51 protein-coding genes and 2 pseudogenes are annotated in these 56,989 nt (G+C 67.8%); 28 read left to right on the top strand and 25 right to left on the bottom strand.

The window, feature by feature from the left end:
• Positions 1-220 (top strand): annotated as a pseudogene (locus tag JO059_RS09455) (PE family protein); the annotation flags it as partial.
• A 9-nt stretch (positions 221-229) separates the two neighbouring features.
• Here JO059_RS09455 and JO059_RS09450 read toward each other — a convergent pair.
• Entirely contained in the window at positions 230-862 is a 633-nt protein-coding gene (locus JO059_RS09450; RefSeq protein ID WP_293316016.1) for a TetR/AcrR family transcriptional regulator, read from the bottom strand.
• An 82-nt stretch (positions 863-944) separates the two neighbouring features.
• On the opposite strand from JO059_RS09450, the gene mshB reads away from it, so the two are divergent.
• Together mshB and JO059_RS09440 are read left to right on the top strand one after the other, a co-directional pair.
• Positions 945-1,847, top strand: coding sequence for an N-acetyl-1-D-myo-inositol-2-amino-2-deoxy-alpha-D-glucopyranoside deacetylase (gene mshB / locus JO059_RS09445; RefSeq protein ID WP_293316014.1), 903 nt, complete (start codon positions 945-947; stop codon positions 1,845-1,847).
• Between the two features lie 92 nt (positions 1,848-1,939).
• The gene (locus JO059_RS09440) at positions 1,940-2,410 is read left to right on the top strand and encodes a hypothetical protein (protein ID WP_293316012.1); all 471 of its coding nucleotides are present in this window, start codon (positions 1,940-1,942) and stop codon (positions 2,408-2,410) included.
• Here the strand turns inward: JO059_RS09440 and JO059_RS09435 are convergent.
• Positions 2,407-3,336 (bottom strand): PE family protein, encoded by a 930-nt coding sequence (locus JO059_RS09435; RefSeq protein WP_293316010.1) that lies wholly within the window; start codon positions 3,334-3,336, stop codon positions 2,407-2,409. The two genes, JO059_RS09440 and JO059_RS09435, sit on opposite strands and share 4 nt — an antisense overlap.
• A 184-nt stretch (positions 3,337-3,520) precedes the next feature.
• Between JO059_RS09435 and JO059_RS09430 the strand changes: the two genes are divergently transcribed.
• Both JO059_RS09430 and JO059_RS09425 read left to right on the top strand, forming a co-directional pair.
• On the top strand, positions 3,521-6,100 hold the full coding sequence (locus JO059_RS09430) for a bifunctional FO biosynthesis protein CofGH (protein ID WP_293316008.1): 2,580 nt from the start codon (positions 3,521-3,523) through the stop codon (positions 6,098-6,100).
• Positions 6,101-6,138: 38 nt separating this feature from the next.
• Positions 6,139-6,912 carry a maleylpyruvate isomerase N-terminal domain-containing protein gene (locus JO059_RS09425; protein WP_293316006.1) on the top strand — a complete coding sequence of 258 codons (774 nt, stop codon included), beginning with the start codon at positions 6,139-6,141 and terminating at the stop codon, positions 6,910-6,912.
• Positions 6,913-6,928: 16 nt separating this feature from the next.
• Here the strand turns inward: JO059_RS09425 and JO059_RS09420 are convergent, their stop codons facing one another.
• Entirely contained in the window at positions 6,929-7,261 is a 333-nt protein-coding gene (locus JO059_RS09420; RefSeq protein WP_293316024.1) for a hemophore-related protein, read from the bottom strand.
• A 348-nt stretch (positions 7,262-7,609) separates the two neighbouring features.
• On the opposite strand from JO059_RS09420, the gene fdxA reads away from it, so the two are divergent.
• The 3 genes from fdxA to JO059_RS09405 all read left to right on the top strand — a co-directional run bounded on the left by fdxA (position 7,610) and on the right by JO059_RS09405 (position 11,484).
• Positions 7,610-7,936, top strand: coding sequence for a ferredoxin (gene fdxA / locus JO059_RS09415; protein WP_085099779.1), 327 nt, complete (start codon positions 7,610-7,612; stop codon positions 7,934-7,936).
• Positions 7,937-7,989: 53 nt separating this feature from the next.
• Positions 7,990-9,084 (top strand): succinyldiaminopimelate transaminase, encoded by a 1,095-nt coding sequence (gene dapC, locus JO059_RS09410; RefSeq protein ID WP_293315998.1) that lies wholly within the window; start codon positions 7,990-7,992, stop codon positions 9,082-9,084.
• Positions 9,085-9,150: 66 nt separating this feature from the next.
• Positions 9,151-11,484: an amino acid permease gene (locus tag JO059_RS09405; protein ID WP_293315996.1), complete on the top strand. Its 2,334-nt coding sequence runs from the start codon at positions 9,151-9,153 to the stop codon at positions 11,482-11,484.
• 35 nt (positions 11,485-11,519) lie between these two features.
• Here JO059_RS09405 and fadD21 read toward each other — a convergent pair whose 3' ends face one another.
• From fadD21 to JO059_RS09385, 4 genes are all read right to left on the bottom strand, one after another.
• The gene (gene fadD21 / locus JO059_RS09400; protein ID WP_293315994.1) at positions 11,520-13,265 is read right to left on the bottom strand and encodes a fatty-acid--AMP ligase FAAL21/FadD21; all 1,746 of its coding nucleotides are present in this window, start codon (positions 13,263-13,265) and stop codon (positions 11,520-11,522) included.
• A gap of 81 nt (positions 13,266-13,346) precedes the next feature.
• Complete coding sequence (cysC, locus tag JO059_RS09395; protein WP_293316022.1) at positions 13,347-15,233, bottom strand: adenylyl-sulfate kinase; 1,887 nt, start codon at positions 15,231-15,233, stop codon at positions 13,347-13,349.
• The gene (gene cysD / locus JO059_RS09390; protein ID WP_293315992.1) at positions 15,230-16,156 is read right to left on the bottom strand and encodes a sulfate adenylyltransferase subunit CysD; all 927 of its coding nucleotides are present in this window, start codon (positions 16,154-16,156) and stop codon (positions 15,230-15,232) included. The genes cysC and cysD overlap by 4 nt, the downstream gene beginning before the upstream one ends.
• The gene (locus JO059_RS09385) at positions 16,153-16,956 is read right to left on the bottom strand and encodes a Stf0 family sulfotransferase (protein WP_293315990.1); all 804 of its coding nucleotides are present in this window, start codon (positions 16,954-16,956) and stop codon (positions 16,153-16,155) included. The genes cysD and JO059_RS09385 overlap by 4 nt, the downstream gene beginning before the upstream one ends.
• Positions 16,957-17,498: 542 nt before the next feature.
• Between JO059_RS09385 and JO059_RS09380 the strand changes: the two genes are divergently transcribed.
• On the top strand, positions 17,499-17,735 hold the full coding sequence (locus tag JO059_RS09380) for a YlcI/YnfO family protein (RefSeq protein WP_293315988.1): 237 nt from the start codon (positions 17,499-17,501) through the stop codon (positions 17,733-17,735).
• The gene (locus tag JO059_RS09375) at positions 17,735-18,046 is read left to right on the top strand and encodes a type II toxin-antitoxin system PemK/MazF family toxin (protein WP_293315986.1); all 312 of its coding nucleotides are present in this window, start codon (positions 17,735-17,737) and stop codon (positions 18,044-18,046) included. The genes JO059_RS09380 and JO059_RS09375 overlap by 1 nt, the downstream gene beginning before the upstream one ends.
• Before the next feature lie 103 nt (positions 18,047-18,149).
• Here JO059_RS09375 and JO059_RS09370 read toward each other — a convergent pair whose 3' ends face one another.
• Entirely contained in the window at positions 18,150-19,742 is a 1,593-nt protein-coding gene (locus JO059_RS09370) for a helix-turn-helix domain-containing protein (RefSeq protein WP_293315984.1), read from the bottom strand.
• Positions 19,743-19,826: 84 nt separating this feature from the next.
• Here JO059_RS09370 and pruA point away from each other — a divergent pair, with 84 nt between their 5' ends.
• Positions 19,827-21,458 (top strand): L-glutamate gamma-semialdehyde dehydrogenase, encoded by a 1,632-nt coding sequence (gene pruA, locus JO059_RS09365; protein WP_293315982.1) that lies wholly within the window; start codon positions 19,827-19,829, stop codon positions 21,456-21,458.
• A pseudogene (locus JO059_RS09360) lies at positions 21,458-22,418 on the top strand (proline dehydrogenase family protein). The gene pruA and the pseudogene JO059_RS09360 overlap by 1 nt, the downstream one beginning before the upstream one ends.
• 121 nt (positions 22,419-22,539) lie before the next feature.
• Here JO059_RS09360 and JO059_RS09355 read toward each other — a convergent pair.
• From JO059_RS09355 to JO059_RS09330, 6 genes are read right to left on the bottom strand one after another with little or no spacing between them, the layout of a single operon-like run.
• The gene (locus JO059_RS09355) at positions 22,540-23,151 is read right to left on the bottom strand and encodes a TetR/AcrR family transcriptional regulator (protein ID WP_293315980.1); all 612 of its coding nucleotides are present in this window, start codon (positions 23,149-23,151) and stop codon (positions 22,540-22,542) included.
• A gap of 10 nt (positions 23,152-23,161) precedes the next feature.
• Complete coding sequence (locus JO059_RS09350) at positions 23,162-24,331, bottom strand: lipid-transfer protein (protein ID WP_293315978.1); 1,170 nt, start codon at positions 24,329-24,331, stop codon at positions 23,162-23,164.
• On the bottom strand, positions 24,328-24,786 hold the full coding sequence (locus tag JO059_RS09345; protein WP_293315976.1) for a MaoC family dehydratase: 459 nt from the start codon (positions 24,784-24,786) through the stop codon (positions 24,328-24,330). The genes JO059_RS09350 and JO059_RS09345 overlap by 4 nt, the downstream gene beginning before the upstream one ends.
• Complete coding sequence (locus JO059_RS09340) at positions 24,783-25,190, bottom strand: Zn-ribbon domain-containing OB-fold protein (RefSeq protein WP_293315974.1); 408 nt, start codon at positions 25,188-25,190, stop codon at positions 24,783-24,785. The genes JO059_RS09345 and JO059_RS09340 overlap by 4 nt, the downstream gene beginning before the upstream one ends.
• Complete coding sequence (locus tag JO059_RS09335; RefSeq protein WP_293315972.1) at positions 25,190-25,738, bottom strand: MaoC family dehydratase N-terminal domain-containing protein; 549 nt, start codon at positions 25,736-25,738, stop codon at positions 25,190-25,192. The genes JO059_RS09340 and JO059_RS09335 overlap by 1 nt, the downstream gene beginning before the upstream one ends.
• On the bottom strand, positions 25,735-26,943 hold the full coding sequence (locus JO059_RS09330; RefSeq protein ID WP_293315970.1) for a cytochrome P450: 1,209 nt from the start codon (positions 26,941-26,943) through the stop codon (positions 25,735-25,737). The genes JO059_RS09335 and JO059_RS09330 overlap by 4 nt, the downstream gene beginning before the upstream one ends.
• A 173-nt stretch (positions 26,944-27,116) precedes the next feature.
• On the opposite strand from JO059_RS09330, the gene JO059_RS09325 reads away from it, so the two are divergent.
• From JO059_RS09325 to JO059_RS09310, 4 genes are all read left to right on the top strand, one after another.
• Positions 27,117-28,568 (top strand): aldehyde dehydrogenase family protein, encoded by a 1,452-nt coding sequence (locus tag JO059_RS09325; protein WP_293315968.1) that lies wholly within the window; start codon positions 27,117-27,119, stop codon positions 28,566-28,568.
• A 96-nt stretch (positions 28,569-28,664) separates the two neighbouring features.
• Positions 28,665-29,570: an alpha/beta hydrolase gene (locus tag JO059_RS09320; RefSeq protein WP_293315966.1), complete on the top strand. Its 906-nt coding sequence runs from the start codon at positions 28,665-28,667 to the stop codon at positions 29,568-29,570.
• Between the two features lie 9 nt (positions 29,571-29,579).
• On the top strand, positions 29,580-30,995 hold the full coding sequence (locus tag JO059_RS09315; protein ID WP_293315964.1) for an acyl-CoA synthetase: 1,416 nt from the start codon (positions 29,580-29,582) through the stop codon (positions 30,993-30,995).
• 172 nt (positions 30,996-31,167) lie between these two features.
• Complete coding sequence (locus JO059_RS09310; protein ID WP_293316020.1) at positions 31,168-32,451, top strand: MFS transporter; 1,284 nt, start codon at positions 31,168-31,170, stop codon at positions 32,449-32,451.
• Positions 32,452-32,453: 2 nt separating this feature from the next.
• On the opposite strand, the gene dapD is transcribed toward JO059_RS09310, so the two are convergent.
• The gene (gene dapD, locus JO059_RS09305) at positions 32,454-33,407 is read right to left on the bottom strand and encodes a 2,3,4,5-tetrahydropyridine-2,6-dicarboxylate N-succinyltransferase (RefSeq protein WP_293315962.1); all 954 of its coding nucleotides are present in this window, start codon (positions 33,405-33,407) and stop codon (positions 32,454-32,456) included.
• Positions 33,408-33,443: 36 nt separating this feature from the next.
• Between dapD and dapE the strand changes: the two genes are divergently transcribed.
• Genes dapE through JO059_RS09290 form a run of 3 tightly spaced genes read left to right on the top strand, consistent with a single transcriptional unit; the run spans position 33,444 to position 35,186 of the window.
• Complete coding sequence (gene dapE, locus JO059_RS09300) at positions 33,444-34,508, top strand: succinyl-diaminopimelate desuccinylase (RefSeq protein ID WP_293315960.1); 1,065 nt, start codon at positions 33,444-33,446, stop codon at positions 34,506-34,508.
• A 32-nt stretch (positions 34,509-34,540) separates the two neighbouring features.
• A complete protein-coding gene (locus JO059_RS09295; RefSeq protein ID WP_293315958.1) occupies positions 34,541-34,789 on the top strand; it encodes a type II toxin-antitoxin system prevent-host-death family antitoxin in 249 nt (82 codons plus the stop codon).
• Position 34,790: 1 nt separating this feature from the next.
• Positions 34,791-35,186, top strand: coding sequence for a type II toxin-antitoxin system VapC family toxin (locus JO059_RS09290; protein WP_293315956.1), 396 nt, complete (start codon positions 34,791-34,793; stop codon positions 35,184-35,186).
• A 4-nt stretch (positions 35,187-35,190) separates the two neighbouring features.
• Here the strand turns inward: JO059_RS09290 and JO059_RS09285 are convergent, their stop codons facing one another.
• Both JO059_RS09285 and JO059_RS09280 read right to left on the bottom strand, forming a co-directional pair.
• Positions 35,191-36,684: a cellulase family glycosylhydrolase gene (locus JO059_RS09285; RefSeq protein WP_293315954.1), complete on the bottom strand. Its 1,494-nt coding sequence runs from the start codon at positions 36,682-36,684 to the stop codon at positions 35,191-35,193.
• 73 nt (positions 36,685-36,757) lie between these two features.
• Positions 36,758-38,887, bottom strand: a complete 2,130-nt coding sequence (locus JO059_RS09280) for a GTPase domain-containing protein (protein ID WP_293315952.1) — start codon at positions 38,885-38,887, stop codon at positions 36,758-36,760.
• Between the two features lie 60 nt (positions 38,888-38,947).
• On the opposite strand from JO059_RS09280, the gene JO059_RS09275 reads away from it, so the two are divergent.
• The 7 genes from JO059_RS09275 to JO059_RS09245 all read left to right on the top strand — a co-directional run bounded on the left by JO059_RS09275 (position 38,948) and on the right by JO059_RS09245 (position 44,585).
• Positions 38,948-39,523, top strand: coding sequence for a TIGR00730 family Rossman fold protein (locus JO059_RS09275; RefSeq protein ID WP_293315950.1), 576 nt, complete (start codon positions 38,948-38,950; stop codon positions 39,521-39,523).
• 1 nt (position 39,524) lies between these two features.
• Positions 39,525-41,309 (top strand): long-chain-acyl-CoA synthetase FadD6, encoded by a 1,785-nt coding sequence (fadD6, locus tag JO059_RS09270; RefSeq protein WP_293315948.1) that lies wholly within the window; start codon positions 39,525-39,527, stop codon positions 41,307-41,309.
• Positions 41,310-41,358: 49 nt separating this feature from the next.
• A complete protein-coding gene (folP, locus tag JO059_RS09265; RefSeq protein ID WP_293315946.1) occupies positions 41,359-42,234 on the top strand; it encodes a dihydropteroate synthase in 876 nt (291 codons plus the stop codon).
• Positions 42,235-42,278: 44 nt separating this feature from the next.
• Positions 42,279-43,217 (top strand): glucosyl-3-phosphoglycerate synthase, encoded by a 939-nt coding sequence (locus JO059_RS09260; RefSeq protein ID WP_293316018.1) that lies wholly within the window; start codon positions 42,279-42,281, stop codon positions 43,215-43,217.
• A 70-nt stretch (positions 43,218-43,287) separates the two neighbouring features.
• Positions 43,288-43,662: a DivIVA domain-containing protein gene (locus JO059_RS09255; protein ID WP_293315944.1), complete on the top strand. Its 375-nt coding sequence runs from the start codon at positions 43,288-43,290 to the stop codon at positions 43,660-43,662.
• The gene (gene tag, locus JO059_RS09250; RefSeq protein WP_293315942.1) at positions 43,659-44,240 is read left to right on the top strand and encodes a DNA-3-methyladenine glycosylase I; all 582 of its coding nucleotides are present in this window, start codon (positions 43,659-43,661) and stop codon (positions 44,238-44,240) included. Before JO059_RS09255 ends, tag begins: the two co-directional genes overlap by 4 nt.
• Positions 44,241-44,417: 177 nt before the next feature.
• Positions 44,418-44,585, top strand: a complete 168-nt coding sequence (locus JO059_RS09245; RefSeq protein ID WP_003406247.1) for a DUF3117 domain-containing protein — start codon at positions 44,418-44,420, stop codon at positions 44,583-44,585.
• Positions 44,586-44,589: 4 nt separating this feature from the next.
• On the opposite strand, the gene glgA is transcribed toward JO059_RS09245, so the two are convergent.
• Positions 44,590-45,753 (bottom strand): glycogen synthase, encoded by a 1,164-nt coding sequence (glgA, locus tag JO059_RS09240; protein ID WP_293315940.1) that lies wholly within the window; start codon positions 45,751-45,753, stop codon positions 44,590-44,592.
• Positions 45,754-45,949: 196 nt separating this feature from the next.
• On the opposite strand from glgA, the gene glgC reads away from it, so the two are divergent.
• Positions 45,950-47,164 carry a glucose-1-phosphate adenylyltransferase gene (gene glgC / locus JO059_RS09235; protein ID WP_293315938.1) on the top strand — a complete coding sequence of 405 codons (1,215 nt, stop codon included), beginning with the start codon at positions 45,950-45,952 and terminating at the stop codon, positions 47,162-47,164.
• Positions 47,165-47,185: 21 nt separating this feature from the next.
• Here the strand turns inward: glgC and JO059_RS09230 are convergent, their stop codons facing one another.
• From JO059_RS09230 to JO059_RS09205, 6 genes are all read right to left on the bottom strand, one after another.
• Positions 47,186-48,880, bottom strand: coding sequence for a CocE/NonD family hydrolase (locus tag JO059_RS09230; RefSeq protein WP_293315936.1), 1,695 nt, complete (start codon positions 48,878-48,880; stop codon positions 47,186-47,188).
• A 27-nt stretch (positions 48,881-48,907) separates the two neighbouring features.
• On the bottom strand, positions 48,908-49,582 hold the full coding sequence (locus tag JO059_RS09225; RefSeq protein WP_293315934.1) for an isoprenylcysteine carboxylmethyltransferase family protein: 675 nt from the start codon (positions 49,580-49,582) through the stop codon (positions 48,908-48,910).
• Positions 49,583-49,590: 8 nt separating this feature from the next.
• A complete protein-coding gene (locus JO059_RS09220; RefSeq protein ID WP_293315932.1) occupies positions 49,591-51,234 on the bottom strand; it encodes an ABC transporter permease in 1,644 nt (547 codons plus the stop codon).
• Positions 51,231-52,169: an ABC transporter ATP-binding protein gene (locus tag JO059_RS09215; RefSeq protein ID WP_293315930.1), complete on the bottom strand. Its 939-nt coding sequence runs from the start codon at positions 52,167-52,169 to the stop codon at positions 51,231-51,233. The genes JO059_RS09220 and JO059_RS09215 overlap by 4 nt, the downstream gene beginning before the upstream one ends.
• On the bottom strand, positions 52,159-52,797 hold the full coding sequence (locus tag JO059_RS09210) for a TetR family transcriptional regulator (protein ID WP_293315928.1): 639 nt from the start codon (positions 52,795-52,797) through the stop codon (positions 52,159-52,161). The genes JO059_RS09215 and JO059_RS09210 overlap by 11 nt, the downstream gene beginning before the upstream one ends.
• Before the next feature lie 89 nt (positions 52,798-52,886).
• The gene (locus JO059_RS09205) at positions 52,887-53,567 is read right to left on the bottom strand and encodes an O-methyltransferase (RefSeq protein ID WP_293315926.1); all 681 of its coding nucleotides are present in this window, start codon (positions 53,565-53,567) and stop codon (positions 52,887-52,889) included.
• Between the two features lie 202 nt (positions 53,568-53,769).
• Between JO059_RS09205 and sigE the strand changes: the two genes are divergently transcribed.
• The gene (gene sigE, locus JO059_RS09200; RefSeq protein ID WP_293315924.1) at positions 53,770-54,570 is read left to right on the top strand and encodes an RNA polymerase sigma factor SigE; all 801 of its coding nucleotides are present in this window, start codon (positions 53,770-53,772) and stop codon (positions 54,568-54,570) included.
• 45 nt (positions 54,571-54,615) lie between these two features.
• On the opposite strand, the gene JO059_RS09195 is transcribed toward sigE, so the two are convergent.
• Positions 54,616-56,214 (bottom strand): PE family protein, encoded by a 1,599-nt coding sequence (locus JO059_RS09195; protein WP_293315922.1) that lies wholly within the window; start codon positions 56,212-56,214, stop codon positions 54,616-54,618.
• Positions 56,215-56,989 lie beyond the last annotated feature (775 nt).

The following is a 56,989-nucleotide window of genomic DNA, read 5'->3' as shown; positions in this document are numbered from 1 at the left end:
GCTGGACCGGATGTTCAATGTTGGCAACCTGGCGTTGCTGACCAGCGAGCAAACTGTCAACAGCTTCTTGGGCGGAACGCAGGTCCCGCCGCTGAACGCGAGACTCTTCCTCACCGGAGGCGGGACCGGAGTCTTCAACACCAACGGTGGCATCGGCGGCCTCGAGGGCGTATTCGACCAATTCCTCGCCGCCAACGCCGCGATGGCCGGCGTCCACTAGGACGGCCGATCACGGCGGCGCCCCGAGTAAGCCGTCACTTGCCGCCGACGTTCGCGGCGGGATGACCGTGTCGACGATCAGGGCCAGCTGGCGTCGATTGGGCGGTTCTCCGGTGAGCAGGAAGTGGTGGTTGATCAACGCAGGTCCGACTCGTGCGGTCAGCGGCGTCACCGTGGCTGGATCCAGGTCCCCGTCGTCCACCGCCGCCGCCAGAATCGACTCCACAACCCTGAGACGCGGGCACACGACGGCGTCGGCGAAGATGGCACGCATCTCGGGTTCGTGCAGCAGTTGATGGATGACGTACAGGCCGGGGAAGGTGGTCTTTCCGGCCAGCATGTCGCGGTGCGAGGTGAAGATCGCCAGCAGGTTCTCCCTGGCCGACCGGCCTGATCGCAGCTCGGGCACGGGAGGCAGCGCATAGACCAGCGCGGCGTGCACCAGGTCGTGCTTGCTGCCCCAGCGCCGGTACAGCGCCGCCTTGCCGGTCCGAGCGCGCGCCGCAATCCCTTCCATCGTCAGGCAGCCATATCCGCCCTCGCTAAGCTCGGCCAGTGTGGCCTCGTAGAGTGCGCGTTCGAGCACTTTCCCTCGCCGGCGGCTCCTGGTGCCACCTTGATTCGACTGGGCGAGCTGCGGCATTGTTCGATAGTAGCCGTCAGCGTTCCTTTACGCCGCGACCTGGCGAACCTCGTCCAGAGTGATGAGCGGGTAGGGTGCCTTCATGCCCGAGACTCCGCGGCTGCTGTTCGTCCACGCCCACCCCGACGACGAGAGCCTCAGCACCGGAGCCACCATCGCGCATTATGCCGCCTGCGGGGCCCAGGTGAGCGTGGTCACCTGCACGCTCGGCGAGGAAGGCGAGATCATCGGCGACCGTTGGGCCGAGCTCGGGGTCGACCGTGCCGACCAACTCGGGGGCTATCGCATCGGAGAGCTCACCACGGCGCTGCGGGCGCTGGGCGTGAGTGAACCCGTATATCTCGGCGGCGCCGGCCGATGGCGCGACTCGGGCATGAGCGGAACCCCAAGGCGGCGTCGCGAGCGGTTCATCGACGCCGACGAGCGCGAGGCAGTCGGTGCACTGGTGGCAATTATTCGTGAGCTGCGTCCCCACGTCGTCGTGACCTACGACCCCAACGGCGGTTACGGCCACCCTGACCACGTCCATGCCCATATCGTCACGACGGCCGCCGTGGCCGCCGCGGCTGACCATCACTATCCGGGGGAGCCGTGGACGGTACCAAAGTTTTACTGGACGGTGTTGGGCGCGAACGCATTCCAAGCTGGTTGGCACGCGCTGGGCCGCGAAGACCTATTGCCCGAGTGGATGATCCCGCCGACAGAAGAATTCGACTTCGGGTATGCGGACGCCGACATCGACGCCGTCGTGGAGGCCGCGCCGGAATCGCTGGCCGCGAAGGCGGCCGCGCTGGCGGCGCATGCCACCCAAGTTGTCGTCGGGCCGACCGGCCGGGCCTGCGCCCTGTCGAACAACATGGCCCTGCCGATCCTCGCCCAAGAGCACTACGTTTTGGTGGCCGGTTCCGCGGGCGAGTGCGACGATCGGGGCTGGGAAACGGACCTGCTCGCCGGACTCGGTTTAACGGGGGCCACAACGCGGTAGGCTGCGAATCAGGCAGCCACGGAAGGAATTCGCATGGACCCCGACCTGGACCCTAACCTTCAGCACTGGCAGGACCGGCTCGACAGCCTGCAATGGGTTCTCGGCTCCATCCTGTCCAATATCGACAGCGTCCCGACCTGACCGAAACCAAGCCACGCGCCACGTCCGTTGAAAAGGTCGGCGCGAGGGATTCCGCGTTTCGTTTCGTCATTTTGACGCTGCTGGCAGTCGACGGGGCTTTGTCGGCACTGGTCGGCGCGCTGTTGCTGCCCTCCTACATCGGTTCGGTTCCGTTTCCCATCAGTGGGCTGCTCAGCGGGTTGCTGAACGCGGCCCTGGTATGGGCGGCGGCCCGATGGACGACGTCGCCGCGGGTGGCCGCGCTGCCGCTGTGGATGTGGCTGCTGACGGTCGCGGTGATAAGCATGGGAGGACCAGCCGACGACATAATCCTCGGTGGCCAGGGCATGATGCGTTACGGGGCTTTGCTGCTGATCGCGCTGGGCGTGGTGCCGCCGGTGTGGGTTTTATGGCGCGGCCGCCACCCCTACGGTCCGCGTTAGAAAGGCGGAATGGGCGGAAGCGGCGGCAGAATGGTCCCGAACAGCCAGTTGGTCTCGTTGTAAATGAATTGATTGATCGATGCGGCGGTCGCCACGGAGACGTTGTTCAGCCCTTGACTGAACGTGATTGTCCCTTGCAGAACATCGATGAGGTTGAACAGGCTGGCTTGCACTATGGGCTGGAAGAGGTAGTAGACGATGTTGAACTGCTGAGCCACGTAGCCCACATAGGGCACAAAGCTGGCCCCGTACGCGGCGAGGTTGACGCCGTACTGCACCCACGGTTGGAGCCGCAGGTAGCCGGCTTTGATCGCGTCGCCAAGAGACGCGGCTGCGACCGCCCCGGGCGCAGCGTTGGTTACGGCGGCGGGGTTGAGCAGCGCGCTGGCCGAGGTAAGGGCGCTGATTCCGCCGGTGGGCCGAAGGAGGGTGCCGATCTCACTGGCGATCCCCTGGGAGCCGCCGCCGCCGAGCAACCTGGCGCCACCCGCAAGGCTGGGGCCTGCCACTGCGCTCTCCATGCGGCCCACAGCGTTGGAGACCGCGCCGCCGACGGCGCCGCCTCCGCCCGCCGCCGCAGCGCCGACCGCATTCCCGGACAAGGAGGCAGCTGGTGCTTTCACCGTATTCGACAGGGTCTGCGCGGCGCTGGCCTCGGCCGCCGCATACGCGCCCGCACCCGCGCTCAGTGTCTGAACGAACTGCTCGTGAAACTGTGCCATCTGCTTGCTGAGCTGCTGATAGCCCAGCCCATGCTCGGAGAGCAGCGCGGCGACCTGGGCCGACACCTCGTCGGCGGCCGACGCCATCACCCCGCTGGTCGGCGCGGCTGCGTCCGCACTGGCCGTTCCGAGCGTCGAACCGATACCGGCAAGGTCCGAAGCCGCTGCGGCCAGCGCCTCCGGGGCCGCGAAAAGGAACGACATCGGGCACCTCCAGGGGATAAGACGGATGCTAACGCGATTGCCGCCCGCACACTGGCGAGTCGGCCAAACCGCCGGAAAAGTAGCGATCGGCGGATCTCCCGTTGCCGCGATGTCGACCTAGGGCGGCTGCCAGCCTGGCGCTACTGTTGCGGATGAAATTCGATCGTGGGGAAGTTACACCAACGTGCCACTGACACCGGAGCCTGCGGGCGTGGAGCCCATCGCTCTGCCCAGTCCTACTGTTCCGCCCAAGGTCAGTGCGTCTGCGCTGCGACGCGTCGTGCGACGCGCCCGAGACGGGGTCGCGCTGAATGTCGACGAGGCGGCGCTGGCGATGACGGCGCGGGGCGAAGAGCTTGCCGACCTGTGCGCGAGCGCAGCACGGGTGCGCGACGCGGGTCTGGAGTCGGCCGGCCGGCGCCGGCCGGATCGCCGGTTGCTGATCACCTATTCCCCCAAGGTGTTCATCCCGGTCACCCGCCTGTGCCGCGACACCTGCCACTACTGCACCTTCGTCGCCGTGCCGGGCAGGCTGAGAGCTCAAGGTGCGGGCATGTATATGGAGCCCGACGAGATCATCCAGCTCGCCCGGCGCGGCGCGGAGTTGGGTTGCAAGGAAGCGCTGTTCACCCTCGGTGACCGCCCGGAGGATCGTTGGCCGGAAGCGCGTGACTGGCTGGGTGAACGCGGCTACGACTCCACGCTGGCCTACGTGCGCGCCATGGCGATCCGGGTGCTCGAAGAAACCGGGCTCCTGCCCCACCTGAATCCCGGCGTGATGAGCTGGTCGGAGATGTCGCGGCTCAAGCCGGTGGCGCCGTCGATGGGCATGATGCTTGAGACGACGTCGCGGCGGCTGTTTGAGACGAAAGGGCTTGCGCACTATGGCAGCCCGGACAAGGATCCCGCGGTGCGGCTGCGCGCGTTGACCGACGCCGGCCGCTTGTCCATTCCGTTCACCACGGGGCTGCTGGTCGGTATCGGCGAAACACTGGCCGAGCGCGCCGATACCCTGCACGCGATTCGCAAGTCCCACAAGGAGTTCGGACACGTCCAGGAAGTTATCGTGCAGAATTTCCGGGCCAAGGAGCACACCGCGATGGCCGGCTTTCCCGACGCCGGGATCGAGGACTACCTGGCGACGGTGGCCGTGGCGCGATTGGTACTCGGCCCGGGCATGCGCATCCAGGCGCCGCCCAACCTGGTGTCGCGTGACGAGTGCCTGGCGCTGATACGCGCCGGTGTCGACGACTGGGGCGGTGTTTCGCCGTTGACGCCCGACCACGTCAACCCCGAACGGCCCTGGCCCGCCCTGGACGAGCTGGCCGCGATCACGGCCGAAGCCGGATACGACCTGGTCCAGCGGCTGACGGCACAGCCCAAATACGTGCAAGCCGGCGCAGCGTGGATCGACCCGCGGCTCCGGGGGCATGTAGCCGCGCTGGCCGATCCGGCGACCGGCCTGGCCCGCGACGTCAAGCCGGTGGGCATGCCATGGCAGGAACCAGACGACGTGGATTCTTCCGGCCGCGTGGACCTCAACGAGGCGATCGACACCGAGGGCCGCAACTCCGAGGCGCGCAGCGACCTCGAGAGTGCCTTCGGAGACTGGGAATCGATTCGCGCGCAGGTGCAGAGGCTCGTCGCCCGCGCCCCTGACCGCATCGACAGCGACGTGCTCGCCGCGCTGCGATCCGCCGAACGCGATCCCGCCCGCTGCACGGACGGCGAATACCTGGCGTTGGCCACCGCCGAAGGACCGGCGCTGGACGCGGTCACGGCGTTGGCGAATTCGCTGCGCCGAGACGTCGTCGGTGACGACGTGACCTTTGTGGTGAACCGAAATATCAACTTCACCAACATCTGTTACACCGGCTGCCGGTTCTGCGCCTTCGCGCAGCGCAAGGGTGATGCCGATGCCTATTCGTTGTCCGTCGACGAGGTCGCTGATCGCGCGTGGGAGGCGTATGTCGAAGGCGCCACCGAGGTATGCATGCAAGGCGGCATCGATCCCGAGTTACCGGTGACGGGGTACGCCAAGCTCGTGCGCGCGGTCAAGTCGCGCGTGCCATCGATGCATGTGCACGCGTTCTCCCCGATGGAGATCGCCAACGGCGTGACCAAGAGCGGGTTGAGCATTCGCGAGTGGCTGATCAGCTTGCGGGAGGCCGGTCTGGACACCATCCCCGGCACCGCCGCCGAGATCTTGGACGACGAAGTGCGCTGGGTGCTGACCAAGGGAAAGTTGCCGACGTCGATGTGGATCGAGATCGTGACGACCGCGCACGAGGTGGGTCTGCGGTCGTCGTCGACAATGATGTACGGACACGTCGACAGCCCGAGGCATTGGGTGGGCCACCTCAAGGTGCTGCGCGAAATCCAGCAGCGGACAGGCGGATTCACCGAGTTTGTGCCCTTGCCGTTCGTGCATCAGAATTCACCGTTGTACCTCGCCGGCGCGGCGCGCCCCGGGCCAACCCATCGCGACAACCGCGCGGTGCACGCCCTGGCGCGGATCATGTTGCACGGCAGCATTTCCCATATCCAGACGAGCTGGGTGAAGCTTGGTGTCGAACGCACCCGGGTGATGCTCAACGGCGGCGCGAACGACTTGGGCGGCACGTTGATGGAGGAGACCATTTCCCGCATGGCCGGGTCGGCACACGGGTCGTCGAAGACGGTGGCGGAGCTGGCCGCGATCGCCGAGGGCATCGGCCGCCCGGCGCGCCAGCGCACCACAACCTATGCCCCGCTCGCGGCATAGTGGCTTAGCGTCCACCGGCGTCGGGTATACCGGAGGCCGTGGATCGACAAATTGATACTGACCGATTCCCCGAATGGCAACCCTTTGCCGACGCGGTGCAGCGGCGCCGACCCGATGCCGGCACCTGGTGTGAAGCCTGGACAGTCCGCGACATCGTGATCCATCAGGCGGGCAACGCCGAGGAGCTGGCCCGGGTGCTGGCAGCGCACCTGGAAGGCGAACCCGTCCGGACGCGCAGCTTCGAGGAACGCGAGGGCCCGCTGCACGCCCTCAACGATGCGGATCTGTGGGATGCGCTGCTTGACCGGATGGCCACGCTGAACGATGTGGCAGCGGAAGCCGACAGCGTCCCGGCGGACACCGACGTCGCCTGGACCGGCCGCACCATGAAGGTGCCGTGGTTCGCCGAGCACATGCGCGAAGAACTCGTCCTGCACGCCTGGGACATCATCGGCGACTGCGATACCGCCTCGCCCGTCCAGGCCCGGCTCGCCGAGCCGTGGATGACCACGCACAGCGTGCTGGCGGTCGGACGTCCCCTGCTAGCCAAGGGAGCCAAGGAACTAGGGACCAGCGAAAGCATCGAAGCCCGGTTGCGGGTTCCCGGCGCCGACGACGTGGTGGTGACCGCCGCTGCGGAGCAGACCTCCATCAAGCTGACCGCCGCCGACGGCCCGGCCACGTTGGAAACCGATGCCGCCGCGCGAGTATTGCTGCTGTGGGGCCGCCGGCCCGCGGATCCGTCGCGGATATGCAGCCGCGCCGGACGCGAGGCGCTACGGCGGGTCCGGCGATTGCTCAGCGGCTACTGAACCGGGGCGACCCGGCTCAGTAGTTGTTGCAGCTGTTGGCGACCGCTAGGACATCGTTGAAATACGGGGCGGCCTGCGGCATGGCCTGGATCTGGGCGGCCATCTGCGCGCGCTTGGGTGGCGGCGAGGCGAGAAAACTCCGGAGGTACGACTGCGCGATCGGCGACGCGTTAAATTGCGCGGCGGCCCCTGGGTCGGTCGCATTCAACGCGGCCATGACCTGCCCGTAGTTGCACGTCGTGTTGATGACCGGATCCAGCGGGTCAGCGGATGCGATCGCGGAGCCGGCGATCAGCGCGCATGCCGCCGCGCCAACCGCGGCGGCCAATTTGGTCAACGACAGCCTCACCATCAGTGGATACCTTCCCCATTCAATGCACCGTTGGAAAACGGCGACGACATCTGCCCAACGGTTGCCGTCTCCGGACGAGGCTACCAGCCCCCGCGGACATCCTTCTATCGATACCGTTATCGCACAGGAATTACTAATCGTAACTATGCGCAGGTCAGCGCTTATTTGCAGAGTTCGCTCTGGGTGAAATCCGGCCATGGCGCGACCAGCGGTATCCGACGGCGTGCCGACTGGTTGACGTGTATGTGCAACGTCTAGTATCAGTAACCGAGAGCTTTGTCGGGAGCGGCCGAAGCGCCGCGGCGAGCCGAACATCAGACCAGGCCGTACATGGAGGAGACGTCTGTGACGTACACGATCGCCGAACCCTGCGTCGACATCAAGGACAAGGCATGCATCGAGGAGTGCCCGGTCGACTGCATCTATGAGGGCGCGCGGATGCTCTACATCCACCCCGATGAATGCGTCGACTGCGGAGCCTGTGAGCCCGTGTGCCCGGTCGAAGCGATCTACTACGAGGACGATGTGCCCGAGCAGTGGAGCCAGTACACCCAGATCAACGCCGACTTCTTCGTTGAGCTGGGGTCGCCCGGCGGTGCGGCGAAGGTCGGCCTGACCGAGAACGACCCGCAAGTGGTCAAGGACCTGCCGCCACAGGGCGAAGGCGACTGAGCGGCCCGGTGCCGCAGGAGGCCGCCTGTGGCGCGCAGCCGGCGAGGCGGAGAGTGTCGGCTGCCCTGCCGGAGTTTCCGTGGGACACCTTGGCGGACGCGAAGGCGCTGGCCTGCTGCCATCCCGACGGAATCGTCGACCTTTCCGTCGGCACCCCGGTCGATCCGGTAGCACCGCTGATCCAGAAGGCGTTGGCGGCCGCCAGTGCCGCATCCGGATATCCGACGACGGCCGGCACCGCCCGCCTGCGTGAATCGGCGGTGGCGGCGTTGGACCGCCGATTCGGAATCACCGGGCTGAGCGAGGCGGCGGTGTTGCCGGTGATCGGCAGCAAGGAACTGATTGCCTGGCTGCCGACGCTGTTGGGTCTGGGCGCTGCCGACCTGGTTGTGGTGCCGGAGCTGGCGTACCCGACGTATGACGTCGGGGCGCGCCTGGCCGGAGCGCAGGTCCTGCGGGCGGATTCGCTGACCCAGGTCGGCCCGCGCACCCCCGCGTTGGTCTACTTGAACTCGCCCAGCAATCCGACCGGACGCGTCCTGGGCGTCGACCACTTGCGGAAGGTGGTCGGCTGGGCGCGTGAGCGGGGCGCGCTGGTCGCGTCCGATGAGTGTTATCTGGGTTTGGGTTGGGAGGTCGAGCCTCCCGGACCGCTGTCGCTGCTGCATCCGGCGGTCTGCGACGGCGACCACACCGGGCTGATCGCGATCCACTCGCTGTCGAAGAGCTCGTCGCTCGCGGGCTACCGGGCCGGCCTCGTCGCCGGGGATCCGATTCTGGTCGGTGAGCTGTTGGCGGTGCGCAAACACGCCGGAATGATGGTGCCGACGCCGGTCCAGGCCGCCATGGTGGCCGCGCTGGAGGACGACGATCACGAGCGCCTGCAGCGCGAACGATACGAGACCCGGCGGGCCGCACTGTTGCCGGCGCTGCGCTCGGCGGGGTTCACCGTTGACCACTCCGAGGCGGGCCTCTACCTGTGGGCTACGCGCGGCGAGCCGTCCCGGGACACCGTCGCCTGGCTGGCGGCTCGCGGCATCCTGGTAGCCCCCGGCGATTTCTACGGGCCGGGAGGTGGACGGCATGTGCGCATCGCGCTCACCGCTACCGACGAACGCGTCGCCGCCGCGGTCGGGAGGCTAAGTTAGCTTCCTAGGCGGTGCGATGTCGGATCAGGACTCTCGGGTAAGGAATCTCGGGTAAGGAATGTTGTCGTGACGAGTGCGGCGGACAAACGACCGATCCCAACCTCCATTGGGGACATAGCCAAGCGGATATTTTTGGGAAAGCCGCTGATCACCGAGAATCTGTCATCCGAGAAACTGTCCAATCCGATTGCGCTGGGCGCGCTGTCGCCGGATGCGATCTCGTCCACCGCCTACGGCACTGAGCAGATCCTGATCGAACTGCTGCCCAATGCCGGGCTCGCGGCGTTTGCGTTGTTGCTGCCGATCAACGCCGCAATCTTGGTCATCCTCGTGTTGGTGGCCGCGTCGTACCGCCAGGTCGTCATGGCCTACACCCGTGCGGGCGGCTCCTACATTGTGGCGCGGGAGAACTTCGGGCCCCGCGTGGCGCAAGTCGCCGCCGCCGCGCTGTTGATCGACTATGTGGTCACCGTTGCCGTGCAGGCGGCGGCCGGGACGGTCGCGGTGGCGTCGGCGATCCCGTCGCTGGGACCCTACAGCCTGGCGATCACCGTCGGCGTGGTGCTTCTCATCTGCTACCTGAACCTGCGGGGGCTGAAGGAAGCGGGCATGCAATTCGCCGCACCAACCTACTTTTTCGTCGCGATGATCACCTTGACGATCGTGACCGGTGTCATCCGCGAAATATTTTGGCAGTTACCGACGTACGATGCGGAGCACATCGCGGGAGCGGTTCCCGTTCATCAGGGCGACGGCTTGGTGATGGGGGCGACCATCCTGGTGTTGCTGCGCTCGTTCGCCAACGGCGGTTCATCGCTGACGGGCGTCGAGGCGATCTCCAATACGGTCAACGTGTTCCGTAAACCCCAGGGCCGCAACGCCCGACGCGTACTCACGATCATGGCCGGCATCCTCGGCTTCCTGCTGGCCGGTGTCGCCTATCTGACGTTCGTCACCCACGCTCCGCCGTATGTCGCGGGATATCCCTCGGTGCTGTCGCAGGTTGCGCGGGCGGTCTTCGGCAACGGGACAGTCGGAAATATCATGTATATCCTGGTCCAGACGTCGACGGCCGCCATCTTGTTCACCGGCGCCAACACCAGTTTCAACGGATTCCCCGCGCTGGCAAGCTTTGTTGCCGAAGACCGCTTCCTACCGCGGCAGCTGATGAAACGCGGTCACCGGCTGGTCTTTTCGAACGGCATCATCGTGCTCACCGCGCTGTCGGTCGTGCTGCTGCTGGCGACTGGCGGCTCGGTCAACGCGCTGGTTCCGTTCTACGCGATCGGCGTGTTCACCGGGTTCTCGATGGCCGGCTACGGGATGACCAAACACCATTTGACGCAGCGGGAGCCGGGCTGGCGGCGCCGGCTGGCGATCAACCTGTCCGCGGCAATTCTTTCGACCATCGTCGTCGGGATCTTCGCGGTGGCGAAGTTCACCGAGGGCGCGTGGCTGGTCGTCGTTGTATTCCCCGTGCTGGTGTTCCTGCTGATCCGGTTAAACCGCGAATATCGGGCCGAGGCAGCGATTCTCGAGATGTTCCGGACTGACCGGCCCGAGTTGGTGAAGTACGCCCGGCACCGAGTCTTCGTGTTCGTGAACTCGGTGGACCTCGCGGTCATCGAGGCGCTGCGGTACGGCAAGGGGCTGCGGGCCGACGAACTCATCGCGGTGCATTTCATGGTCGACGCGGCCCACGCCGCGCAGTTGCGAAACCGTTGGGATCACTATGAACTCGAGACCCGGCTGCGGATCGTCGATTGTCCGGATCGCCGGATCAACCGGGCCGCGCAGCTGCTGGTCGCCAAGGCGCTCCGAGAACATCAGAACACCAACGTGACGGTGCTGTTGCCGCGTCGAACCTATTCCGCACTGTTGGGACGTCTGCTGCATGATCGCACCGCGGACAAGATCGCCCGGGCGGTCAGCCTGATCCCCGACGCCGCCGCGACGATCGTTCCCTACGACGTGGAGTCGCGGGTCAAGGAGGCGTTCCCGGACGATTTCGAGCACCGGGTTGCACGCGGACTCGACAAGGTCGAAGCCTGGATCTCGCAGGAGGAGGATCGCGAAGTCGCGGCCTACGAACATCCCGAGCGGCCGCCGTCGGTGATCACGGTGGCCGGTCTGATCCCGGGCCTGCGCGCCACCATCGAGGGACGGGTCAATCAAGTCGAGGACATCACCAAAAGAGGGCGCACGCTGCGGTGGATGGTCTTGGGCGACGACACGGGAGAGATCAACGTCACCTTCCGCCCCGGACATGGTGGAGCCGACATCCAACCCGGCCAGGTCCTGCGGATCACCGGCAAGCCCAAGCAGAGCGGCCACCGGCCGATGTCGATGATCGACCCGACGTACCAGGTGGTCGAGGACCCCGCCAAGGACGTGCGGTAGCCAAACGTGTCGGGTTGCCCGCCCAGGTGTACTACCTAGGCGTCCAGCCGGCTGAACTGCTGGCGGCGGTACTGCTCCACGCACGCGGATCGCCGGATCTTGCCGCTCGTCGTGGTGGGAAGCGATCCGGGCGCTACCAATACGAGGTCGGCGACCTTGAGGCCGTGCGACGTGGACATCGCCGCGGTGACATCGCTCTTGACTGCATTGAGCTTCTGCAGCGCTTCCTCCTCGGAGTCGCCGCGCTTCTTGATTTCGATGATGATGACCAACTTCTCGGTCTCACCGGCGGGAACCGAGATCGCCGCGACCCGACCCCCGCTGATCTCCTGAACGGTCGACTCGATGTCCTCGGGATAGTGGTTGCGCCCGTAGACGATCAGCAAATCCTTCATGCGCCCGACGATGAACATTTCTTTCTCCGACACGAACCCGAGGTCACCGGTTCGCAGCCACGGTCCCTCGGGTGTTTCGGGGGAGGGGTCGACGAGCATTCCGCCGAAGGTGCGCTGAGTTTCCTCCGGCTTGCGCCAGTAGCCCTCGGCGACGTTTTCGCCGTGCATCCAGATCTCACCGACGGTCCCCTCCGGGCACTCGGTGCACGTATCGGGATCCACTATTCGCAGCATCGGCGATTTCGGCGTGCCGTAGCTGATCAACGGTGCGCCGGCGCGTGCGTCACACCGTTCGGCGATGCCTTCGGACAGCTTCTCGGGCTCGAAGTGGGCGATCACCGGGGCGCCGCCATCCTTGGGGCGGCAGGCGGCATAGACGGTTCCCTCCGCCATGCCGTAGGACGGAAGCATCACGTGGTCGGGGAAGTTGTAAGGAGCAAATCGCTTGCAGAACCTGTCCAGCGTGGCGGGATGGACTCGTTCGCTGCCGCTGATGATGCCCTGGCAGTCCCCGAGGTCGAGCCCGTCCATGTCGGCGTCCGTGGTCTTTCGTACGGCCAGGTCGAAGGCGAAGTTGGGCGCCGCCGAGAACGGGTGGCTGGCGGTGGCCATCGCCTGGACCCAGCGTGCCGGACGCTGCAAGAACGCGACGGGGCTGGTGAGCTCACCGCGCCAGCCGCCCAGGATGGGTGCGACGACGCCGAGAACCAGGCCCATGTCGTGGTAGAACGGCAGCCACGACACGATCGTCAGGTCGCTGGGCGCCACGCCGTTGGTGGACGCGAAGTAGTCCGCCATCAGCTGCTGGAAATTGACCAGCAGGTTTCGGTGGCTGATCATGACCCCGGCCGGCAGGCGTGTCGAGCCCGAGGTGTACTGCAGGTACGCCGTTGTCGGCGCCTCACGCAGCCGACCGCTCGATGGACCTTTGGCGTCGAGGTCCAGGGCGTCGACCTCGACGATTGTCGGGACGGGACCCCCCGTTTCCGGTCGCCCGACGTACTCGGCGACCGTTCCCGCGACCGCAGATGTGGTCAGGATCACCGAAGGAGAGGTGTCCTCGAGGACAGCGCTCACCCGTTCGTCGTGCGCGCCCGGCTGCGGGACCGACAGCGGGACGGCGATGAAACCCGCCTGCATGGCACCGAGGAAGGCGACGATGTAGGCGAGCCCCTGCGGGGCCAGGATCAGGGCCCTGTCGCCGACCGCGCCGTGCTGTCCCACCTGCTGCGCGAGGTTCAGGGTGCGCCGGTACAGCTGCGCCCAGGTCAGGATCTCCCGGACGCCCGCCCAGTCGTGGTCATAGTCGGTGAACGCGAATGCCGGGTCGTCGGGCTGCAGGCCAGCGCGTTCGCGCAGCAAAGACAAGACGGACGGATTCTGCATGCGGCCAAGGGTACCGTCAGTTGCTTTGCCGCCACTGCCCAAATGCTGAAGGGACGCTCGCGAGTTTGCGGGACAGTCACCCTAGGGCTGCGGTCGTGGGCTGCGTTCGTTGAGGAGATCGATGACCCGTGCGGCGAGGTCGTCGATATTGGCCTCGGTGGTGTCGAGTACCAGGTCGGGATTATCGGGCGGCTCGTAGGGCGCGTCGACCCCGGTCAGCCCGGTGAGCTCGCCACGGCGGGCGCGCGCGTAGAGACCCTTGGGGTCCCGCTTTTCGCATTCCGCCCGCGGGGTGGCGACATGCACTTCGATGAAGGGCAGTTTGGCGGCGTCGTTGAGGGCGCGCGCGGTCTCGCGGTCGGACTTGAGCGGCGACACGAGTGACGCCAGCGCGACCACCCCCGCGTCCGCCAACAGACGGGTCAGATGACCGACCCTCCTGATGTTTTCCGTGCGGTCGCCGGGGGAGAAACCCAGGTCGTCCGACAGGCCGTGACGAAGGTTGTCGCCGTCGAGCAGGTAGGCCACCCGGCCCGATTCGACGAGCGCTCGCTCCACGGCGACCGCGATGGTCGACTTGCCGGATGCCGGCAGGCCGGTGAACCAGATCGTCGCGCCCGCCTGTCCGGTGGTCCGCCATCGGTGGCCACGGTCCAGTGCCGAGGGGTGCCAGCGGATGTCGGTGCGCGGATGGGTGCCCGGCTTGACCTCCCGCGCCTCGATGATGGTGCCGGCGCCGACGGTGTCGTTGGTGGTCTCATCGATCAGGATGAACGCGCCGCTGTCCCGGTTGTCGGCGTAGCTGTCCGCGATGACGACCGAGCTGGTTCGGAGCGTCACGGTGCCGATGTCGTTGAGCGCCAATTCAACCGGGCCGTCCAGCTCGTCGAGCGTCTCCGGATCCAGGCGCGAGTGCAACTCCTGCACGGTCGCCCGGACCGTCTTGGTGGTTTGCTTGAGCGCGAGCCGGTCGCCCGCCCGCAGCGGTGAGTCCACGAACCAGCACACGGTCGCGTCGAGTTCGCGCGCGGGCACGGGCAGAACCGCGTCGTCGGTACCGCTGACGAGCATGTCGCCGCGGCCGACATCGATGTCGTCGGCCAGCTCGATCGAAATCGAAAGCGGCGCAACGGCTATCGCGCGGTCGTCATCGAGGGTGTCCAGCGCCGTCACGGTCGATCGGGTGCCGGCGGGTAGCGAGACCACCGGGTCGCCGACGCTCAGCGTTCCCGCCGCCAGCCGCCCCGTGTAGCGGCGACGGACGTCGGCGGTGGGCCGTGACACCCACTGCACCGGCAAGCGCAGGCGATAGGACTCCGCCTGCGGCGCGGCGAGTTCCACCCCTTCCAGATATTGCAGCAGCGTCGGCCCGCCGTACCACGGTGTGCGCTCCGAGCGGTGCACGACGTTGTCGCCGTGCTTGGCGGCGATGGGAATTACCGAGATGTCGATGCTTAGGCGTTCGGCCAACTGTCGCAGCTGGGTTTCAACTTCGGCGAACCTGGCCTGGTCGAAGTCAATCAGGTCGATCTTGTTGACGGTCGCAACAAAGTGCTTGATGCACAACAGCTTTGCGATGCGGGCGTGCCTGCGGGTCTGCCGCAGGACGCCGGCGCGCGCGTCGACCAGCAGGATGGCCACGTGCGCGTTGGAGGCGCCGGTGAACATGTTGCGGGTGTAGCGTTCGTGGCCCGGCGTGTCGGCGAGGATGTAACTGCGGCTCTCGGTGGAAGAGGAGCGGTAAGCAAAGTCAATGGTGATGCCCTGTTCGCGTTCGGCGCGCAGGCCGTCCGACAGCGCCGCCAGGTCCGCGACGCCCTCTTCGTCGGTGACGGCTTCCAGGTGGTCCAGCGGCAGGCTGTCGGTGTCGTGTAGCAGTCGACCGATCAGGGTGCTCTTGCCGTCGTCCACCGAACCGGCGGTGGTGATGCGTAGCAGTTGGCGGGTAATTCCGTTGCGGGTCATCAGAAGTAGCCCTCGCGCTTGCGGTCTTCCATCGCGGCGGCGGACGTGCGGTCGTCGGCGCGGGTCTCACCGCGCTCGGAGACCGTGGCCGCGGAGATCTCCTCGATGACCCGGGTGATGTCGGTGGCGTGGGAGCGCACGGCGCCGGTGATGGTCAGGTCGCCGACGGTGCGGTATCGCACCCATTCCACGGCGGAGCTTTCGCCGTTGCGCGGCGCCGCGTACTCCGACACGGCCAGCAGGATTCCATCGCGCTCGAATACCTCGCGCTCGTGGGCATAGTAAATCGATGGTATTTCAAGGTCTTCCAGTTCGAGGTAGCGCCACACGTCGAGCTCTGTCCAGTTGCTCAGCGGGAAGACCCGCACCTGTTCGCCCTTTTTGATCCGTCCGTTGTAGAGCGACCACGGCTCGGGGCGCTGCGCGCGCGGATCCCATTGGCCGAACTCGTCGCGGAAGCTCAGGATGCGTTCCTTGGCGCGGGCGCGTTCCTCGTCGCGGCGGGCGCCGCCGAAGGCCGCGTCGAAGCCGCCGGCCTCCAGCGCGTCGAGCAGCGTGCGGGTCTGCGCTCGATTGCGCGAGGCGCCCGGACCCGGGTCGGGCACGCGGCCGTTGTCGATGGATTCCTGCACCGAGGCGACAATCAGCCTGTGCCCGTGGCCGGTGACCCGGCGATCGCGGAATTCGATCACCTCCGGGAAGTTGTGGCCGGTGTCGACGTGCATGACGGGAAACGGCAGCGGCAGTGGCCGAAAGGCCTTCTCCGCCAAGCGAAGTAGGACGATCGAGTCCTTGCCCGCCGAAAACAGCAGCACGGGCCGCGCCAGCTCGGCGACGACCTCGCGGATGACGTGCACCGCTTCTGCCTCCAGCAGCCGCAATTCGTCGACGCGTCGCGTCTGTGAAAGGTCAGTGGGCGCGGTCATGTCGGCAGCCCCTCCCTCTGCGCGTCGGCGCGGTAGCGGTCCACCCACTCGTCTGAGCGTTGGTCGGCCTGGCGCTCCGTCACCGGGTCGGGCGCCAGTCGCGGATCGAGGCCAAGTTGCTCGAGGATGGTGGCCACCACCTGAGTCAGATTGCGCCACAGCACCGGATATGCGATCTCCATGGGCTTTACTTGTTCTTCGGCAAACCACGTGCGCCAGCCCTTTTCCTGGGCGCGCAGCATGGTGACCACGTGCGCGATCGCACCGGCGTGATAAGTGGCGCGCGCATCGCGGATCGGATCGGGCCTGCCCCGCCACACCTGCGTCTGGACGGCGCGCCAGAACGACACCGCCTGCGACACCACGTCGGGCCGGTAGACGTAGACGAACAGCGGTTCCTCGCCGATGACGTCGCGGATCGCGGCCAACAGACCCTCTCCGGAGCGATCCGGCAAGTCTTTTGCGCGGTTTACCAATAGCGGCGCCTGGTTCCACATCAGCTTGCCGCCCCACACGCCGTTCGGGGTCCTCCCACTGGTGCGGATGTAGTCTCGCCAAACCTCGGCCGGCGCGAGGTCGGGCGTACCGGCGTCCAACGGGTCGAGCAGACGCAGGATCGACTCGTCCTCGACCCCGGCGAACCACTCCCGAGGCTGCGGGGCCTGGCTCGTGGTCGGCAGGTATTGGAAGAATTCCTGCGGCTCGCCGGCGACCCCGGTCGCGCGCAGCGATTCCACCAGCAGCGTGCTCCCGCTGCGCTGGGAAGCCAGCACCAAGTATGACGACGGACTCGCTGTCACCAAGAAATGGTAACCGGTGGCAAATCGGCTGCAAGGCACCGGATTAGCTTCACGCTGAAGCTAACTATTGCGTTAAATCACGCATATGGGCAGAAAATTCCGGGAATTTGCTGGCGGTTGTCTTTTGTTGATGAGACCCGGCGGCGCGGCCCGGAGGCGGCGGTGGCTTATCCCATACCACGGGGTTGGTGACGTGATTCCGGTGGGCGGCAGCGGTTGCCCCGGGCGCGAGTGGCAAGGCCCCTGCGGTGGTCGTTTGGGCAGGCCAGTTGTTCAGGGCTCCGGCGACCAATGCGTGCATTGTCAACCGCGCAATCCTCGGGTCATAGGAGAGACGGGATTTCCGGGGCATTCACGGGGTCGGCTTTTCGGATACTGATCACGATCGTCCTTCATGCTCGGGTGGTCGCACATTTGAGAAAGCGAATATCGCCCGAGCCGATACCGATCCCAAGATCACGCTTGCAAAGAAACCGCCTTTCGCCAGGCAGTTGGGGTATTCGGTTCCTAGAGACGCATACCAAAGTGGTACCATCTATGAAGTGAGTACACAGATTGCAGTTCGCTTACCCGACGAGATCGTCGCTTTCATCGATGACGAGGTCAAGGCAGAGCATGCCCGCAGCCGTGCGGCCGTTGTGCTGAGGGCGCTGGAACGGGAACGGCGCCGTCGTCTCGCCGAACGGGACGCGGAGATTCTCGCGGCCGGCGTGTCATCGCCGAGCGATCTCGATGCGCTAGCTGGCCGCTCTGCTCGTACCCTCCTCGACATCGACTGATGCGACCTATCCGCATCGCCCAACTTGACAAAGTTAGACCCGTCGTGATTCTCACCCGCGAGGTCGTCCGTCCATACCTCACCAACGTCAGCGTTGCCCCGATCACAACGACCGTCCGTGGGCTGGCCACCGAAGTCCCCGTGGGGACAGTGAACGGGCTGAATCAACCGTCGGTGGTCAGCTGCGACAACATCCAAACGATCCCGGTGTCTGACCTTGGTCGTCAAATCGGCTACCTCCTTGCGTCGCAGGAGCCAGCCCTTGCAGACGCCATCGGCAACGCGTTTGACCTCGATTGGGTAATGCCATAAGTCGACAAGGGCCCGCCACCGGTGCTGCCGGGACCGCCACCGCGAAAAGACATCGTTACCCCTGCCGCGTCGCCGGCGCATCGCCGCAGCGGAAGCGCATGTACTACGCCGATCGCTCTGCCACCCGCAATCCGATCGAAAAGACAAGCCGCACCTCGGGATCCGACAGCGACGTCGACAACAGTTTCTCGATCCGCCGCACCCGGTAGCGAACCGTGTTGGGATGGACGTGCAGCGACCGCGCGGCGGCGCCGATGTCGCCGAAGCAGTCCAGATAGGTCCGCAGCGTCTCGGTCAGCATCGGGTCCCGGGCGCGCAGGTCGCGGATCCGTGGATCGACCAGCCGCTCGTCGGCGCCGACCAAGGTGACGATCTCGTCGAGCAGGACGGCGGTGCGCGCCTCGGCGAGCGAGGTCACCTGTCCGATCGAAACCGGGTGCCGCTCAGCGCTATCGAGCACGCGATCCACCTCGCTACGCGCCGTGGGCAGCTCCGCCAAACCGGCCACCGGCGCCGCGACGGCCGCTCGCAGTTCGACGCCGAGTTCGGCGCGCAGCGCGCTGATCGTCCCGCGGACCCACGACGCGACAGACCGGACCTTTGTCTGCGGCAGCAACATGTAAACGCGCCTGCCGTGCGCGGCGACCTGGGCATCGCGGCGAAAAGCGCTGGCACTCAGCGCCAAGACGTCACCCACCCGTGGCTGACGTGCACTGGTTTGCAAAGTCTCCCAGCCGATGAGCGCCGCCGTGTCATCGGCGACGAGCCCCAGTTCGTCGGCGACGGCCGCCGCGTCGGAGGTGCCCTCGTCCGCGAGTCCGAGGAGTTGCTGCACCAGCCGCGAATGCGTGGACGGCCGGACCGCCAGCCGTAACATGATGCGGGCGGCCAAAACCGCTGCACCCCGCAACATGTCCTCGGCGTCGTCGGCGAGGGGTTGCGCACCTTGTTGCACCCAGATGGTGCCGGCGAACTCCTGCGGCCGTCGGGCATCTCCCGCCGGCTGATGGATACCGATCGCGAGGCGCGAACGCAGCCCCAACTCCGGACGCTCCGCCACGCGCACCACGTCTCCGCTGGATCGCAGCGCGTCGAAGATGCCCCATTGACTGATCCATTCCAGATGCTCGGGCGGCCCGGCGCGCCCCAGGATGGACAGCCGTCGGAGCTCGTCGGCTTCCTCGTTGGAGGCCGAATAGGCGAGTACGTGGGACTGTGCGTCTTCGATGCTGACCATGCCGTGGATGCGCTCGGCCAGCGACTGCGCCAAGCCGAAAAGATCGGTGCCCGATGCGTCGACCGGGTCGCCGTGGTCCCCATGATGTTCCACGACGTGGTTGACCAACCGATATAGCCGCTCCCAGCGGGCCCGCGGGTCCACGGCCACCACCGCCGAGCCCGCGGCGACCGCGGTGGCCACCAGCGCCTCCGACGGCTCTTTGACGAAGAGGGCCACCGGTATGCGTTCGCGGGCCTGCTTTTCCGCCCACCGTCGCGCCTCGTCGTCGGCGACCGCAACGAGAAAGAACGCGTCGGCCGAACTCGCCGCGGCCAGGCCGAGCCGCACATCATCGGAATCGATCAGCGCCGTCGAGGCGATCGGAAGATCAAGCCCCCTGGGGGCGTCCACCAGGCTGACCAGCGTCGCATCCAGCGCGAGCAGCAGTTGTCCCAGCCCGACGCCAGCCGCTCGCATATTGTCCGATCGTACTACCCGATCGCTATTTCCTTGGCTGATCAGCCAGCAAGAGCGGGCGCGGGCACGGGGATCCTTGACGGCATGGACGCAATCAGCCAGGTACCGATGCCCGCCAACGAACCGGTCCACGATTACGCGCCGCGATCGCCGGAACGCAACCGCCTGCTCACCGAGTTGGCAGGCCTGGCCGACCACCCGATCGACCTTCCTCATGTCATCGGCGGCCAACACCGGATGGGCGACGGCGAGCGCATCGGCGTCGTGCAGCCACACCGGCACGCCGCCAAATTGGGCACCCTGACCAACGCTGTACAGGCCGACGCGACCATGGCCATCGACGCCGCGACGGCGGCCAAAAATGACTGGGCGGCGATGCCTTTCGACGATCGCGCCGCGATCTTTCTGCGTGCGGCCGACCTGCTGGCCGGGCCGTGGCGGGAGAAGATCGCGGCCGCGACGATGCTCGGCCAATCCAAGTCGGCCTACCAGGCCGAGATCGACTCGCCCTGTGAACAAGTCGACTTCTGGCGATTCAACGTGGCCTTCGCCCGGCAAATCCTGGCTCAGCAGCCGATCAGTGGGCCCGGCGAGTGGAATCGCATGGACTACCGCCCGCTGGACGGCTTCGTGTACGCCATCACGCCTTTCAATTTCACCTCGATCGCCGGCAACCTGCCGACCGCGCCGGCGCTGATGGGCAACACCGTCGTGTGGAAGCCGTCGATCACCCAGACCTTGTCGGCGTATCTCACGATGCAACTGCTCGAGGCCGCGGGCTTGCCGCCCGGCGTGATCAACCTGCTGACCGGCGACGGCTTCGCGGTTTCCGATGTGGCCCTAGCCGATCCGCGGCTGGCCGGCATACATTTCACCGGGTCGACGGCCACGTTCCAGCATCTGTGGCAGCGCGTGGGCGCCAATATCGGTCGCTACCAGAGTTACCCGCGTTTGGTCGGGGAGACGGGTGGTAAGGACTTCATCGTGGCCCACGCATCCGCGCGGCCGGATGTGTTGTGTACGGCGCTGATTCGCGGTGCTTTCGACTACCAGGGCCAGAAATGCTCGGCGGCGTCTCGGGCGTTCATCCCGCATTCGGTGTGGCGGCGCATGGGCGACACCTTCCTGGGCGCGACCGCCGCGCTGCGCTACGGCGACGTCAGCGATCTCAGCAACTACGGCGGCGCGCTGATCGACCGCCGCGCATTCGTCAAGAACGTTGACGCCATCGAGCGGGCGAAGGGCGCGCCGGGCGTCACCATAGCGGTGGGCGGCGAATACAACGACGACGTCGGCTATTTCGTCCGCCCGACGGTGTTGCTGTCCGACGACCCGACCGACGAATCATTCGCGACGGAGTACTTCGGCCCGGTGCTGTCGGTGCACGTGTACCCCGACGATCGCTACGAGCGAATCCTGGACGTGATCGACGCCGGGTCCCGGTACGCGCTGACCGGCGCGGTCGTCGCCGACGACCGGGGGGCGGTGGCGACCGCCCAGGACCGATTGCGGTTCGCGGCCGGAAACTTCTACGTCAACGACAAGCCGACCGGCGCGGTGGTCGGGCGCCAACCGTTCGGCGGTTCGCGCGGGTCCGGCACCAACGATAAGGCCGGATCGGTGCTGAACCTGCTGCGCTGGACGTCGGCGCGCACCATCAAGGAGACGTTCGTCCCCGCAACCGATCACGCCTATCCCCACATGGGGTCCGGCTGATGGCCGGCGTTTTCGCCCATACCCTTCGTCCGGCGATCCTGGCAGCCGGTCGGCGAGAATCATTGCGCCGCTCGGCCGAACGGTTGCCGGTCACCCGTAGGGTGGTGCGTCGATTCGTGCCGGGGGAGACGATCGCGTCGGCATTGGAAACCGTTGCCGCCCTGCGTAGGTCAGGTCGGTATGCCAGCATCGACTATCTCGGCGAGGATGTCACGAGCGCCGAGGACGCCGATGCGGCGGTGCGCGTCTACGTCGATCTGGTCGACGAGCTGGGCCGGCGTGAGGGTCCCGGGCATGACGGCGTCGCGCCGCTGGAGGTGTCGGTGAAGCTGTCGGCGCTGGGGCAGTCGCTGGAGCGGGATGGCGAAAAGATCGCGCGGGAGAACGCCTGGGCGATCTGCACGGCTGCGCAGCGAGTGGGCGTGTGGGTGACCGTGGACGCCGAGAATCACACGACCACCGATTCGACGTTGTCGATCGTGCGTGATCTGCGCGCCGAGTTCCCGTGGTTGGGAACTGTTTTACAGGCCTACCTGCGCCGCACGCCGGGCGATTGCGCCGAATTCGCCGCCGCGGGCGCGCGGATCCGGTTGTGGCAAGGGCGCCTACGACGAACCCGCGTCGGTGGCCTACCGGGACGACGCCGAGGTCACGGCGTCGTATCTGCGTTGCCTTCGGCTGCTGATGGCGGGCCGCGGGTACCCGATGGTAGCGTCGCACGATCCGGCGATACTCTCCGCGGTTTCCGCGGTGGCCGCTGAATGCGGGCGCGGCGCCCGGGATTTCGAATACCAGATGCTGTATGGCATCCGCGACGGTGAACAGCGACGGCTGGCCGACGCGGGCAACCGCGTGCGGGTATACGTGCCGTTCGGCACGCGGTGGTATGGGTACTTCATGCGGCGACTCGCGGAGCGTCCGGCCAATCTCGCGTTCTTCTTGCGGGCGCTCCGGACGTAGGGCAGCCGTCACGGTTGGTGCCCCCAAGCGCGCTTCAGGCTACCGGTTTGGCGTCCTCGGGTTCGAAGGTAATGACGTGGTCCGCGCGTAGTCTCTGGGCGGGAAGTTGGCGGGACGGGCGCTAAGCGCGACGCTGCCGCGCGCGGTCGCCGGCGAAGCCGCGGACCACATGCGCACGCACGAATTCCGCTGCCACGTCGGGATTGTCCATGTCCAGCGTCGACGACGGCGTGCTGAACAGTGAGAAAAGTATCCGGGCGAACCATTCGCCGGCGGCCTGCACGTCCAGGTCCCTGCGAACCTCGCCGGTCAGCTTGGCCGCGGACAGGTACGGGGCGAAGAAGTCGACGCATTCGCGCAACAGCACGGCGGCGTCCTTGGTTAGCAGCAGGCTGATCGCGTCTTCGTCGAAGTACCGCCCGGCCGCAAGGCTCCGCCGGGCCTGCGTCACGAACACGGCGGCGCGGCTCAGCTTCTCTTCCAACGACCCGCCCCGGTCCATCGCCTCGGACATCTCGCGGTAGAACTGCTCGGATGCGTGCTCGGCGCACGCTTCCAGAATGGAACCCTTGTCGCTGAAGTACTCGTAGATTGTGCTGCGGGATACGTTGGCAGTCTTCGCGATATCGACGATGGTGGTCTTCTGCAGCCCGTGGCGGCGGAAGCACGCGTACGCGGACTCGACGATGAGCTCGCGAGTGTCCGACGCCTGGGTGATGGAGGCCTGGGTCATCCGAGCGCCCTCAGCCGGCCGGCGCCAGAATCAGCCCGCTGGTCGGCACCCCGGTGCCCGACGTGACCAGCACGTGCTCGACGCCGTCGACCTGGTTGCAGGAGGTGCCGCGCACCTGCCGCACGCCCTCGGTGATGCCGTTCATGCCGTGGATGTACGCCTCGCCGAGCAGCCCGCCGTTGGTGTTGATCGGAAATTCTCCGCCGAGCGACAGGCGCTCGACGGTGGCGAAGTCCTTGGCCTCGCCGCGCCCGCAGAAGCCGAGCTCCTCGAGCTGGGTGAACACAAACGGCGTGAAATGGTCGTAGATGAAGGCGGTTTGGATGTCCTGGGGCTTGAGGCCCGAATCGCGCCAGAGCTTTTCGGCGACCACGCCCATTTCGGGCAGCCCGGTGATGTCGTCGCGGTAGTAGCTGGTCATCATCTCGCCGTCCGCGGCCGCGCCTTGGGCGGCGGCGGTGATGATGGCCGGCGGCTGGCGCAGGTCGCGGGCGCGCTCGGCGCTGGTCACCACCAGGGCGACCCCGCCGTCAGTCTCCTGGCAGCAATCCAGCAGTCGCAACACGGGTTCGATGATCCAGCGGGAGTTCTGGTGGTCCGCGAGCGTGATCGGGCGCTGGTAGAACCAGGCGTCTGGATTGGTGGCCGCGTGCGCTCGGTCGACGACGGCGATGCGGCCGAAGTCCTCGTTGGTCACCCCGTAGGTCGACATGTAGCGCTGGGCGTGCAGCGCGACCCAGGCCGCGGGGGTGAGCAAGCCAAACGGCGCATAATGCGCCATGAACAGCGGGGTTTCGGCGCTGGTGCGGCCGCTGCCGCCGAAGCGGAAGCCGGAGCGTTCGTTGAACGCGCGCCAGCAGACGACCACGTCGGCGACGCCCGTCGCGACGGCCATCGCCGCGTGCACCACGGTGCCGGCCGCCGCCCCGCCGCCGTGATGCACGCGGGAGAAGAAGCTCAGGTCGCCGATGCCCACGTTGCGCGCGATGTCGATCTCGTCGCTGGAGTCCATCGTGAAGGTGACCATGCCATCGACGTCATCCGGTTCCAGGCCGGCATCGTCGAGCGCGGAACTGACCGCCTCACAAGCCAATTGCAGCTCGCTGCGTCCGGACTCCTTGGAGAACTCGGTCTGGCCGATTCCGGCGATGGCACAGCTGCCGGGCAGCGAGCGGCTCATGTGCCCGCCCCGTCGAGCAGGCTGAGGATCGCGGTGCCGGAGACGTGGTCACCAAGGCTGTTGGTGCCCTTGAACGTTACTTCGATGAAGTTCTCACCATCGTGCCCGGCCGTCTTGCCGGTCACGCTGCCGGTGAAGCGCAGCGGGTCGTCGGGGAAGCAGGGCACGCCCAGGCGAATCGACAGGTTCTTCACCATCGCCTCGGGGCCGGCCCAGTCGGTGAGGAAGCGCACGCAATATCCGTTGGTCGTCAGGATGTTCATGAACAGGTTCGGCGAACCCTGCTTGTTGGCGAAGTCGCGGTCGTGGTGCACCGGCATGAAATCCCGCGACGCGATCGCGCCGGCGACGATCATCGTTGTTGTGACGGGGATTTCGAGCGGGGTGACCTCGTGACCGAGTTCGATGTCGGCCCACTGCAAGGTCCTCTTGGGCGCGGCATTGGCGGTCGTCACTGCTTTGGTTCTATCGGCCGGAACTGATGCAGCACAAGGTCGTCATCGAAGGTCCGGTAGAAGACCTCGACCGGCATCCCGACCGTGACGTCAGGTGGGGCGATGTCACACAGGTTGGATACCAGTCGCACCCCTTCGTCGAGCTGCACCAGCACGACGATGTAGGGATAGTCGAAGAAGGGGAACCGGGGTTCGAGCGGCATGACATAGCTGTAGACGGTGCCGCGGCCGGGCGACTCGATCGTGTTCCATTCCAGGGAGCGGCATTTCGGGCACATGGGCCGGGGCGGATGGCGCAGTGCGCCGCAGCCGGTGCAGCGCTGGATCAGCAGCTTGTGCTCGCGCAGGCCGTTCCAGAAGAATTCGGTGTCCCGGCTGACCGCGGGTGCCAAGCGGGGCGCCATCAGCGTTCCGGCCTGAATCGCAGCACGCGGAATCGCTGTCGCCCCAGCACCTCACCGTTCTGGTCGGTGTACGTCGTCAACCAGGTCAGGAAATAGCCGGTCCCCAGCGCCGTCTTCTTCTCCTCGGAGACGTCCTCGTAGACCGCGGTCGCGGTGATGACGTCGCCCAGTCGGGGATAGCGTTCGATCTCGAATTCCGAGTTCGTCGCCACCGTGCTGGTGTAGCCGGCGTCGTCGAGGAATTTCGTTGGGTTGCTTGTGATCTCGACGGGGGAGCCGCCCCGGTCACCGATGCCCTCGAGCTTCGGCGCCGGCATCGTCCAGGTCTGCAGCATGACGGGCGACGACACGATGCCGCCGAACCTCGATGCGGCGGCGAACTCCGGATCCAAATAGGCCGGGTTCATGTCGTCGAGCGCATGAGCCCAGTGCCGGATCATCGGCTGGTTGACGGGATCCGGTGCCACTGAGGGCTTTCCGGTGCCGCCGGTGGGCCGCCCGACGAGCGCCCGAAGCTTGTCATGCAGCTCGTTCGGCGAATCGGTCATGCGTTCGCCCCCAGCCGCACCGGCATGCGTTTCACGCCGGGGACCATGGTCGCCCGCATCCGGTCCACCTCGCCGACCAGCTCCAGGTTGGGAAAGCGGCGCAGCAGCTCGTCGAACAGGACGCATGCCTCGAGACGCGCCAATTGCGCACCCAGGCAGGAGTGTTCACCGCAGCCGAACGCGATGTGCGGATTGGGGTGTCGCGTCACCTTGAATTCTTCTGCGTCGCTACCGAATACGTCCTCGTCGCGGTTGGCCGACCCATAGAGCATCACGACCACCTCGCCCTCGGCGATCGCCTGGCCGCGGATCTCGACGTCGGCCGTCGCGGTGCGCGCCATATGGACCACCGGGCTGTTCCACCGCAACATTTCCTCGACGGCGCCCGGAATCAGCGACGGCTCGTCGACCAGCAGGCGCAACTGGTCGGGGTGCCGGATCAGCGCGCAGGTGCCCAGCGCGATCAGGTTGCGGGTTGTTTCGTTGCCGGCAACGAGCAGCAGGAAGGCGAAGTTGAGCAGGTCTTCGTCGGTGAGCCGATCCCCGTCGATCTCGGCATTGGCGAGAATCGACAGCATGTCCTCGCGCGCCTCGACGCGCCTGGCCGCGATCAGCTCCCCAAAGTAGTCGTAGCATTGCCCAAGGGCCACAAAGATTTCCAGCTCGATCTCCGGGTCGGCGGTCCCCGTGGCCGCATCCGACCAGGTTCGGAACCGCTCCCAATCGTCGGGCGGAGCGCCCAGCAGTTCGGCGATGATGCGGGTGGGCAGCGGAGCGGCGATCTCTTCGGCGAACTCGACGGTCGAATCGGGCTCGACGCGATCGAGGATCCCGCGCACGATCTCCCGGATTTTCGGCTCGAGGATGTTCACCTGCCGGCGCGTGAAACCCGCGTTGATCAGCTTGCGCAGCTGGCGGTGTCGCGGCGGGTCGGTGAACAGCAGGCTGCCCTGCTGCACCGGGTTGGGGATATGCGGATCGGGGATGGTGACGCCCCGGGCGGAGGAGAACAGGGCCGGGTTACTGGACACGAAACGGCAGTCCTCGTACTTGAGCAGCGCCCAGAAGTTGGTGACGTCGTTCCAGCACACCGGCGATGTGGCGCGCAACTCCCGGTAGGCCGGGTACGGATCGCCGGCGTAGAAGTCGGGGGAGTGCAAGGGAAAAGTGGTCCGCACGGCAGGCCCCTCTCGGGCGACAGGCATCCGACAGATTGACGCGATCTGTCCTGCGAGACAGGTCTACTCCGCGCGGCCCGGTACTGTCAATACGCGGACAACGCATCTGAGAAAGCCACAAATTCGCGTCCTCGACGATTGACGGCGAAGTCTGACGGGTGAACACTGAGTCACGAGATGACCGATGGATGAGGTGGCATATGCCCGGACTTGTCGACACATACCAGCTGTACATCGACGGCACATGGGTCGAGCCGCAGGACGGTCGCTATGACGACATCGACCCGGCCACCGAAAAGCCCATCGGTACCGCGCCCGACGCGAGCGTCGCCCAGGTCGGGGAGGCGATCGCCGCCGCGCGCCGGGCCTTCGACACCGGGCCTTGGGCGAGGACCGGTCCCGAGGAGCGGGCCCGCTGCCTCAACCAGCTCGGCGAGGCCCTGCGCAAGCACGCCGACGAGTTCTTCGCACTGTCGCAGGTGGAGTGGGGCTGCGTCGCCAATGAGCGCGTGATGCAGATCGACGGCGCCGCATACATGTCCATGCATGCGGCCCAACTCGCCACGAAGTTGACCGACGAGCCGGTCACCGGAGTCGGCGCCGGAACGACGCTGCTGCGTCGCGAGCCGCTCGGTGTCGTGTCGATCCTGACACCGTGGAACTTTCCCCACTGCCTCAACGTCTTGAAGGTGAATAACGCTCTGGCCGCGGGCAATACGGTCGTGCTCAAGCCCTCGCCGCTGACGCCGTTCGCGGGACTCGCCCTCGCGGCCATCATCGACGAGCACACCGACATCCCGCCGGGCGTTGTCAACGTCGTCACGCCGTCCAGCCTCGAGGCCGCCAGGCTGCTGACCACCGATCCGCGCATCGACATGGTCAGCTTCACCGGCAGCTCGGCCGTCGGCTGCGAGGTCATGCGGGCCGCCGGCGATGCAATGAAGCGCCTCTTGCTCGAGTGCGGCGGGAAGTCGGCGAGCATCGTGCTCGACGACACCCAGGTGACCGACGAGATGCTGCAGCAGATGCTGTTCGATTGCTGCTCGCTGCATGCCGGGCAGGCCTGCATCCTGCACAGCCGGCTCCTGCTTCCGGATTCGCTGCACGACGACGTCGTCGACCGGCTCGTCGCGCTCGCCCGTGAGGTCCGCGTCAGCGACCCGAGGGACCCCGAGGCGCAGATGGGCCCGCTCATCAGCGCCGCCCAGCTGGCGCGCGTTCAGGCCCACGTCGACGGGGCGGTCAGCGACGGGGCGAAGCTGGCGACCGGCGGCGGCCGCCCCGCCGGCCTGGACGTCGGCTACTACTTCGAGCCCACGATTCTCACCGACGTCGACCCGGATTCGACGATCGCCCAGGAAGAAGTGTTCGGGCCCGTGCTTTCGGTGCTGCGCTACCGCGACGACGACGACGCGGTAGCGATCGCCAACAACTCCCGCTACGGGCTTTCCGGCGCCGTCTGGGGCGGCGACGTGGACCGGGCGGTCGGGGTTGCGCGCCGCATCCGCACCGGCCAGGTCGCGGTCAACGGGGTGGGGCCGGGTGACGCCCCGTTCGGCGGGTTCAAATTGAGCGGGTTCGGCCGCGAAAGCGGCGGGATAAGCGGGCTGCACCAGTACATGGAAGTGAAGGCCATCGGCGTTCCTGCCTGAGATACCTGAAGAAGGCCGTGAACACCGCAGCGCTGCGCCCAGGGTCGCCGAAGTGAGCCTTTGGTAAACGGCGCGCCGCATGCCAAGCTGCTGGACATGGCCATCGCGATCGCCCGCCCCAAGCTGGAAGGCAACATCGCCGTCGGGGAGGACCGCCAGATCGGTTTCGCCGAGTTCGGTGCCCCGTGGGGTCGCGCGGTCTTCTGGTTTCACGGAACGCCCGGCGCCCGGCGGCAGATCCCGGTCGAGGCTCGGGTCTACGCCGAGCAGCACGACATCCGCCTGATCGGCATCGACCGGCCGGGTATCGGTTCGTCGACGCCCCATCGGTACCAGAACATTCGGGCGTTCGGCGATGACTTGCGGACCATCGCGGACACGCTGGGCATTCACAAAATGGCGGTGATCGGCCTGTCCGGCGGCGGCCCGTACGCGCTGGCCGCCGCCGCGGTGCTGCCCGACCGGATCGTGGCCGCCGGGGTGCTCGGCGGCGTGGCGCCATTCCTCGGCGACGAGGGGATCGCCAGCGGTCTGATGAACCTCGGTAAGCGAGCGGCGCCATTGTTGCGGCTGGGTGGTGACCCGCTGCGGATCGGCGCGAGCCTGATGATCCGGGCGATCCGCCCGGTCGCCAATACCGCGCTCGAGCTCTACGCCCTGGTGTCACCCGAAGGCGACCGGCGCCTGCTCACCCGGCCCGAGTTCAAGGCCATGTTCCTCGACGACCTGCTCAACGGCAGCCGCAAGCAACTGGCGGCCCCCTTCAACGACATCATCCTGTTCACGCAGGACTGGGGTTTCCGGCTCGACCAGGTCAAGGTCCCGGTCCGCTGGTGGCACGGCGACAGCGACCACATCGTCCCCTTCGCCCACGGGGAACACGTCGTTTCTCTGCTGCCCGACGCCGAGCTGTTCGTCCTGCACGGCGAAAGCCACCTGGGCGGGCTGGGGCGCGGCGAGGAGATCCTGTCCACCCTGATGAAGATCTGGGACGAGCAGTAACCTGCTCACGTGTTGCTGGCATCGCTGAACCCGTCGGCCGTCACCGCCATCGACATCGCGGACGCGGTCAGGATCGACGGTGCGGTGCTGAGCCGTAGCGACTTGGTCGGTGCCGCAACGTCGGTGGCCGAGCGGGTCGCCGGGGCGAACCGCGTCGCCGTCCTCGCCACGCCGACCGCGTCGACGGTGCTGGCGATCACCGGCTGCCTGATCGCCGGCGTGCCCTTTGTCCCGATACCCTCGGATGTCGGTGTGGCCGAACGTCGCCACATGCTCACCGATTCGAGGGTGCAGGCGTGGCTGGGCCCGACGCCCGCGCAGCCGGAAGGGCTGCCGCACATCCCGGTTCGTTTGCACGCCCGCTCTTGGCACCGGTACCCCGAGCCGTCGCCCGATGACCCCGCGATGGTCGTCTACACCTCGGGCACCACCGGGCTGCCCAAGGGCGTTCAGCTGAGCCGTCGCGCGATCGCCGCCGATCTGGACGCCCTCGCCGAGGCCTGGCAGTGGACGGCCGACGACGTCCTGGTGCACGGCCTGCCACTGTTTCACGTACATGGGCTGGTGCTGGGGCTGCTCGGGTCGCTGCGGATGGGAAATCGCTTCGTGCACACCGGGAAACCCACACCGGCCGGCTACGCGCACGCCCGCGAACAGGCCGGCGGCACCCTGTATTTCGGCGTCCCGACGGTATGGTCGCGGGTCGCGTCCGACGAGTCGGCGGCCAGGGCGCTGCGGCCTGCTCGGCTACTGGTGTCCGGGAGCGCAGCGCTGCCGGTGCCGGTGTTCGACCGGCTGGCCGAGCTGACCGGGCATCAGGCCATCGAACGGTACGGCACCTCGGAGTCGCTGATCACGATCTCCACGCGGGCCGACGGAGAGCGGCGTCCCGGCTGGGTGGGCCTGCCCATCGCCGGCGTGCAGACGCGGCTGCTCGACGACAACGACGCGCCCGCCCCGCATGACGGCGAAACGGTTGGGCGCCTTCAGGTTCGGGGCCCGACGATGTTTGACGGATACCTGAATCGGCCGGAAGCCACCGCGGAGGCGTTCGATGCCGATGGCTGGTATCGCACCGGCGATGTCGCGGTGATCGACGGCGGCGGCATGCACCGCATCGTGGGACGCGAGTCCGTCGACCTGATCAAGTCGGGCGGATACCGCGTCGGCGCCGGCGAGATTGAAACGTCGTTGCTCGGTCATCCCGGCGTGGCAGAGGCGGCCGTCGTCGGGCTGCCCGACGAGGACCTGGGACAGCGCATCGTCGCCTACGTCGTCGGCGCGGCCGACCCGGATGAGCTTATCGAGTTTGTCGCCCAACAGCTTTCGGTGCACAAGCGGCCGCGTGAGGTACGGGTCGTAGACAGCCTGCCACGCAACGCGATGGGCAAGGTCCTCAAGAAGCAGTTGCTGGCCGAGGGATGAACCCCGGCCCACGCGAGGGCCGACGAACGTACATGCTTTTGGGCGACACGCAGGATATTGCCAGCTATCCACCAAGCAGGACGGCCAAGCTTCCCCTACCGTCGTAGCGGTGAAGACAGGCAACCCGGGTGGCACCGCCGTGACGATGGTGGCCGGCCCGGCGTCCACACCGATGCGGCGAGTGGCGATCTCGTGTCTTGTCGGGTCGGCGATCGAGTACTACGACTTCCTCATCTATGGCACGGCGGCCGCGCTGGTCTTTCCTTTCGTGTTCTTCCCCGGCCTGGGCCCGACGTTGGCCACGGTCGCCTCGATGGCGACGTTTGCCACCGCGTTCCTGTCCCGGCCGCTGGGGGCCGCGGTATTCGGATACTTCGGTGACCGGCTGGGCCGCAAGAAGACGCTGATCGCCACGCTGCTGATCATGGCGGTGTCGACCGTGAGCGTCGGCGTGGTGCCCAGCACGGCGGCCATCGGGGCGGCGGCGCCGGTGATCCTGATCGCGCTGCGGATTCTGCAAGGCTTTGCCGTCGGCGGCGAATGGGCGGGCTCGGCGTTGTTGAGCGCCGAGTACGCGCCTCCCGCCAAACGGGGCCGCTACGGCATGTTCACCCTGCTCGGCGCCGGCACGGCCGGGGTGATGAGCAGCCTGACGTTTCTGGGCGTCAACGTCAGCATCGGTGAACAGAGCTCCGCCTTCATGCAGTGGGGATGGCGCTTGCCGTTCCTGCTCAGCGCGGCGCTGATCGGAATCGCCCTCTACGTCCGGCTCAACATCGACGAGACGCCGGTGTTCGCCGAGGAAAAGGCGCGCAACATGGTCCCCAAAGCGCCGCTCGCGGAGCTGGTGCGCCTGCAGCGCCGGGAGATCGCCCTGGGTGCCGGCAGCATTCTGGGCGGCTTTGGCTTCGCCTACATGGGCAACACGTACCTGATCGTCTATGCCCACTCCCAGCTGGGCTATTCGCGCAGCTTCATCTGGTCGGTCGGCGTCCTGGCCGGTCTGGTCAGCATCGCCGTCGTCTCGTTTTCCGCCGGCATGAGCGACCGGATCGGGCGGCGTCGCGTGATGTTGCTGGGCTGGTGGTGCTGTCTGCCATGGGCGTTCGTGGTGATGCCGTTGATGAACACCGGCAATCCCCTGCTATACGCGGTGGCCATCGTCGGCATGTCCGCCACCGGCGGAATCGGCTCCGGGCCCACGGGAGCCTTCATCCCCGAACTGTTCGCCACCCGCTACCGCTACAGCGGGGCGGCGATGGTGGTGAATCTGTCAGGCGTCGTCGCTGGTGCCCTGCCGCCGCTGATTGCCGGGACGCTGGTGGCAACCTACGGCAGCTGGGCGATCGATCTGATGCTGGCCGCGCTCGTGCTGGCCAGCCTGGTGTGTACCTATCTCCTGCCGGAAACCAGCGGAACGCCCCTTGGCGCCGGCCTGGAACGTGTGGGCCGCTGACTTCAGTTGGCGTGCAGATCCTCGTTGAGCGCGATGCCCTGGCCGTCGCGTGCCACCACCTCGACGGCCCCGGTGACCGAATTGCGCCGGAACAACAGGTTATTCGCCCCGGAGAGCTCACGGGCCTTGACGGTGTTGCCGTCGGCCGTCGTGATCTTGGTGCCGGCGGTGACATAAAGGCCGGCCTCGACGACGCAGTCGTCGCCGAGCGAAATGCCCAGCCCCGCGTTGGCCCCGAGCAGGCACCGCTTGCCTATCGAGATCACAGCGGTGCCGCCGCCGGACAGCGTGCCCATGATCGACGCCCCACCACCGACGTCCGACCCGTCGCCCACCACGACGCCCGCCGAGATGCGGCCTTCCACCATCGATGAGCCCAGCGTGCCGGCGTTGTAGTTGACGAAGCCCTCGTGCATCACCGTCGTGCCGGGCGCCAGGTGGGCGCCCAACCGCACCCGGTCGGCGTCGGCGATGCGGACGCCGGTAGGCACGACGTAGTCGACCATTCGCGGGAATTTGTCGATGCCGTAGACCGTCACCGGTCCCTGGCGGCGCAGCCGCGCCCGGACCGCTTCGAAACCCTCGATGGCGCAGGGTCCGCGATTGGTCCACACGACGTTGGTCAATACGCCGAACAAGCCGCCGGCGTTCAGCCCGTGCGGCGCCACCAGGCGGTGCGACAACAGGTGGAGCCGCAGGTAGGCGTCGTAGGCGTCGGCGGCGACGTCATCCAGCGAGCCGATGACCGTGCGCACGGCGATCGTTTCGGTGCCGCGGTCGTCGTCGCGGCCGACGAGCGCGCCCAGCTCCGGGGGAACGTCCGACATCGCCAGTCGCGAGGTGGCGCTGGTGCCCGATTCGGTCAGTTCCGGCGCGGGAAACCACGTGTCGAGGATCGACCCATCCGAGGCCAGCGTCGCCAGCCCGATTCCTGCAGCTCCAGTCACGGCGGACACGCTACTTGCCCAGGCCGTGCCACTACCCTTGGGGGCGTGCTGGACTTGCGCGGGGATCCGATCGAGTTGACCGCGGCGCTCGTCGACATTCCCAGCGAATCGAGAAACGAAGCCTGCCTGGCCGACGAGGTGGAGGCCGCGCTGCGCGCCCAAACGTCGGGCTTCGAGATAATTCGCAACGGCAACGCCGTTTTGGCGCGCACCCAGTGGGGTCGGCCATCACGCGTGCTGTTGGCCGGGCACCTGGACACCGTCCCGGCGGCCGGAAACCTGCCCAGCCGCCGCGCGGACGGCGACCTGTTCGGCTGCGGCACCGCGGACATGAAGTCCGGTGACGCGGTCTTCCTCCACCTGGCCGCGACCGTGGCCGAACCGGTGCACGACCTGACGTTGGTGTTCTACGACTGCGAGGAAATCGACGCGGCCGCAAACGGTTTGGGCCGCATCGAGCGCGAGCTGCCAGGGTGGTTGTCCGCCGACGTGGCCATCCTGGGCGAGCCCACCGCGGGCTACATCGAGGCCGGCTGTCAGGGCACGCTGCGCGTGGTCGTCAGCGCCGCCGGAACCCGCGCCCACTCGGCCCGTTCCTGGTTGGGCGACAACGCCATTCACAAGCTGGGCGCCGTGCTGGACAGGCTGGCCGAGTACTCCGCTCGCGACGCCGACATCGACGGGTGCGTCTACCGGGAAGGCCTCTCGGCGGTGCGCATCGACGGCGGCGTGGCCGGCAACGTGATTCCCGACGCCGCCTCGGTGACCGTCAACTTCCGTTTCGCCCCGGACCGGTCGGTGGCCGCCGCGATGCAACACGTGCGCGACGTGTTCGACGGGCTCGACGTGCGGATCGAGCAGACCGACGCCGCCCCCGGCGCGCTGCCCGGCCTGTCACAGCCCGCCGCCAAGGCGCTGGTCGAAGCCGCCGGGGGACGGGTGCGTGCCAAATATGGCTGGACCGACGTGGCGCGGTTCGCCGGGCTGGGCATTCCGGCGGTCAATTTCGGGCCTGGTGACCCCAACGTGGCGCACACCCGCGACGAGCGGGTGGCGGTCGCCAACATCACCGAAGCGGCGGAAATGCTGCGGCGGTATCTCAGCGCGTAGCACCCTGTAGCACTTTCTGCTACACTGCAGAAATGGTTCGGACCATCGCCCAGCGTGAACTGCGCAACGAAAACGCCAAGGTGATCGAAGCGGTGACCGCGGGTGAGACGTTCGTGGTCACGCGCAACGGTGAGCCGGTGGCCGAGCTTCGGCCGATCAGGTCCGCCCGGCGCACTTTCATTTCCCGCGATGAAGTCGCTGCGTTGGCAACGACCGGCGTGCGTATCGATCATCGTCGGTTCCGTGCCGACCTTGACCGCCTGATAGAGCAGGGACTCTAGCGTGTCGTCAGGGCTCCTCGACACCTCCGTCGTCGTGGACTGGCATGACCCGGCCGTGCTCGCTGCACTGCCCGACGAGATCGCGATATCCGCTGTCACCGCAGCCGAATTGGCGGCCGGTCCACTCCTGGCCGCGGACCCCGTCGAAGCGGCGAAGCGGCAGGCCCGGTTGCAGGAGGTCGAGTCGGCACTAGAACCGATCCCGTTCGACGCGGCCGCCGCACGCAGCTACGGCCTCATTGTCGGGGCAGTCATCCGGGACGGTCGCACGCCGCGGAGCCGATTCGCCGATCTGCTGATCGCGGCGACCGCGCACGCCAGCCGCCTGGACCTCTACACCCGAAACGCTGACGACTTCACCTGGCTGGAAGGCCTGGTAGGCGTCGTCGCCATCTGAGCAATCAGGGTGTGACGGCCACGTCGACGGTGTCCGCGCCCGCGTTGGCCACGACCGCCAGCACCGGGGCATTGGGCGCCGAAACCACCTGTCCGCCAGTGATATTTACCTGATAGCCGTTCGGATACTCGACGGGCGGGACCGAGACGAACGTCGGCGCGCCGGGCGGGAAACGGCCACCGCGGTCGACCCGTTCCGTCGAATAACACAGCCGGAAGGTGCCCGAGCGAAACGACCACTCCCTGGGCGTGCCAGCGACCACCTGAGGATACGGCGCCGCCAACACCGCGAGCTTCGCCGCGTTGACGTTGCCGCCGGTCGGCGGCAGGGCCGGGTTGAACACCAGCGCCTGGTCGGTCGGCGACGAGCTCGTCTTGTCGTTGCCGGTATACGCCCACTCCAGCCAGCCCATCCGCTGGCGGTCGGTGTGGCGCATCACCTCGGCGATGTTCTTCAGGTCATTGGTCGCGCCGAACTCGGTCAGCAGTGGGGGGATGCCATTGAGGCCCGCGTAGAGGCTGGCGTTGGTGATCGTGATGCCGTCCTGAAAGCGGCAGGCGACGTTTTTGTGCAGCGCTGATTCGATGGCGCAGTAGTCGTGGAACGAGAACCCGGTGTACGGGTCGGCGACGTGGCCGAGGTCGGTGTGGATGCCCTCGTCGAATAAGGTGTTCGGCTCGAAGAACACCAGCCTGGTCGGGTCGGCGGCGCGGATGGCCGGCACGATCTTCCGGTAGAAGTCGGTGAGCTTGTGGTCCTGCAGCGGGCAGCCCAGCACCGGGTTGACACAACCCTCCCAGATGAAGCCGGGCCACGGCTCGTTCAACACCTCATAGCCGAAAACCGCTGGGTTGCCGCGAAAGAAGCCCGCGACATGCGCCCAGGAGCGTGCGTAGTGGTCCTGCAACCCGGCCCCGTCCGGCGCTGGTGCGTTGCGCCAGAAGGCGTTCCAGGCGAACTCCTCGGCCGGATTCGCGAAGTAGTTACCGGGAAAGCCCAATTGCGGGTTGGGCAGCCCGTCGGTCTTGACAGCCCACGCAGGTGCTCCCTCGCCCTGGAACACCTCGTTGTAAAGATCCTGGTGAAAATCCAGGAGGCTGACGATGCCGTGGGACGCCAGCGTCCCCACGGTCTGCGCGATCGAGGCGAGGTAGTTGTCGTCATAGCTGCCCGGCTGCGGCTCGACCGCCGCCCAGATGACGCCGAGCCGCATCGCGTTGAAACCATTGGCCGCAAGGAAAGTCGCGTCGTCGTCCCCGAACCCGTCGGCCGAGGGCTCGTAGGGCGGCACCTTGTAAACCTGGTTGAGCCCGTGCAACACCACGACGCGACCGTCCGTGTCGGTCATCCACTGCCCGACGTGACCGAGCGGCAACGTCGGCCCGGCGGCCGCCGCCGACGCCCGTGGTGGATCGACCGCCGACGATGCATCGGTCGCCAGGGCGGCGACCAGCACGCCGGCCGCGACCAGGCCGGCCGAACGGCAACGCCAAATCACTGTGCAAATGGTGACGCCTGCGGGTCACCGCGTTAACACGGATCCGTCACGGTTGGCACACAATGCGGCGAGCCTACGACGCCCGGCGCCGCTGCGCCTGTGCGGCGGCATCGGCGGCCGCGGCGCGCATCCCCACCGCCGCAAGGTCATTCGACACCGCCACGAGCGCATCTTCATCGCCGGCCGCCAATGCGCGCGCATGGGCGAGGGCCAGCGCTCCCATCGCGCAGTCGATCTGGCCGCACAACCGCGTCAACGGGTCCACCGCGCGGGTGTCCCCGAGCCGCACCGCATCCTGCCAGGCGCGCAGCGCCACGGCCGACTGGCCGCCGCGCTCGGCCATCCGCGCGGCATCGCGCGCAGCCGCCACCGCGCCGTGTGAGTCGCGCATGGCCGCCAGTCGCCACGCCCGCGCCACACCCAGTTCGGGGGCGAACATCGCCGACTTGGTTCCGTGCCGAGATTCGGCCCTGCTCAATGCCTTTGCCGCCGCCGCAGTGTCTCCCCGCTGGGCGAGCGCAGTAGCCAGCAGGATCAGCGACAACGGTCCCCAGGAATAGCCCGTGCGTTGCAGGGTGGCGGCCGCCGGCTCTAATAGGGCTGCGGCCCTGTCGAATTCGCCCTCGACGACCAGCACGTGTGCCAGCAACACCTCGCCGATCGCACGGCCGGGCTGCTGCAGTTCGGCGAAGTCGGTGAACTGCTGGGCGAGTCGGCGCGCCTCGTCGAGACGACCGGACATCACCAGCGCGGTGGTCTGGCCCATGCCGATCGTGAAGCGCAGCAGGCCGGGATGCTCGGCCGCCAGGGCGCGCTCCGCAAGCGCTTCGACGTCGTCGAACCGGCCCTGCCTCGCCGCGCACAGCGCGGCCGCGCTGGCCGCCCACGCCACCGCCTGATCGTCCGCGGACGGCGACGCGAGCACTTCGCCCGCGACCTTGACGGCGTGCCCGATGTTGCCGGCGTTCATCGCAAAGGTGGCGCTGAGCGCGTCGAGGGTGGTGCGTGGGCCCGCGTCGGTGACCCGGTTGCGGATGGTCCGCAGGAACGTGGTGGCCCGCTCGGGCTCGCTGAGCATCCAGAACTGGTTGGCCGCCCGCAGCAGCGTCCAGTCCATGAGCGCCTGCTCGGTCAGCGCGGCAGGGTCGACGGCGGCCAGCACCGCGTCGGCGTCACGACCACGGCCCTGCCACGCCAGTGCGTGCGCCAGCGCCAGGCGCGCCGCCAAGCCGCCGGAGCGCTCCAGCGCCGAGCGGGCCAGCCGTTCACCCAGCTCGAGATCGCCGAGCCGCAACGCCTGCTGCGCCGCGCCGACGACCTCGGCGACCCTCTGCGGGGCGTCGCTGTCCACCGCCAGCGACGCCAGCCGCAGCCGGTCGGTGAGATGGTCCGACGCATGCTGTGACAGCAGCTCGACGACCTCGGCGCGTCGTCGTCGCGCACCGTCGGCGCCGAGCGCCGCGCGCGCCCGGTCGGCGAACAGCGGGTGCGCGGTGTACACCATGGGGTCGTAGGAGCGCCCGCCGCACACCCGGGTTTCCGCCGCGCCCCAGTCCTGCGCCTCACGCACCGCGCCGTCGCCGGCCAGGGAGGTGAGGTCGGCGAGCGAGAGCGGCTCCGCGACGGCCAGATAGTCCAGCACGGCGCGTGCCGCGCCAGGCAGCTCGGCGAGGAACGCGTCGACCTCTTTCGCGCTGGTCGCGCCGCCGGGCGACTCGATGTCGAGGCGGTCCAGCAGGCCGTCGGTCCACAGCGCCGCAATGGCGTCGGGCGCGGGGTCTGCGCAAGCGGTGACGATCATCCGGGCGGCGCCGGCCAGCGCCAACTGGTACACCAGCGTGGCCGACAGCACGTCGAGGTCGTGGGCGTCGTCGACCACGAGCAGCAGATCCTCCTGCCGTCGGCTCAGAGATGCCCGGGCCGCCCGCAACAGCGCCGCGGGCTTGCCCACGTCGGCGATGTCGATCAGATGGCCGAAGGCACCGAAGGGCACAACGCGCTCGGTCGGGGTGCCGGTGACCCAACGGATCTGCGTGCTCGGGTGCCGCTCGGCGAAGTCTTCGGCGGCCAATCGGGCCAACGTGGACTTGCCGACCCCGTCGGGCCCGAGCACGACCGCACCGCCCGTCGACGAGGCCTCCAGCGCGGCGCCCAGCCGCTCCGACGCCGCCGCGTGTTGGGGGACGTTCCATCGAACGGGCACTGCCGGATTTTATTGCGCGCGGTGTGCGCGCCGCACCGGGCGTGGTCTACCTTTCGAGGTATGCGCCCGGAACGCGATGAGTCCCGCGACTGGGCGGTGTGTGTGTACTGCGCTTCCGGCCCCGAGCACCCCGAATTGCTCGCGCTCGCTTGCGAACTCGGCGAGGCGATCGCCGAGCGCGGCTGGACCCTGGTTTGGGGCGGCGGCCGGGTGTCTGCGATGGGTGCGGTGGCCAGCGCGGTGCGCGCCCGGGGTGGCCGCACCGTCGGCGTCATCCCGCAGAACTTGATGCGACGCGAGGTCGCCGACCGGGACGCCGACGAGCTGATCGTCAGCGAGACCATGCGCGAGCGCAAACAGATCATGGAAGATCGCGCCGACGCGTTCCTGGTGCTGCCGGGCGGGGTCGGCACCCTGGACGAACTGCTCGACGCGTGGACCACCGGGTATCTCGGCTTGCACGGCAAACCCATCGTGCTGCTGGACCCTTTCGGCCACTACGAGGGCCTGTGGGTCTGGTTGTGCGGGTTGCTCGACAGCGGCTACATCGCGCAAGCGGCGATGGACCGGTTGGTGCTGGTCGATAAGGTGGGTGCCGCACTGGAGGCCTGCTCACCGAACGAAATCGAGGATTGACGTGCGCGCTCACGACCGAGGAACCCGAACGGCGGTCAGACTCGCCGACATTGCCGCCGGGGCTCCCGGTCTGCTGGCCGACATGCCGGTGATCGTGCGCGGGGCGTTGACCGGGCTGCTGGCGCGACCCGGCTCCAAGAAGTCGATCGGCACGGTTTTCCAGGAGCGGGCCGCTCGCTACGGCGACCGGATCTTCCTGAGGTTCGGCGAGGAACAAGTGACCTATCGCGACGCCAATGCGGCGGCCAACCGCTATGCCGCGGTGCTGGCCGCGCGCGGTGTCGGCCGCGGCGACGTCGTCGCGATCATGCTGCGCAACTCGCCCAACGCGGTGCTGGCGATGCTCGCCGCGGTCAAGTGTGGCGCCGTTGCCGGCATGCTCAACTACCACCAGCGCGGCGAGGTGTTGGCGCACAGCCTGGGCCTGCTGGACGCCAAGGTGTTGATCGCCGAGACCGACCTGGTCAGCACCGTGGCGGAGTGCGGTGGCCCGGGTAGCGCCGAGACGCTGACCGTCGAGGACCTGGAGCGGTTCGCGGCGAGCGCCTCGGCCGCCAATCCGGCTTCGGCATCGGCGGTGCAGGCCAAGGACACCGCGTTTTACATCTTCACCTCGGGCACGACCGGATTCCCCAAGGCCAGCGTGATGACGCACCTGCGGTGGCTGAAGGCGCTGGCCGCGTTCGGCGGCATCGGGCTGCGGTTGAAGAGCTCCGACACGCTGTACAGCTGCCTGCCGCTGTACCACAACAACGCGCTGACGGTGGCCATGTCATCGGTGATCACATCGGGCGCGACGCTGGCGCTGGGCAAGTCGTTTTCGGCGTCGAAGTTCTGGGACGAGGTGATCGCCAACGAGGCCACCGCGTTCATCTACATCGGCGAGATCTGCCGCTACCTGCTCAACCAGCCTGCCAAGCCGACCGACCGGGCGCACAAAGTGCGGGTGATCGCCGGCAACGGTCTGCGCCCGGAGATCTGGGACGAGTTCACGCAGCGCTTCGGGATTGCGCGGGTCTGCGAGTTCTACGCGTCCAGCGAGGGCAACACGGCGTTCATCAACGTCTTCAACGTCCCACGGAGCACCGGCGTCTTTCCGATGCCCTTGGCCTATGTCGAGTACGACCCGGACACCGGCGCCCCGCTGCGCGACCAAAACGGGCGGGTGCGCAGGGTGCCGCCCGGGGAGCCCGGTCTGTTGCTCAGCAAGGTGAACCGGCTGCAGCCGTTCGACGGCTACACGGATCAGGAGTCGAGCGAAAAGAAGTTGGTACGCAACGCTTTTCGTGAGGGCGACTGCTGGTTCAATTCGGGCGACGTGATGAGTCCGCAGGGCATCGGGCACGCGGCCTTCGTCGACCGGCTCGGCGACACCTTCCGGTGGAAGGGCGAAAACGTCGCTACCACGCAGGTCGAAGCGGCGCTGGCGTCCGACGAGTCCGTCGAGGAATGCACGGTCTTCGGCGTCGAGATCCCGCACACCGGCGGTCGCGCCGGGATGGCCGCGGTCAAGCTGCGTGAGGGCTTCGAGTTCGACGGCCAGTCCCTGGCCCGCGCGGTTTACGGCCAACTTCCCCCCTACGCGCTGCCGTTGTTCGTGCGCGTGGTGGAGTCGCTGGAACACACCACGACGTTCAAGAGCCGCAAGGTGGAGTTGCGCCAGCAGGCCTACGGCTCCGACGTGCAGGATCCGCTGTACGTGCTGGCCGGCCGCGACGAGGGCTACGTGCCGTACTACGACGAATATCCCGAGGAAATCGCCGCGGGCAAGCGCCCGAAGGGCTGAGTGTCCGGCTGGCCGCACGCACGCGAGTCGCGCCAGGCACGATGGTGGCGTGCAATCGACGTTCTGCGGTAGGCCGGTCGCTGAGGACCGCCCGCTGATCATGGCGATCGTCAACCGCACCCCGGATTCGTTCTATGACCGGGGGGCGACCTTCGGCGATGAGGCTGCCAGAGCGGCCGCGCACCGGGCCGTCGCCGACGGCGCCGACGTCATCGACGTTGGAGGGGTCAAGGCGGGCCCCGGCGAAAGCGTCGACGCGGACACCGAGATCGCGCGTTTGGTGCCGTTCATCGAATGGCTCCGCGGCGCCTACCCGGACCAGCTGATCAGCGTCGACACCTGGCGTTCGGAGGTGGCCAGGGTGGCCTGCGCTGCCGGCGCCGACTTGATCAACGACACCTGGGGCGGGATCGACGCGGCCATGCCCGAGGTGGCTGCCGAGTTCGGCGCGGGCCTGGTGTGCTCGCACACCGGGGGCGCGGCGCCGCGCACACGTCCGTTCCGGGTCAGTTACGGCACCACTACCCGCGGTGTGGTGGACGACGTGGTCGGGCAGCTCACGGCAGCCGCCGAGCGTGCGGTCGCAGGCGGGGTGGACCGTGAGCGGGTGCTGATCGACCCGGCCCACGATTTCGGCAAAAACACCTTCCACGCGCTGCTCCTGTTGCGCCACGTCGGCGATCTTGTTAACACCGGATGGCCGGTGCTCCTGGCTTTGAGCAACAAGGACTTCGTCGGGGAGACTTTGGGTGTGGAACTGACCGAACGGCTGGAGGGGACCCTGGCGGCGACGGCGCTCGCCGCCGCCGCGGGGGCGCGAATGTTCCGCGTGCACGAGGTGGCGGCCACGCGTCGCGTGCTGGAGATGGTGTCGTCGATCCAGGGGCAACGCGCCCCGGCGCGCACGGTCAGGGGGCTGGCGTGACCGCATCCGAGCTGATAGCGGGCGCGCTCACCCGCGAGGAAGCCCTGGCCACGCGCCCCGGAGACATCTGGCTGCCCAACCGCGGCTGCAGCCGTCCCACCTGGACCCTGGGTCAACTGCGGGAGGCCAAGGCCGGGCGCACCGTGTCGGTGGTGCTGCCGGCGCTCAACGAGGAAGAAACCATCGAATCGGTGATCGACAGCATCTCGCCGCTGGTTCGCGAGCACGAGGGCCTGGTCGACGAGCTGATCGTGCTGGACTCCGGTTCGACCGACGACACCGAGATCCGCGCCATCGCCGCCGGCGCCCGCGTCGTCAGCCGCGAACAGGCATTGCCCGCGGTGCCCGTGCGGCCCGGCAAGGGCGAGGCGCTGTGGCGTTCGCTCGCGGCCACCAGCGGCGACATCGTGGTGTTCGTCGACTCCGACCTGATCGACCCCAACCCGATGTTCGTGCCGTGGCTGCTCGCCCCGCTGCTGACCTGCGACGGCGTGCACCTGGTGAAGAGCTTCTACCGACGGCCGCTCGGGCCGGGCGCGACGGGCGGCGGCCGGGTCACCGAGCTGGTCGCCCGGCCATTGCTGGCGGCGCTGCGGCCCGAGTTGGGCTGCGTGCTGCAGCCGCTCGGCGGCGAGTACGCGGCCAGCCGGGAGCTGCTCACGTCGCTGCCGTTCGCCCCGGGCTATGGCGTGGAGATCGGGCTGCTGGTGGACACCTTCGACCGGCTGGGGCTGGAAGCGATCGCTCAGGTCAACCTCGGCGTGCGCGCCCACCGCAACCGGCCGCTGCCCGAGCTGGGCGCGATGAGCCGCCAGGTCATTGCGACGCTGTTCTCGCGGTGCGGCATTCCCGATTCCGGGGCGGGGCTGACCCAGTTCCTCGCCGAAGGCCCCGACGGCCCCGAGGCCGAGACCTACACCGCTCACACCACGCCGGTGTCGCTGGTGGACCGGCCCCCGATGAACGGGCTTCAATCCTTTTAAGGCCCTTTTTAAGCCGTTGCGAGCCAAGCTGTACTCGGAGTGGTCGGTGGTATAAGGCAATATCGATCCCGTGGCATTGGTGTTGCTGTACCTGGTGGTGTTGGTGCTGGTGGCGATCGTGCTGTTCGGCGCCGCCAGCTTGCTGTTCGGCCGTGGCGAGCAGTTGCCGCCGTTGCCGCGGGGGACGACGGCGACGGTGCTGCCGGCGTATGGCGTCACCGGCGCCGACGTCGACGCCGTCAAGTTCACCCAGGTGCTCAGGGGCTACAAGACCAGCGAAGTGGACTGGGTGCTGGACCGCCTCGCCCGCGAGCTCGAGGCGCTGCGGGGGCAGCTTGCCCAGCTCTCCGGGGCGCACTCCCCGCCCGTCGCCCAGAAGGAGGTCCCGGGCGAGCGTGGTCCCGTGGAACCGGAGGACGGCGAGGATCGTCAGGACACAGTGTGAGCGATGACGGGCGGGTGCGGTGCAGCTGGGCGGCCGGCAGGCCGGGACAGGACGTCGAGCTCTACCGTGACTACCACGACCAGGAATGGGGCCGCCCGTTGCTCGACGGCGTGGCGCTGTTCGAGCGGATCAGCCTGGAGGCCTTCCAGAGTGGCCTGTCGTGGCTGACGATCTTGCGAAAACGGGAGAATTTCCGCCGCGCCTTCGCCGATTTCGACATCGAGACGGTGGCCGCTTACACCGATGCCGACGTGCAGCGGTTGATGGCTGACCAGGGGATCGTCCGCAACCGGGCCAAGATCGAGGCGACCATCGCCAACGCGCGCGCCGCCGCGGAGCTGGGATCTGCCGAGGACCTGTCCAAGCTGTTGTGGTCGTTCGCACCGCCATGGCGCCCCCGCCCCGCCGAGCCATCCGAAATCCCCTCGGCTACCGCAGAATCGAAGGCCATGTCCCTCGAACTCAAACGTCGTGGGTTCCGCTTCGTCGGGCCCACCACCGCCTATGCGTTGATGCAGGCAACCGGCATGGTCGATGACCACATTCGCGGTTGCTGGGTGCCCGCCCAGTCGCGCTGAAGGCCCGTTGGGCGCTCACGGGCGGGTCTTTGTGTAACTGCCGAGCGGAATAGGGAACAATGGAGTCGTGATTTGGCAGTTCAATGTCGGGTACGGCTGGAATTTCACGGGCGGGGCATGCTCGGCGCCGACCAAGCCCGCGAAGGCGGGTCAGCTGGAATCTGGAGGGAGCGCTCGATGGCGGCGATGAAGCCCCGGACCGGAGACGGTCCGCTGGAAGCAACCAAGGAGGGGCGCGGCATCGTGATGCGGGTACCACTTGAGGGAGGCGGTCGACTGGTCGTCGAGCTGACGCCCGACGAAGCCGCCGCCCTCGGTGACGAACTCAAGGGCGTCACCAGTTAGGCGGCTACGCGCCCACTTTTCGATAGATGTCCAGCGTCTGCTCGGCGACACGTGCCCAGGAAAATTCTTCAATGCAGCGCCGGCGTCCGGCCTCGCCGAGGCGTTTCGCTTTCCCGGGGTCGGCGACCAGCTCATTGACCGCTGCGGCCAATCCGGCCTCGAAAGCGACCGGGTCGTCGGCGTCGTAATGCACCAGCGACCCGGTGACCCCGTCGACGACCGCCTCCGGTATTCCGCCGACGTCGGAGGCCACCACCGGGGTCGCGCAGGCCATCGCCTCGAGGTTTACGATGCCCAACGGCTCGTACATCGACGGACACACGAAAACCGTTGCCGCCGAGAGTATTTCACGTAACTCACCGACCGGCAGCATCTCCCGGATCCAAAACACTCCCGTGCGGTCCTCGGCCAGTGCGGCGACGGCAGCCCGAATCTCCTCGGCCAGCTCCGCGGTGTCCGGAGCACCCGCGCACAACACCAACTGCACGTCGGCGCTGAATCGATGGGCCGCCGCCACCAGGTGGCCGACGCCCTTTTGCCGGGTGATCCGCCCGACGAACGCCACCGTGGGCCGGCTCGGGTCCACCCCGAGTTCGTCCAGCACCGACCCGCCTTGTACCGGCCCGGCGGGATACCAGACATTGGTGTCGACTCCGTTGCGCACCACATGCACCAGGCTGGGATCCAGTGCCGGGTAGACCCGCAGTATGTCTTCGCGCATCGCGGAACTGACCGCGATGACCGCGTCGGCGGCCAGCACCGCGGTGTGTTCCACCCACGTCGAGACCCGGTAGCCGCCGCCGAGCTGTTCGGCCTTCCAGGGCCGCCGCGGCTCAAGCGAATGCGCTGTCAAAACGTGGGGAACGTCGTAGAGCAACGCGGCCAGGTGCCCAGCCATGCCGGTGTACCAGGTGTGGGAGTGCACGATGGTGGCCGCGGATGCCGCGTCGACCATCATGAGGTCCGTGGACAAGGTGGCCAGCGCCGGGTTGGCGCCGTGCATCCGTGGGTCGGGCTGGTGGGCGAAGGCACCCGGCCGGGGCGCGCCCATGCAATGCACGTCGACCGTGCACAGTCGGCGCAGCTGGGCGACGAGTTCGGTGACGTGTACCCCGGCTCCGCCATAGACATCCGGTGGATACTCCCGAGTCATCATCGCCACCCGCATATACCGCACGCTAGTTCGGCGACGCGGCGGCCCGCGAGTCGGGCCGTTGCGGAGCCGGACAATTGGGCTCGGGTTCGGCGACGTGCGCTTGGGTTCGGCGATGCCGCTAAGCCAAAAGCATTGAAAGACAGCCTGAGAGTGCGCGAATAGCGCTGTCCCCCTGGCAGTGGTTCGCGGTGGCCGATAGTTTGTAGCCATGAGGGAAGCACCACACGTGCTGGGCATTGTCCTGGCCGGCGGTGAGGGCAAGCGGCTGTACCCGCTGACAGCGGACCGGGCCAAACCCGCGGTTCCCTTCGGCGGCGCCTATCGGCTGATCGATTTCGTGCTTTCCAATCTCGTCAACGCCCGCTATCTGAGAATATGTGTTCTCACGCAATACAAGTCGCATTCACTCGACCGTCACATTTCGCAGAACTGGCGGTTGTCCGGCCTGGCCGGCGAGTACATCACGCCGGTGCCGGCACAGCAGCGGCTCGGCCCGCGTTGGTACACCGGATCCGCCGACGCGATCTACCAGTCGCTCAACCTGATCTACGACGAAGACCCCGACTACATAGTCGTTTTCGGCGCAGACCACGTGTATCGGATGGACCCGGAGCAGATGGTGCGCTTCCACATCGACAGCGGGGCCGGCGCGACCGTGGCCGGGATCAGGGTTCCGCGCGGGGAGGCCAGCGCGTTCGGGTGCATTGACGCCGACGACTCCGGCCGCATCCGCGATTTCGTGGAGAAGCCGATGAATCCTCCCGGAACGCCCGACGACCCGGACTCGACGTTCGTTTCGATGGGCAACTACATCTTCACCACCAAGGTGCTCATCGACGCGATCCGCGCCGACGCCGATGACGACCACTCGGATCACGACATGGGCGGCGACATCGTTCCGCGATTGGTGGACGACGGGATGGCCGCGGTGTACGACTTCTCCGACAACGAGGTGCCCGGGGCCACCGACCGCGACCGGGGCTACTGGCGTGACGTCGGGACCCTGGATGCCTTCTACGACGCGCACATGGACCTGGTGTCGGTGCATCCGGTTTTCAACCTGTACAACAAGCGCTGGCCCATTCGCGGCGAGTCGGAGAACCTCGCTCCGGCCAAGTTCGTCAACGGCGGCTCCGCCCAGGAGTCGGTGGTGGGCGCAGGCAGCATCATCTCGGCGGCGTCGGTGCGCAACTCGGTGCTGTCCTCCAACGTCGTGGTCGACGACGGCGCGATCGTCGAGGGCAGCGTGATCATGCCGGGCGCTCGCGTCGGCCGTGGCGCGGTGGTGCGCCATGCCATCCTGGACAAGAACGTCGTCGTGGGCCCCGGCGAGATGGTTGGGGTGGATCTGGAACGCGACCGCGAGCGCTTCGCGATCAGCGTCGGCGGCGTGGTCGCGGTGGGCAAGGGCGTCTGGATCTAGTACCGCGAGCTGCTCGGCGATTTAGGGGATCTCCGGGATCAGCAGGTGTGCGTCGTGGCGCGGGCCCCAGTGCAGGGTGATCCGACCGCGCGGCGAGTGGGTGTAGGCCGCCGGCAGCTGGCCAGTTAACGGGTTTCTCGGACACAGCCAGCGTCCGGCGACCACCAGCCGCAGTTGCTCGCCGGCACGGAACAACGTGGCCGACGGTCCCAGTGCGACGTCGACCGCGACCACTTCACCGGCGGAGACCGGCCGCGGATCGGTGCACGCCGGTACGGGCTCCCACGGCCGCGAGAGCTCGGGGTCGAGGGCGCGCAGCGCGATCCGCTGCCAGCCGGTCGTCACCCGGTCGCGGCCATAGCCGTATGAGCCCTCGAATCCGATGAACGTTCCCCGGAACCGGCCGCAGCGCCACTTTTCGACACCGACGAACAGGTTGGCGTCGTCACAACCACGCAGCTCCACCCACAACCGGACCGCCATCGGGCCGACCAACTCGGTGTCTGCCGGAACCGTATAGCTGAATGCCGCTGCGGCAGACAGGTTTTCGAACGTACGGTGGCCTGCCGCCGGCGGCTGCTCGGGGGTCAGCGTCCCGCCTTGCCCGAGATACATTGGGCGCCAACGGGTACGTGCAAGGGGCCATTCGGATTCTTCGCGCACCGCGGTGACGGTGTCGCGATCCTCGCGCACCTCAAGGCGCACGCTGCGCGATGCGGGCGCGCCGCCCAGCACGGCGCGGAAGAACTTCAGCTGTTCGGCCAGGGCGGTGTCGGAGTAGAAGGTTGCCCACTTGCCGCCGCGATGGGTGTAGAGCCGCGCGTAGGAGGAGCCCGCACGGGTGAAGGCCCGGATCGATCCGCGGCTGTGCAGGTTGTTATCCGAGAAGCTGCCGCAGACGAGCATGGGCACCTCGATTGCCGACAAGTCGGGTGCCAGCGAGCGCCAGACGTCGTCCCGCAGCGGATGCTGGTCCTGCATCCGGGCCAGGTCGTAAGCCTGCCGCGTGTCCCGACGAACGTTGCGCGACCACATCCGGGTGAAGCCGGTCTCGCGCACACCGCCCGGAAATGTCAGATCGCGGTAGGCGTCGGTGAAACCTTCCCACGGGCAGATCGCCCGCAGCGCCGGCGGCCGCAGCGCGGCAACGGCGTACTGGCTGATGGCCAGGTAGGACACGCCCAGCATTACGACGTTGCCGTCGCACCAGGGCTGTTCGGCGATCCACTGGACGAGGTCGTAAGTGTCCTCGGCTTCCTGGTGCGACAGCAGATTGCCGGTGCCGTCGGAATGCCCGCAGCCGCGCGAGTCGGCATTCACCACGGCGAAGCCTTGCGCGGTCCACCACCCGGGATCCGGCGCCTCCCAACCGGTGAGGGCCGAAAAGGTCAACGGCTTCGGTTGCCGCAATACGCGGTATTGGACCGAATAGGTCCACCTGCCGCCCTTGCGCTTCGGCAGGTTGTCCTTGCCGTAGGGGTGGATGCTCAGGATGACGGGCCGGGCGTCGGCGTGGGACTTGCGAAAGACGTTGATCCGCAACATCGTTCCGTCGCGCGTCGGTGCGGCGAGGTCGCGGTCGATAACGATGTCGGCCGGCGAATCGGTCACGGTTACGGGGGGTTGGGCGATGCCGCGAATCCGCTCGAGTGCGTAGCGAAGGGCGCCGGAACGGCGCCATGGCCGGTCCAGCGCGGGTGTCGTCTTGTGGGCCACGCCGCTACCCTAAAGCGCCGTGGGCAGTCACCACACGCTGGGCACCAACCGGTAGCGAACCCGCTGAGCGTATTCGCGATACCCGGCCAGCTCCTCGGTGAGCAGCTTCTCCTCGTCGACGATGCGCAGAACGAGCATCGGAATGCCCGCGATGATGACGAGCAGTCCCCAGTAGGAGCCGAGCGCCAGCGGTATGCCGACCATCATGACCAGGCTGCCGGCGTACATCGGGTGCCGGACGAACTTGTAGAGCCCCCCGGAGGCCACCTTCTGGCCCTCTTCCACCGTGACGGTGGCGGCGGCGTAATTGTTCTGCAGGACCACCAGCATCGTGGTGCCCACTCCCGCCGCCACCAGCACATCGCCGAGCAGGCACACCCACACCGGCACGCCCGACCAACCCATCCGGTGGTCGAAAGCGCTGAACGCCATCATCGCGAAGATGGCCAGGAAACTGGCGGTGACGATGAACTTCTGCGCCGGCCGGGTTTCCGCCCGCGGGCCGGCGTGCATTCGCCGCTCAAGGACTGTGGGATTGGTTCGTGCCAGGTGGATCGTCGGGCCGATCGTCACCACCGTGAACACGACGATGAAAAGCCATGCCTGCCAGTAGCGGAACGTGCCGGCCGGCCCGAAAAGGATCAACCCGAAGGTGATGAGCCCGGCGATCGAGGACGTGGTAACTCGGAGCGCGAGTTTCATGGTCGTTCCTAACAACGCAGGTCACGGTGTCGAAAAGCTATGGTGCCCAGCGCAATCAGTGCCGCGTCGATGGCCAGCAGCCACAGCAACGGCGCAGCGGTGAAGTCGCTGCCGACCCGCGGGACGTGTGCGAAGGGCTCGAGGTCCAGCAACCACCGGGGGAACCGGGCCAGCTCACCGATCAGGTATACCGCGACGAACCCGACGAGCACGGCCCACGCAGCGGGTGTGAACCGCGGTGCGATACCGAACACCCCGACCGTCACCGCCGGGAGCAGCCAGACGGCGGGTAGCTGCACGGCAGCGCTTGCGGTCACGAGGGCCACCTTGCCGCCGAGATCGCCGGCCGCGACGCCGTAGGCGATTCCGGCGGCCAGGCCGCTGAGCAGCATCGCAACCGCGGACCCGAGTACCGCGGTTACCAAATGACTTGCAAACCAACGGATTCGGGAAACTGCACCGGCCAATGTCGGCTCGGCCCGCTGCGCGGCTTCTTCCTGCTGCAATCGCAGGGTGAGCGAGGTGGCGAACGCGGCGGCCGCCATGCCCATCATGGTGAACGCCACCGCGATGAAGGCCTCCTCTAAGGCACTGGTGCCGCCCATCCGGGCCACGATGTCGCGCGCAACAGTGCTGCTGCCCAGCTCGTCGCCGATGCCGTGCACCACGCTGCCTAGCACCACGCCGTATAGGCACAGCCCCGCGGTCCACAACAACAGCTGGCCGCGGTCCAGCCGCCACGCGAGCCCGTTGACGCCGCGCAGGCGCACTCCGGCGGTGCCCGGGCCTGCGCGTTCCGCGATCAGTCCGGCGCCCACGTCGCGGCCCGCGAGCAGCCGGTAAGCCACCAGGGTGAGCGACACCGTCGTGACCAGATGCAACACCAGCACCCACCACCGATCGCCCGCGTACGGGCGGACCTGCAGCGACCATCCCAGCGGCGATAGCCACGACAGCCTGCCGTCACCGGCGTCACCGACGGCGCGCAGCCCGTAGGCGGCGCCCAACGCGGCGATCGCCACGCCGCGGGCGAACCGGGCACTCGGCGACAGTTGGGCGGCCACCGCGGCGACGGCGCCGAACACCAGGCCGGATCCCGCCAGCGCCGCCGCGAAGGCGAGCGACCCTCCGGCCGGGATGTCGGTGGTCAGCAGGCCCGCCGCGCCGATCGCGCCGGTGGCGATCGACGCCCCGAAGGCGAGTATCAGCGCCGCGCTCAGGCTCGCGTAGCGGCCGACCGCGGTGGAGTCCAGCAGTTCGGTGCGACCGCTTTCCTCGTCGGCGCGGGTGTGCCGAATCACCGTGAGAATGACGGCCACGGCAATGAGCAGGTGGAACATCCCGGCTTTCCAGATGCCCACCGCCCCGATGCTGTCGTTGTAGACCTGCCCGTAGAGCGCACGCTGGGCCGGGCTGGCCATGACGGATGCTCTGAACGCGGCGCGGGCGGCCTGCGTGGGATACACCTTCAGGATGCTGCCGACGTAGACGCTCGCCAACGGCACCGACAGCAGAAAAACCCACAGCGGCAACGAGACCCGATCGCGGCGCAGGTAAAGGCGCAGCATCGGCAGCGTGCCGGAGAAGTTCGAACCCCGGGGCGCCGGGTGCGCCGGGCGGCGTGGCCGATCGAGGATGGTGGCGGTACTCATGCCGAGACCTTCTCGTCCGGGACGCCCGTGTCTGCGGTGCTGTAGTGGCGCAGGAAGAGTTCCTCGAGAGTCGGGGGCTGGCTGACGAGGCTGCGGACGCCCGCGTCGCCGAGGGCCCGGATGAGCTCTCCGAGGCTTTCGCTGTCGACCTGGGCGCGCAGCGTGTTGCCCTCGATGGTGACGTCTTCGACCCCGTCGATCCGGGTGAGATCTCCTGGGTCACCCGTCATTTCGGCCTTGATGGAGGTCCGGCTGAGATGTCGCATGGACTCCAGCGAACCGCTCTCGATGGTCCGGCCGGCCCTTATGATGGTCACCCGCTCGCACAGCGCTTCGGTTTCGGCCAGGATGTGACTGGACAGCAATACCGTCGTCCCGCGATCCCGGGCCTCGCCGACGCATTGCCGAAACACGTTCTCCATCAAGGGGTCCAGGCCGCTGCTCGGCTCGTCCAGCAGCAGCAGGCGGGCGTGTGAGGAGAAGGCCGAAATCAGGGAGACCTTTTGCCGATTGCCCTTCGAGTAGGTGCGCGTCTTCTTGTGTGGGTCGAGATCGAAGCGCTCGATCAGCTCGGCACGCCGCTTTTCGTCGATGCCCCCGCGCATCCGGGCCAGCAGGTCGATGGTCTCGCCGCCGGTCAGTGAGGGCCACAGCGTCACATCGCCTGGCACGTAGGCCAATTGGCGGTGCAGTTCGACCGCGTCGGTCCACGGATCGCCGCCCAGCAGGCGCGCCCGCCCGCCGTCCGCTTTCACCAGGCCGAGCAGGATGCGGATGGTCGTCGACTTGCCGGCCCCGTTCGGCCCGAGAAACCCGTGCACTTCCCCTGCGCTCACGGTGAGATCCAGGCCGTCAAGCGCGCGCACCGCGCCGAAGTTCTTCGTCAAACCGCGGACGTCGATGGGTGCGACCTTGTCGGAGTTGTCAGTGGGCATGGGATCCTCCTTGCTCTTCGGCGGCCAGGAATGCGTCGTACATGGTGCGGTCCGTCATCAGGCCCTCGGTGTAGATCTCGAGGGCGGGCAGGATCATGTCCCGGGCGTAGTCGCGCAGGACGGCTCGCAGATCCGTTGGCGTGTCGTGCATTTGCAGATACAGCAGGAAACCCCCGCCGCCGGTGATGCCGAGATATTTCGCCCGGGCGTGCGGGTCGCGGCTGGGCTTGATCGTCCCGGCGCGCACACCTTCTTCCATGTACTCCTCGGCGTTGTCGATCATCCTTCGCCACAACGTCTTCGCCAGGTCGCCGCCGGACACCATGCTGCGCACCACGTAGGCCATCAGCGGGGCGTACTCCTCGATCTCGGCCAGCTGCCCGAACCAGGTGGCGGGGTCGTTGGACTTCAGCGCCTCCGACTTGCTGCTGCGGATCTCCTCGGCGATGTAGTCGTCGCAGGCCTTGCGCAGGCCTTCCTTGGAGCCGAAGTGGTGGATGACCAGCCCCGCGCTCACCCCCGCCGCTTCGGCAACGGCCCTGAGCCCGACGCCAAAGCCGTGCTCGCCGAACTGCACGATCGCCGCGTCGCGGATTCGGGCGGCGGCAGTCAGGTCGGCTGAACGCATGTTCAGTACGCTAAACGCATGTTCAGTCCCGGGTCAAGGAGGCGACCCGTCAAGGTCGCGTAAAGGTTGGCCGGCCCCGCCAGACGCTGTCAGTCGCGGACCGCGGCCAACAGCCCGTCGCCAAGCGGCACCAGCGCCGGGGTGAGCCGCTCGTCCTCGGCAATGAGCCGGGCGGCCTCACGCACCGCGGCCACCTCGGGATCGCGTGCCGCGGGATCACCGGCGCGCCCGCCGAGCGCCGCGCGGTGGACGACGATGACGCCGCCGGGTCGAAGCAGCCGCACACCCTCGACGACGTAATCGGGCTGGTCCAGCGGATCGGCGTCGATGAAGACTAGGTCGTAGGACGCGTCGGCCAACCGGGTGAGGACCTCCTGGGCCCGGCCACCGATCAGCCTCGTGCGCGAGGGCCCGATGCCGGCCTCGGAGAACGCCTGCTTGGCGAGCCGCAGGTACTCGGGCTCGACATCGATCGTCGTCAGCACGCCGTCGTCGCTCATACCAGACAACAACCACAGCCCGCTGACGCCCGCGCCCGTGCCCACCTCGGCGACGGCCTTGCCGCCGCTGAGCTTGGCCAGCAGGCTCAGCAGTGCACCGACCGCGGGTGTCACCGGCCCGGCGCCGATCTCTTCGGCCCGCTCCCGCGCGGCGGCCAGGACCGCATCTTCGGATATCGACCCCTCGGCGTGGGCGCAGAGGGATTCTGCTCGACTCGGGGCCGGCGGGACCGGGGTTTCCGTGCTGGTCCCTGCGTCGCTGGCGTCCATGCCCCGCAGCGTATTCCAATTCGCGGCGGGTTCCGGCAGGCGCGCCTAGTCGACCCGGGACGACACGCCGAGCACGCCGAGAGCGACGCAAGTCACTCTCCTCGGAATTTATCCAGGTCAAGGCCGCGTAACGATTTGGTTTCTCAGCCAAACCTCAGATTGCTATCATGCCGCGCATACGCCGATGGGCGACGGTATCCCCATGGAACCCGGAGTGCGCCGAGAGCGGATTACTTCTCGCTGGGCCGGGAATACTCACTGGCAGCTTCGCGTTGACGGCTTGAACGAACTGCGCGAACTGCCAAGCTTCGACTGCACGGCATATCCGGAGGAACCAATCAACACAACGCTTTTGAGCCCGGCCACGATGTCGCACGCCCAGGAGTACCGGGACGACGAATGGGTGGAGACCACCGACTCGTTGCGGGGCACGGCCGTGTTCGACGCGACGGGTGACAAAGCGGCTATGCCGTCGTGGGATGAACTGGTGCGCCAGCACGCGGACCGGGTGTATCGGCTGGCCTACCGGCTCTCCGGTAACCAGCACGACGCCGAGGACCTGACCCAGGAGACGTTCATCCGCGTGTTCAGGTCGGTCCAGAACTACCAGCCGGGCACGTTCGAAGGGTGGCTGCACCGCATCACCACCAACCTCTTCCTCGACATGGTGCGACGCCGGGCGCGCATCCGGATGGAGGCGCTGCCCGAGGACTACGACAGGGTGCCCGCCGACGAGCCCAACCCCGAGCAGATCTACCACGACGCGCGGCTTGGGCCCGATCTGCAGGCGGCCCTGGATTCGCTGCCGCCGGAGTTTCGTGCCGCCGTCGTGCTGTGCGACATCGAAGGTCTGTCCTACGAGGAGATCGGCGCCACCCTGGGCGTCAAGCTGGGCACCGTGCGCAGCCGAATTCACCGCGGGCGTCAGGCGTTGCGCGACTACCTGGCCGCACACCCCGAACACGGCGCCCGCGACCAGGCACTGGACACCAAGTCCGCCTAAAGGCGCATTAAACGAACTAGTTGCCGTTCGGTGCTGCCGTCGGTGTTAGCCGTTGCCGCCGGCGCCGCCGCCGGCGGCGCCGCTGCCGTTGGTGCTAGCGCCGCCACCGCCACCGCCACCACCTGTGCCGGCGGCGCCGCCGCCGCCGGCGACGGTGCCTGTGCTCACGGCGGTGCCGGCGGCACCGGCTTGGCCTGCGGCACCTCCCGCGCCTCCGGCGCCGGTGCCTCCGGCGCTGGCGGCCGAACCGCCGGCGCCGCCGACGCCTCCCGTGCCGCCCACGATCCCGCCGCCGCCACCGCCCCCGCCGCCGGCGACGACGACGTCGCCGTTAGTAATGCCAACGGCTATGCCGCCCAGGGCGCCGTTGCCGCCGCCGGTGGCGCCGCCACCGTTGGCGCCGGTGCCGCCGGTGATCGAGCCGCTGTTGTCGATGGCGGTGGCGCCACCGCCGCCACCACCGCCGCCGGGACCGCCGGCGGTGCCGGCGGCGCTTCCGCCCGCACCCCCGCTGCCGCCGGTGGCGCTGGCGAAGGGGGGATTGTTGGGGCTGCTGCTCACGGTGACGCCGCCGCCGGCTCCGCCGGCGCCACCGGTGCCCCCGGTGCCGCCGCCGGTGCTGTTGCCGCCGGCGCCGCCGCCACCACCACCACCACCACCGGCGATGGAGCCGACCCCGTTGAGGAGGGCGGCTGAACCGCCGGCGCCCCCGTTGCCGCCGTTGCCGCCGGTGTGGCCGTTGCCGCCGTTGCCGCCGTTGCCGCCGGTGCTGCTGACCTGGCCTAAGCCCTGGGCGCCGGCGCCGTTGCCGCCGTTGCCGCCGTTGCCGCCGTTGCCGACTGCGCCCGCGGCTCCCGCGGTCCCAAGGGCCCCGCGGGCGATCCCGCCCGGGCCGGGGGCCCCGCCGTTGCCGCCGTTGCCACCGTTGCCGGCGCCGGCGCCGGCGTCGTTGGCGCCGAGACCGCCCTGACCGCCCCGCCCGCCGGTGCCGCCGGCACCGCCATCGCCTTCAAACCGCCCGCCGTGGCCGCCGGCCCCGCCGGCCCCGCCGTTGCCGCCGGCGGCGCCGTTGATGCCAGTGGACACGGAGCCGTTAGCGCCAGTGACGCCAACCCCGCCAGTTCCGCCCCGACCGCCGTTGCCGAAAAGCCAGGCGTTACCGCCTCGGCCGCCTGGCTGCCCGGGCGCGCCTGACCCGCCATCACCGCCGGGGCCCCACAAGAGCCCCCCCGGCCCGCCGGGCTGCCCGGTCCCCGGCGCCCCGTTTGTGCCCTTGCCGATCAACGGGGTCCCGATCAACTGGTCAGTGGGCGCATTGATCACGCCCCGCACGTCTTGCCAGGCCTGCCAAAGTGGCGAGGCGTTAGCCGCCTCGGCGGCCGTATAGGCACCCCCCGCGCCATTCAAGGCCTGCACGAACTGGGTATGAAACTCCGCCGCCCGAGCGCCCAGCGCCTGAAACTCCTTGGCGTGCCCGGAGAACAGCGATGCCACCGCCGCCGACACCTCATCCGCGCCGGGTGCCAGCAGCCCGGTCGTCGGGCCTGCCGCCGCCGCATTCGCGGCGGTCACCGCCGAGCCGATGTTGGACAGATCCGTTGCCGCCGACGCCAAAAACTCCGGCGCCGCAATCACAAACGACATTGCCGCCTCCCGTCGATCCAGGGCGCCCGGGAGAGACTCGGCGATGACCGCGACGGGTGCATCATGTCCGGATGTGCCGTCGCTGCGGCGGTGCCTCGCCCGGGGCGCCTGCGGTCAAGTGTGCGCCGGTGGTCGGCGGCGGTTGATGGGGAATTTTCCCTATTTATTTGCGTGCCCCACCCGAGCCTTACGCCCGGATCAGGGGTCGGTGGTGTGCGATTCGCGGGCCTGGGCGGTGGCGTGGGTGGGCTGTCGACGCCGAGTTGGCCGGGATCGCGTCGACGAGCTCAAACAACAGGTAATAAGGCCAGTTTGAGCGACCGGGCCACGAACGCCTCGAGCAGGCCACGAACGCCTCGAGCGGGCGTGGGCGGTGCGGCAGGTGTGGATCGCCATGCGCGGGCCGCCGGCGGTGATGCCGATGCGCGTCGGCGGTGCCGGGGTAGGGCCGCGAATGCGGCCCGGACACGCCGACGGGTTTCGCGATCATACTTGCGCGTCCCACTGAACGCGAGACATGTTGAGGGGCCACAGATTTGGCTTCGACGTTTCCATCAGAGCCAGGGTGGTTCAGAGTTCAATGTGGTGAGTCGTCTGTCTATGCGTGTCTATGCGTGACCAGGCGCCGGCTCGCCGCCTTTAGGGGCGTTTGTCGTCCAGTGTGCGCCGGTGAGCGAGGCGGTTGACGGAGCCCAGTGCTCGCCGAATCGCGGATGGCGCCGGGGTCACGGTTCAGCGGTGTGGGATTGCCGCGCCTCAGCGGCGGCCTGGGTGC

This window comes from Mycobacterium sp. (genome assembly GCF_019247615.1).
Classification (GTDB): Bacteria; Actinomycetota; Actinomycetes; order Mycobacteriales; family Mycobacteriaceae; genus Mycobacterium.
Note: the sequence above shows the minus strand (reverse complement) of the source record. Positions and strands in the feature narration are given on the sequence as shown.

Excerpts from the sequence above, each read along its gene's own strand:
- JO059_RS09450 (WP_293316016.1), bottom strand. The coding sequence starts at position 862 with ATGCCGCAGCTCGCCCAGTCGAATCAAGGTGGCACCAGGAGCCGCCGG.
- mshB (WP_293316014.1), top strand. The coding sequence starts at position 945 with ATGCCCGAGACTCCGCGGCTGCTGTTCGTCCACGCCCACCCCGACGAC.
- JO059_RS09440 (WP_293316012.1), top strand. The coding sequence starts at position 1,940 with ATGGGTTCTCGGCTCCATCCTGTCCAATATCGACAGCGTCCCGACCTG.
- JO059_RS09435 (WP_293316010.1), bottom strand. The coding sequence starts at position 3,336 with ATGTCGTTCCTTTTCGCGGCCCCGGAGGCGCTGGCCGCAGCGGCTTCG.
- fadD21 (WP_293315994.1), bottom strand. The coding sequence starts at position 13,265 with ATGCAGAATCCGTCCGTCTTGTCTTTGCTGCGCGAACGCGCTGGCCTG.
- cysD (WP_293315992.1), bottom strand. The coding sequence starts at position 16,156 with ATGACCGCGCCCACTGACCTTTCACAGACGCGACGCGTCGACGAATTG.
- JO059_RS09375 (WP_293315986.1), top strand. The coding sequence starts at position 17,735 with ATGCGACCTATCCGCATCGCCCAACTTGACAAAGTTAGACCCGTCGTG.
- JO059_RS09370 (WP_293315984.1), bottom strand. The coding sequence starts at position 19,742 with ATGCGAGCGGCTGGCGTCGGGCTGGGACAACTGCTGCTCGCGCTGGAT.
- pruA (WP_293315982.1), top strand. The coding sequence starts at position 19,827 with ATGGACGCAATCAGCCAGGTACCGATGCCCGCCAACGAACCGGTCCAC.
- JO059_RS09355 (WP_293315980.1), bottom strand. The coding sequence starts at position 23,151 with ATGACCCAGGCCTCCATCACCCAGGCGTCGGACACTCGCGAGCTCATC.
- JO059_RS09350 (WP_293315978.1), bottom strand. The coding sequence starts at position 24,331 with ATGAGCCGCTCGCTGCCCGGCAGCTGTGCCATCGCCGGAATCGGCCAG.
- JO059_RS09340 (WP_293315974.1), bottom strand. The coding sequence starts at position 25,190 with ATGGCGCCCCGCTTGGCACCCGCGGTCAGCCGGGACACCGAATTCTTC.
- JO059_RS09335 (WP_293315972.1), bottom strand. The coding sequence starts at position 25,738 with ATGACCGATTCGCCGAACGAGCTGCATGACAAGCTTCGGGCGCTCGTC.
- JO059_RS09330 (WP_293315970.1), bottom strand. The coding sequence starts at position 26,943 with ATGCCTGTCGCCCGAGAGGGGCCTGCCGTGCGGACCACTTTTCCCTTG.
- JO059_RS09325 (WP_293315968.1), top strand. The coding sequence starts at position 27,117 with ATGCCCGGACTTGTCGACACATACCAGCTGTACATCGACGGCACATGG.
- JO059_RS09320 (WP_293315966.1), top strand. The coding sequence starts at position 28,665 with ATGGCCATCGCGATCGCCCGCCCCAAGCTGGAAGGCAACATCGCCGTC.
- JO059_RS09310 (WP_293316020.1), top strand. The coding sequence starts at position 31,168 with ATGCGGCGAGTGGCGATCTCGTGTCTTGTCGGGTCGGCGATCGAGTAC.
- JO059_RS09295 (WP_293315958.1), top strand. The coding sequence starts at position 34,541 with ATGGTTCGGACCATCGCCCAGCGTGAACTGCGCAACGAAAACGCCAAG.
- JO059_RS09275 (WP_293315950.1), top strand. The coding sequence starts at position 38,948 with ATGCGCCCGGAACGCGATGAGTCCCGCGACTGGGCGGTGTGTGTGTAC.
- JO059_RS09245 (WP_003406247.1), top strand. The coding sequence starts at position 44,418 with ATGGCGGCGATGAAGCCCCGGACCGGAGACGGTCCGCTGGAAGCAACC.
- glgA (WP_293315940.1), bottom strand. The coding sequence starts at position 45,753 with ATGCGGGTGGCGATGATGACTCGGGAGTATCCACCGGATGTCTATGGC.
- glgC (WP_293315938.1), top strand. The coding sequence starts at position 45,950 with ATGAGGGAAGCACCACACGTGCTGGGCATTGTCCTGGCCGGCGGTGAG.
- JO059_RS09225 (WP_293315934.1), bottom strand. The coding sequence starts at position 49,582 with ATGAAACTCGCGCTCCGAGTTACCACGTCCTCGATCGCCGGGCTCATC.
- JO059_RS09220 (WP_293315932.1), bottom strand. The coding sequence starts at position 51,234 with ATGAGTACCGCCACCATCCTCGATCGGCCACGCCGCCCGGCGCACCCG.
- JO059_RS09215 (WP_293315930.1), bottom strand. The coding sequence starts at position 52,169 with ATGCCCACTGACAACTCCGACAAGGTCGCACCCATCGACGTCCGCGGT.
- JO059_RS09210 (WP_293315928.1), bottom strand. The coding sequence starts at position 52,797 with ATGCGTTCAGCCGACCTGACTGCCGCCGCCCGAATCCGCGACGCGGCG.
- JO059_RS09205 (WP_293315926.1), bottom strand. The coding sequence starts at position 53,567 with ATGGACGCCAGCGACGCAGGGACCAGCACGGAAACCCCGGTCCCGCCG.
- sigE (WP_293315924.1), top strand. The coding sequence starts at position 53,770 with ATGGAACCCGGAGTGCGCCGAGAGCGGATTACTTCTCGCTGGGCCGGG.
- JO059_RS09195 (WP_293315922.1), bottom strand. The coding sequence starts at position 56,214 with ATGTCGTTTGTGATTGCGGCGCCGGAGTTTTTGGCGTCGGCGGCAACG.